The sequence below is a fragment of the Bacillus sp. JH7 genome (assembly GCF_001563515.1).
Classification (GTDB): domain Bacteria; phylum Bacillota; class Bacilli; order Bacillales; family Bacillaceae_G; genus Bacillus_A; species Bacillus_A cereus.
The window spans coordinates 115,343-173,013 of sequence record NZ_LPUS01000001.1 but is presented as its reverse complement, the minus strand read 5'-3'; the positions used below and the strand labels follow the sequence as shown (position 1 = coordinate 173,013).

Sequence of the window (57,671 nt, the reverse complement as noted above, 5' to 3'; positions counted from 1 at the left end):
CTATCATACTGAAAGTCCCATTCTGGGCGAGATAATTTCTTTATTAACTCATCTTTCATCTTTTTACTTGTCATCTTCATCTCTTTTTTCCTCCCTTCCAAAAAAATAACCTCCCCCGCGAAGGTAGAGGTTGTTTTACAATTCAATTGGCAAATTGCCTTATTTTAAACCTTCAATGAACTCTTCGATTTGTTCTTGTGTTTTACGATCTTTGTTTACATAGCGACCAGTTTCTTCACCTTTATTGTACGCTACAAAGCTCGGAATGCCAAATACGTCTAATTTTACACATAGATCAATAAACTCATCGCGATCTACATAGTAAAATGAGAAATCACTATATTTCTCTTCTACTTCTGGCATAAATGGATCTACAAAGCGGCAGTCTGGGCACCATTCTGCTGAGAACATAAAGACTACATTCTCTTCATTTTTTAACTGTTGGAATTGCTCCATGCTTTCTAATGACTTCATCTATATTTCCTCCTCTAACGAGTGCATTTTTCATGTTATAATCTTTCTTTTATACTACCATACATCGCGCATGGTGCAAGGTTTATGCTTGCTTTTTGTCATACTTATATTGCCCAACTAACAACTTAACAACGTGTACAAATAATTCCGTACGATCGACATAATCCTCTGTAAAAATACCGATCGCACCTTCGTGACTACGAATATCTTTTCGCTGCACAAACTCTTCCATCACTTCGCTTAATTCCTTACCATCTTCAAGAGGTGCTAAAAAATCGTCTGGTAATGTAATACGCGCTCCTCCGGCCACAAATACTTTCCCATCACTTGTTGCTAGCGCGCCCCAGTTACACATAAATAAACCGTGCTCCGTTTTCATTACGCCGCCTTCTAGCCCAATACCAATTGGAGCTTCTCCTTCCTCTAGCGCTCGCTTCGCTCTATTAATCGCTCCTTGCATCGTCTCTTCATCTGAGAAAGGCTGAGCTGATACTCCTGACGGAACAGAAAGAGATGTAATTTCAGCATCTTTCCAAACCTTCTCCACAGCGCCAACCTTCGTTTTATTCTTTGATCCAACTACTACTTTCATTTCGTTCACCTCTATAAAAATTCTTCATTCTATTCTAATATCCGCTTCGGCACGAATTAAGTACCAACCACTACCACACACCATCAGGGAATTCCTTCTCCCCATAAAAGAAGGTCGCTTTCTACAATATTACTGGTCCTAAACACAAAAACAGGCTTCTTCTTTCTTCCTACCCGCGGTCTTAATACATCATTCGAGCACCCATTAGGCACTAACCGCCACCACTCATCGCTGGGTCATCTATTCAACCTAAAAAAAGAAGGGTTTTTCGCCCTTCTTCTCTACGCGTTATTCTTAATTGTCTCTAACGTCGTTTTATCTGTTGTTCTTACAAGCTTCGTAATTAATTCTTTCGCCGCTGCATAATCATCAACATGTAAAATTGAAGCATGTGTATGAACGTAGCGTGCACAAACACCAATTACTGCTGATGGGATACCAGAGTTACTTGTATGTACACGGCCCGCATCTGTACCACCTTGTGAAATAAAGTATTGGTACGGAATGTTGTTTGTTTCTGCTGTATCTAAAATGAATTCGCGTATTCCTCTATGTGTTACCATCGTGCGATCGTAAATACGAAGAAGAGCACCTTTTCCTAATTGACCGAACTGTGTTTTGTCACCAGATGCATCGTTTGCTGGACTTGCATCAAGCGCATAGAAAATGTCTGGTTGAATCATATTTGCAGCTGTTTGCGCTCCGCGGAGGCCTACTTCTTCTTGTACAGTAGCACCAGAATATAATGTATTTGGTAATGTTTCATCTTTTAATTCTTTTAACAATTCGATTGCAAGACCACATCCGTAACGGTTGTCCCAAGCTTTCGCCATAATTTTCTTTTCGTTTGCCATCGGCGTGAATGGGCAAATCGGCACGATTTGTTGTCCTGGTTTTACACCAATTTCAATCGCATCTTCATAACTATCTGCACCTATATCAATTAACATATTTTTTATATCCATCGGTTTTGCACGTTGCGCGTCACTTAATAAATGAGGAGGAATAGAACCAACAACCCCAATAACAGGACCATTCTTCGTCATAACTTGTACACGCTGTGCTAATAAAACTTGACTCCACCATCCGCCTAACGTTTGAAAACGAAGCATTCCGTTTTTCGTAATTTGCGTAATCATGAAACCTACTTCATCCATATGACCTGCTACAAGAACACGCGGGCCAGTTTCGTCCCCTTTTTTCAGACCAAATACGCTCCCTAAACCGTCTTGTACAATTTCATCTGCATATTTGCTTAATTCTTGTTTCATAAAACGGCGTACATCATGTTCAAAACCTGATGCACCTTGTAATTCTGTTAACGTACGAAATAATTGTAATGTCTCTTTATTCACGAAGTCCCCTTCTTTCAAACCTTAGTAGAATACCCCTTTTATTGTAACGAAATTTTCGAAATGTTTCTAGTTTCTTCTTTTTTAGCTGTATTTGCTTTATAATTATTATCGGTACACTATTTTTATTTTATAGAATTGAGGTGAATATATGAGCTGGAAAGGTTTAGTAGCAGGTCTTGGCGTTGGGTTCGCAGCTGGTTATCTCGTTGCAAACAAAGTACAAGAACAATCCCATATTTCTTCAGAAAAAGCATTGAAAATGGTGAAACAAGCATTAAGTCATAAAGGTGAAATTACTGGCTCTTGGGTACATATGGTTCCAGAGACATTTGAAAAATATGATGTCGCATATGAAGTTTATCGCGGCGGTCTTACAACAATGTTAAATGATATACAAGAACGATTTGAATTTTTAGTTGATGCTAAAACAGGTACTGTTTTAGAGGTTATAGCAGCATAAAAAGGAGGGTTCCCATTAGGTGAACCTCTTATTTTTTTGAAATTGCGGGTATTGATTAAAATTATATCAGCGATTTTCCGAATATATCGGCGCAACTCAATTTATATCAGCGATTTCCCAATTATATCGGCGCAACTCAATTTATATCAGCGATTTCCCAATTATATCGGCGCAACTCAATTTATATCAGCGTTTGTTTAAATATATCGACTTACCGACAAAACCCGACAATAAAAAAGAGGCTGCTCCAATAAATATGATGGAGCAACCTCCTATTTTTATGCTTCTATACTCGTTTTCAGCTCTATTTTTTCTACGATATGCCCTTCTTCATTCCACTTTACTGCACGGTAATATGCGTCATGATAAAAAGTAAACCATGCTCCTTTTTCAGCGCCGTACTCCATCCACTTTTGCTTATTTTCAATCGATGTCATCGGATAATCATCGTATGCCATTACCCATAATACATTTTGATGCGCGTGCGTCGGCAAGAGATCTGCTAAATGTAGCATCGTTTCCCCTTGACTCTCCAAAATGATGACTGCATGTCCATCACTATGCCCACCCGTATGTGCCATCTTGATTTCATCTGTAATTTCTATTTCTTGCTGAAACGTAACAACTTGATCTACAATCGGTTCCCAATTTTCCTTCCAATATGTATTACGGGATCTAATATTTGGGTTCCTCATTTCATTCCACTCTGTTTCACTTACGTAAACTTTCGCATTTGGAAACGCTGGTACAAGGTGATCCCCATCCCATTTTGTTAGGCCAGATGCATGATCAAAATGAAGGTGTGTCATTAAAACATATTGAATATCTTCAGGCTTTAATCCCTGTTTTTCTAACGATTCATAAACCGATGATTCTTCTGTTACACCTTGATTTCGTTTCATCTTCTCATCCAACTTACCGTTTCCTATTCCTGAATCAATGAGCATATTTCCATCTTTCGTTTGTAAAAGTAACGGATCTGTTCGTAAGTAAATATGATTTGTGTCATTATGTTTATATTTACGTGACCAAAGTACTTTCGGCACAACACCAAACATTGCCCCTCCATCTAAATGTGTATTTCCGCCTTTTAACCACGTTACTTTTATATCTCCAATTTGTAACTGTTCCATTACACATCCCCCTTTCAATTAATCTTAACATAAAATTCTGATTATTTTAGATATAAAAAACCTATGCATTACTGCATAGGCTCTGTACGATATTTTGCTTCAACTCGGTAAATACGATGACCTTTACTAGAGAATTTCTCTTCGTATTCAGTCATGATGTTACCTTCAAAGTCGCTGTTATGAAGATCTAAGCTTAAGTAAGTTAGTAACATACCATACTCAGCCATACTCATAAGAGAATATTCAAATAGACCTTGGTTATCTGTTTTGAAATGAATTTCTCCGCCTTCTACTAACACTTCTTCGTAATTACGTAAAAATGTTTTATACGTTAAACGACGCTTCGTATGACGTTTCTTTGGCCATGGATCTGAGAAGTTTAAATAAACGCGATCAATTTCACCTTTCGCAAAGAAAACTGTTAAATCTTCAGCATCTTTATTAATTAACTTTAAGTTTGGTAATTCTTCTTCAATTAATTTATCAAGTGCATCTACAACAACACTTGTGAATTTTTCAATTCCAATATAATTAATATGTGGATTCGCTTTTGCCATATCATACATGAAGCGGCCACGACCTGTACCTACTTCAATATGAATTGGTTGTTCGTTTCCAAATACTTCTTTCCAGCTACCAGCGCGCTCCTCTGGGTTTCCGATTACGATATGTGAATATTCATTAATTCGATCCATTGCATACGGTTTATGTCTTAAACGCATAGATGTTTCCCTCTCTTTACATAGCTATTTTAAAGGAATAATTCCTTCTTTCTTTTTTAATCAATCTACCAAACAAAAAACCAAGTACGTACGAGCACTCGGTCCGTTTCTTTCAAGTATAAGATGTACCATTTTGATAAAAACTACATACAGCATTAAACATTCCATGACGAAACAGCTTTTTCTCTTACATTCGAAGAGAAAAACAATCGAAAGGATGATCCGTTCATGCCAATTAATCAACAACATCAATTAGAAGTGCTGAAAGATATTTTAGTCAACCACCAAAGTGATTGCTGCGGGACAGTTTCAGAATGCGAGCAATTAGAGCGCCTCATTCAATCGTTACTCGCAAACGATAATATAAGTAGTGACGCTAAAACAATGCTAAACGATGTATATTCTTATAGTCAATCGGGTAAATCTTCCTCTAATTTGGACAACCATATTTCCAATAATCAAGAACAACTTACTCAGTGGATTGCTGGAATGGACAATTTTTCTTAAGTATTATTCTGAAGCAAGTAGTTGCTGTAAATATTGATGCCAATATTCAGCTTCTGCTTGCTGTTTTTTTGTTGTATGCCATTGAATAGACAAAATCGTTTGTGCTATCACATACCATCTCATACGCCTAAGCAGCGATTCATCCATTTCAATATCATAATAACCGAGCCACTCACTCCACTCCTGGCGCGGAATGTACCAATATAATAACATACCGAGGTCTAGAGCTGGGTCAGCAATTACAGCTCCATCCCAATCAATTAAAAACAATTCATCTTCATCCGACAATAGCCAGTTGTTATGGTTTACATCACAATGGCATACAACGAATTCATTGTATTCAATAGCTTTTAATGAATCCATTAAATATTGAAGGCCTTGCTGAATTGTTTCATCATCCCTTATATCTCCTCTTAAAACGAGTTGCAGTTGTTGTAATAACTCTTGTGCGTGAAGCGGCTGCTTCCCAAGTCTTTGAATCATCTGTACAAGCGCTTTAGAGGAGTGTATTTTCTTCAAAAGTTTCGCAACACGTTCTAGTTTCATATCCTCTGGCTCTAGCTTCTGTCCCGGAAGCCATTTTTGAGCAGAAATTACATCACCATTCGTTACCCTTCTTGTCCAAAGTAATTTTGGAACAATTCCTTCTGCTGACAATACCGCTAAAAAGGGCGATGTATTCCGCTTTAAAAATAACTTCTGTTGTCCGTTTTGCGCAATATATGCATCGCCCGTTACTCCACCAGCCGGTACAAGACTCCACTCTTTTCCTAATAATTGTTCCAACCATTCCATATTCATTACCCGTTAACAAATCCTTATCTTTTATAGTTATGAAAAGAAAAACCGCAACATTTCTACACATGTTGTGGATTCATATATTTTACTGTAAATGAAAAGAAAAATTAGCCTAAGCCAAAAATCCTCTATTTTATTTTACAAAACCTGTCATAGAATGACAACTTATCAAAATCGTCACCTTTGTCAATTCTACATTTATTACATTCTCATCGTCAAGTAGCGATTTGTCACATTATCGTCAATATATACGTGCTAATTGGAGCGAGCCTAAGTTCCTTTCCTCTAAATGAAGAAATTGGCTCTATTTTCGCTTCGTTTTCGTTTACTAACACATGCCACGTTGCTTCTTTCGGAAGTTGCACAGTTTTAGCTTCTAAACCGCTATTAAATAAGACGATAATCTCTTTCCACGGCCCAAACGATTCTGCATGCTCTAGGTGATATGCAAGTACTTCTGTAGATGTTTGTAAAAAAGTCATATGTTTTTTTATAAGGTCTGCATTTTGTAATCGGAACGCCCCATGCTCTTTACGAATCGCAATTAAACCTTTTATATAGTTAACGGTTTCTATCTCTTTCTCTTTTTGATCCCAATCTAATTGATTGATCTCATCATTTGCATTATAACTATTTTCATTTCCTTTCTTCGTACGATAAAACTCTTGCCCTGCGTGTAAGAAAGGAATGCCTTGTGAAAGAATAACCATTGCGCTCGCTAATAGGTGACGTTTTTTCAAAATCGTTTCTGATTCTTCATTACTGCGCACTAGTTTATCCCACATCGTCATATTATCATGACATTCTACATAGTTAATGCTTTGCGCCGGCTCTAAAAACAGCCCTGTTTCTTTCATACTTAAAAGACTTCCTGCTGCAATATACTGCAAATGATTACAGTCTACATGCCCACCAAATGCAAAACCACGCTTATTTATATGAAATGTACTCCCTTTTATCCCATCACGAAATTGATCATTAAACTGCGCGATATGTGGCATTTTCTTCGCATTATTTAACGTTGCTTTTTCCTCAAGAGGAAGCGGTGTTTGTAAATCCCATCCTTCTCCTAATAACAAAGCATCTCGTTTTATGTTTCGCACTTCTTTCTCTATCATATTCATTGTATCAATATCTAAAATTCCCATTAAGTCGAATCGGAATCCATCGACATTGTATTCAGTAAGCCAATATAAAATAGACTCTACAATGAATTTCCTCATCATTTTCCGTTCAGACGCTATATCATTTCCGACTCCCGTCCCATTAGAAGGCATACCATCTTCACCATGACGAAAATAATATCCTGGAACAAGCTTTTCAAATGATGATAGCTCTCTTTCATAAACATGATTATATACAACATCTATAATCACCCTAATACCTTGTTCATGAAATGTTTCAATTAGTTGTTTGCACTCAACTATCCTGTTATACGGATCAGAGGGGTTTGTAGCATAATATGCTGTTGGTGCATTGTAATATAATGGATTGTACCCCCAATTATAGGCAGAAGAAGGATTCGCCTCATCCACACCACCGAAACAATATAAAGGCAATAATTCAACATGCGTAACGCCTAAATCTTTTATATGAGACAAACCTGTCAATGTCCCATTTCGTCCTGTTGTTCCTTCTTCCATTAGCCCTTTATACGTCCCTTTTTTACTCACTCCACTGTTCGGATGAATAGTAGCATCACGAATATGCAATTCATACAATATGGCATCTGTCATTGCTTGTAATGGTGGTAATTGCTCTCGTTTCGTTACAGTCGTCTTTTCTAAATCGATAACAATGCCATACTTTCCATTTACAGTCACTGACTTTGCGTAAGGATCCACCGCTTCGTTCCATATTAAATTAATACAAACAAGAAATGTATAGCGTGCTCCGTCTAAATCACCTTGTAATGTTTGAATCCAAACTCCGTTTTCTCCCCTGTACATTTCATGATCGGTATATTCTTTATCGCTCTTATAAATTCTTACTTTCGCAAGCCTTGCAGTTGGGGCCCATACTTTAAATGTCGTTTCTTGTTTTTGATACACAGCACCTAAATCTGTACCTTCGTAATAATACTTTTCATCGAAAATTTTTGTTCGAATAACAGCACCTATTTGTAAATCAGTTTCTTCATTCCGTTCATCTCGTACTGTATAATACTTCCCCACATCTAGCGGCTCTTCTATAAAGCACTCATACTTCGTTGCATCTGGAAGCGCAATAGTATGAGCAATCGGTAAATCTTTCACATTACTTCCTTCTTGCAAACGAAATGTCCGACTTGTTCCATACGCATGTGGGAGCAAAATTGTAATTTTATTCATTTCATCTAAATAGGCATCAAATGGACGTTTTACTTTCAACATAAAAAAATCACCATCATTCTCAAAGTTAAAATAAAGTGAAACTTTAATGAGCGAGAAAATTTTCCCATCCTCACTTATTATTAGCCTTCACCAATTAGGCGAGATAAAATGAGCTGCAAATGATAAGGCTTTTCTTATCAACAAGACTCTATACAGTAACTCCATTCTTCTCTATAGTATATTCACCTGCATAAAAAACGTTTTCAACATTCTATTTTTGTAATTTTATTTCAGCAATCGATTTATACTTCGGGGTTTCTTTCACGTGGGATTCGTATAAAGTAATTGTATCTGCTTGAAATGATATTTCAGGCACTTCTTTTATACTTTCTAAACGAAACTTTTCTTCTCCTATCCATTTACGAGCAACGGTAATATGCGGGTGATACGGGCGTATTTCTAGAGAAAATCCATTTTCTTCACAAATGGCATGTACTTGCTTTTGCAACTGAAACAAATCGTGATTCTCACTTACCTTCGCCCAAAAAATACGGGGCTGATCTTCCCTACCAAACGTTGAAAAACCTTGTAACGTGAACGATAGTTCTTTTGTTTCTGCAACTGTTTGTAATCCATTTTTTATTCCCTCTAATTGTTCCTCCGTTGCACTCCCTAAAAATGAAAGGGTAATATGATAGTCTTCTTTATGTACCCATGAACGAAATTGTAATTCCTCTTGCATGTCCTTTTTATAGTTATACAGCATTTCTTTTATATGATTCGGTAACGTAATTGCGACAAAATAATGCAGTTCCATGTACATCTTCTCCTTCTTTCTATTGTTGCTTTTCTTTCTTATCTCATTCAGGTAAAAAGAAGCCGCTCTCCAAAATAGAGAGCGGACATTATTTATATATCCATTACTTCGCTAATTCATGAATTGCTTGCGCGTAAATTGCTGTTGCTTTTAATAAGTCTTCAATTTCGATATACTCATCTTTTTGATGTGCAAGTTCTTCTTTTCCAGGGAATAGCGGGCCAAATGCCACACCAGCTTTTAATGAACGAGCATAAGTACCGCCGCCGATTGCTAATAGTTCTGCTTTTTCACCTGTTTGTTCTTCATACACACGTTGTAACGTACGGATTAATACGTGATCTTTATCGACGTGATGTGGGCGAGAATTAGAATAGTCAGCCACTTCAAAACCATGCGTACCAACATATTCTTTCAACTTCACAATTGTTTCTTCAAAGTTAGTTGTAACTGGGTAACGTACGTTTAGCCCTAAGTTACCACCGTTTTCTTTCGTATAAGAAATGCGACCGACATTCACTGTTAACGGACCGCTAATTTCATCTTTATAAGCAATAGTAGCTTTTTCACCAAAAATATCACCAGTAAATGTTTCTGTTGCAAATGTCGCAAATGCAGTTGCTTTTCCATCAAGTGAAACTGTAGTTAAGAAGTTTGCTAATAATAAACCTGCATTTTCTCCTTTTTCAGGAGTAGATCCGTGCGCTGAAATTCCTTCTATTTGCAACGTCACTGCATTTCCTTCTATAGTCGATTTCCCTATTTTTTTAGCAGTTTGTAAATACTCTTCATATGCTACTGTAAGTGCATTTACATCTTCTCCTGTAATAACCGCTTCTGCAAAATCAGGAACCATATTTAAACGGCGCCCTGAATCAAATGAAACAAGTTCATATGTACCTTTTTTCTCTTCACTACCATTTTGCACAACTTGTATATCAGAAATTCCTTTTTCTGCATTAATAATTGGAAAGTCTGCATCTGGTGCAAAACCGATTGTTGGCATTTCTTCATTTTTAAAGTAGTGATCTACACATTTCCAATTGCTTTCCTCATCTGTTCCTATAATCATACGAACACGTTTGGAAAGAGGTAAGCCTAATTCCTTCACAATTTTCATCGCATAATATGCTGCCATCGTTGGGCCTTTATCGTCAATTGCACCACGTGCAAAAATCTTTCCGTCGCGAATATCTGCACTATATGCAGGAGTCGTCCAGCCATCGCCTTCTGGTACAACGTCAACGTGACAAAGAATGCCTACTAACTCTTCTCCTTGCCCCATTTCAAGATGACCTGCATATCCTTCTAAATTTTTAGAAGTAAAACCTTCAGTTTCTCCTTTATGTAACATGAAAGATAAAGCTTTTTCTACACCTTCACCGAATGGTGCGCCCTCTTTCGCCGATTCTTCTTCCCATACACTTTTAATTTGTAAAAATTGTTGTGTATCACGAATTAAATCATCTTTTCGTTTCGCAACTTCTTCTGTCCAATTAATTGCTGACATCACGCATCCATCCTTCACTATATTGTTTCTTTCATCATAACAAACCGAAATCTCTTATGCCATACACGAAAACCAAATACCGAACAATTGTAATATTTCAGATATTTCTCATTAGTTTTTCTTTTATTTTTTCAAAAAAATTTGCAGGAATTTGGCGTTTTACGTAGAATTTTATGTGTTAGTTGACTGACCATATATACAATGTCAACTACCAATATTTTTCTATATGAATATTTGTTAAATTTCTGTAAAATTTAAGTAGATTAAAGCATGAATTTTATCATGTAGAGTACAATGGTAGTAACGACCTTCTTTCCTGAATGGGGTCAAAAAAACTAGTAGAGGAGTGGTTTTCTCTTGAAACCTACAACTACTCGTATGCTAACACGCATTAAATCAATTTATATGTACATCAATGAAAACGGAACGGTAACGACGAAAGACCTTGTAGATGAGTTCGGGATCACACCGCGAACGATACAACGTGATCTAAATGTGTTGCAGTTTAATGAACTCGTGTATAGCCCTTGCCGCGGTAAGTGGACAACAACAGGAAAGAAAGTGAGAATGACCTCATAATGAAAAATAATTGTATGTAAATAAATACATACCCCTTTCTAATAATTAGAAAGGGGTCTTTTCTGCGCCTATAAAGGTACTACTTTTCAGTATCTACTTGATATGTTTTTAACATTTCTACTTCTTCATCTGTTAGCTCTCGGTATTGTCCAAGTTCTAGTTCTTCATCTAATACTAACGGACCCATCTCTGTTCTCTTTAGGTAGACTACTTTTTTCCCTACCGCTTCAAACATACGCTTCACTTGATGGAATTTCCCTTCCGTAATCACAAGCTCAATTTCAGAAATATCATCGCTTTTCAATATTGTAAGTGCACCTGGCTTTGTTTCATAGCCATCATCTAAAATAACACCTTTAGCAAACTCTTTTACATCCTCTTCTGTTACTACTCCTGCAACGTGTGCATAATATTTTTTCGGCACATGCTTTTTCGGAGATAATAATTGATGTGATAACTTCCCATCATTTGTTATCAATAAGAAACCTTCCGTATCGATATCAAGTCGTCCAACTGGGAACGGATCAAAGATTGCATCTTCTAATTCTAATAAATCTATTACTGTTTCATGATTATCATCTTCCGTCGCTGAAATAACACCTTGTGGTTTATGCATCATTAAGTAAACAAATTCTTTGTATTCCACAACTTCACCGTGAATCATAACTTCTTGCTCTTCTACATTTACATGAACTTTCGCATCTTTTACTGGCGTTCCATCAATTTTCACAACGCCATCTTTCAATAATTTCTTTACTTCTTTTCTACTTCCATATCCCATATTTGCTAATAATTTATCTAATCTCACGTTTTTCACCTTCTTTATTTATCATAGAAAAGGGGACGTAATTACGCCCCTCTTGATTTCAACTTTATTTTAAATCTACTACCAAGTTTACGTTGAATTTTATCTAATGCTTCTCCACCAAATACTCTTTCAAGTACTCCTGTGCGAATTGCTAACAATCCGTAAACAAGACCGCCAATACCTGCACAAATTGCAACTGTTATAAGAGCACCAATACGGCCATCAGGCGAAATCATGAAGGATAGAAGCCATTGTGATAGTTTTACAGCAACGACCATTATAAGTGTTAGTACTGCAATTTGGAATGTTCTTTTATATACAACACCGAATGAATAGTGTGCGTATTTTTTAATTTGTTGATTTGTGTACCAAACAGAAGCTAAGAAACCAACTGCTGTTGCTAGAATTGCTCCTACTGTACCGAAATAACGAATAAAGATTACGTTACATACAAATTTCAAAATAACGCCCATTATAAGCGCAATAATCGCATGCTTCTGCTGGTTAATACCTTGCAGGATTGCCGCTGTTACTGTAAATAAAGCGAATAACAACGCAACTGGTGCATACCACATTAATACTTGTCCACCTAGTGGATCTGAATCGTAAAACGCAGTATAAATTGGATATGCCAGTGAAGAAATACCGACAACTGCTGGCAATGTTAAAAACATATTCGCCTGGAATGTTTGTGTAATTTGTAATTTCAAATAACGGTATTGTTTTTCAGTAAATGATTTTGTAATTGCTGGTACAAGCGTTAAACTAAACGCTGTTGCAAGTGATACAGGAATCATAATTAACTTATGCGTCCACATTGTGAAAATACCGAGAGCTCGCTCTGCGATATCCCCTTGACCAATCGCCTGCATAATTGAGTTAAATGTCAATGTATCAATTTGTTGATATAAAGGAATTGTTAACCCAATTACAACGTAAGGAATCGCATATGCAAATAACTCTTTAAACAATTGAACGGTGCTTACTGTTGATTCTGGTACAGTTTGTTCAATTAAATATTGATCCAAATATTTTTTACGTTTTAGCCAGTACCAAATTAACACACCGAGTGCTCCAACCGCTGAAACGAACGCAGCAAATGTCGCTACTCCAACTGCTGTTGCAACTGTACCGCCAAGTACTTTAATAACGATAAAACTACCCGCTAATAAAAAGACGATACGAATAATTTGTTCAATAATTTGTGAAACGGTAGTTGGTCCCATAGACTGGTGACCTTGGAAATAACCACGAATTAAACTCGCTGCTGGTACAACAATAAGTGCGAAACTTACAAGACGAATGATCGTCGTAACTTCTCCTACATTATTGTGTATACTTTGTTTACCAAGCATCGCTTCTGCAAACAATGGCGCCGTCATGTACAGTACTAGGAACGAAAGAACTCCTGTTACTATCATCATAACCATTCCCGAGCGGAACATTCTCCGGCTCGTTTTATAATCGCCAAGCGCATTATATTTGGAAACAAATTTTGAAACAGCAAGTGGCACACCTGCCGTTGCGATACTTAAAAAGATCGTATATGGAATGTATCCATATGTATAGAGCGTTCCGCCTTCTGTTCCTACTAATGCATGAAACGGAAAGACGTAAATCATGCCTAAGAACTTTACTAAAAATGTCCCTAGCGTAACAATAAGCGTTCCGCGCAGAAATTTCGAATCGGACATACAAAAATCCTCCTACATCTACATAAAGTGAAACTATAATTAGTTGGAGACTTCTCTCCTACTCCTTATTAGTTGAACCATTCGAGCATTTACAGGCTAACAGACTCCCTATTTACTTCTCCTAAATCTTGAGGTTTTAGTCTTATCGCCTACAAATGGCAGGATAGTGCTGAACTCTAACTTTTGTATTGTACCACAATTCTCTCATTAAGCAGTACTTCACTCTATTTTTCTTTTAAGGGAAAACATGCTATTCTTTTAGGCAGGAAATGTAGAAAATGAGGTCGATATATTATGCATTATGATGTTATTGTCATCGGCGGCGGTCCTTCTGGGCTAATGGCTGCAATTGGTGCTGCAGAAGAAGGCGCAAATGTCTTACTTCTTGATAAAGGAAATAAACTTGGGCGTAAACTTGCAATTTCTGGTGGCGGACGCTGTAACGTAACGAACCGTCTACCACTTGATGAAATTGTTAAACATATACCAGGAAACGGTCGCTTCTTATACAGCGCTTTTTCTATTTTTAATAATGAAGATATTATTACATTCTTCGAAAATCTTGGTGTTAAATTGAAAGAAGAAGACCATGGTCGCATGTTCCCTGTGTCAAACAAAGCACAATCTGTTGTAGACGCACTTTTAACACGATTAAAAGACTTAGGTGTAAAAATTCGTACAAATACGCCTGTTGAAACGATTGAATATGAAAATGGTCAAACGAAAGCAGTTATACTGCAAACAGGTGAAGTGTTAGAAACAAATCACGTCGTTATCGCTGTTGGCGGAAAATCAGTTCCTCAAACTGGATCTACTGGAGACGGATATGCTTGGGCTGAAAAAGCGGGTCATACAATCACAGAATTATTCCCAACAGAAGTACCTATCCTTTCAAACGAGCCGTTTATACGTGACCGCTCATTACAAGGTCTTGCTTTACGTGATATAAACTTAAGTGTATTAAACCCGAAAGGAAAAGCTATCATTTCTCACAAAATGGACATGCTCTTCACTCATTTTGGCCTATCTGGTCCTGCTGCTCTTCGCTGTAGTCAATTCGTCGTGAAAGCACTGAAAAAGTTTAAAACGAATACAATACAAATGAGTATTGATGCATTGCCAGAGGAAAATAGTGAGCAACTATTTCAGCGCATGCTGAAACAAATGAAAGAAGATCCGAAAAAAGGAATTAAAAACGTTTTAAAAGGTTATGTTCCTGAACGTTACTTCCTATTCTTATTAGAAAAAAATGAAATTGACGGCAGCGAACAAGCTGGACAAGTTTCTCACGAAAAGATTCGTGCACTTGTGAAAGACTTTAAAGAGTTTACTGTGAATGTAAATGGTACGCAGTCAATTGAAAAAGCATTCGTTACTGGCGGCGGTGTATCCGTGAAAGAAGTTAACCCGAAAGAAATGTCTTCTAAATTTACGAACGGCTTATATTTCTGCGGAGAAGTTCTTGATATTCATGGTTATACTGGTGGCTATAATATTACATCAGCCCTTGTTACTGGTAGAATTGCCGGAACGACAGCTGGAGAAAACGCGAAAATGCAGTATTAAAAAAAGAAACAGGGATTCCTGTTTCTTTTTTTATAGGTACATGAAATTATATGAGCGATTCCACAAATATATCAGCGATTCCGCAACTTATATCGGCGATTTTCCAAATTTATCAGCGATTCTGCAACTTATATCGGCGATTTCCCAAATTTATCGACTTACCGACAAGAAGCGACAAATATCTGCTCCATGTAACTTTCCATTGCTTTTTTGTTGCTTTATTTACCTTAGTACCTTTATATTTTATATTGTTGAATATTTAAAAAAGGGTAAGGGGAAAACAAATGAGAAAAAAAGTCATGATGTCTTTAATGTTAATGACGTTTCTTTCTGCGGTAGAAGGAACGATTGTTAGTACAGCAATCCCTCGTATAACGAGTGATTTGTCAGGCGTCGAACTTGTTAGTTGGGTATATGCAATTTATATGCTTGCAACAGCTGTTTCGACTCCAATATACGGAAAGCTCGCTGATTTATTTGGCCGTAAAAAAGTTTTACTAATCGGAGCTACAATCTTTTTAGTCGGTTCTGCACTTTGCGGAATCGTTACATCGATGGAACAATTAATCTTCTTCCGCGCGCTTCAAGGTATCGGTGCTGGTGCTGTTATGCCAATCACAATGACGATTATTGGAGACTTATATAGCGAAGCGAAAGACCGCGCGAAAGCACAAGGTTGGATGAGTGCCGTTTGGGGTGTATCCGGTGTTATCGGACCGTTAGTAGGTGGATTTTTAGTTGATTCCCTTTCTTGGCGCTATATTTTCTTCCTAAACGTTCCATTCGGAATTATCGCTTGCTTAATGATTGCAATTTACTACAAAGAATCTATTAAACCTGCTAAGCATCATATCGATTATCTTGGTGCAACAGTCTTCTCATTAAGTACAATCGCTCTACTATATGCATTATTAACAGGTAGCAGTAAGCAAAACTGGGGAGACATGACAATTATCGGCCTATTAATCTTTGCCGCTATTTCATTTATTATTTTCTTATTCATCGAGAAAAAATCTCCAGAACCATTAATTCCGCTAGCACTTTTCTCTAACCGTACATTATCTACGATAAATATATTAACTCTTATTGCTGGCGCAATGATTATTAGTATTACAATGTACCTTCCAATTTGGAGCCAAGGTGTATTAGGGAAAAATGCTACAGAAGCTGGACTTATTTTAATGCCAATCCCTGTTATGTGGACATTTGGCGCTATTTTCTCTGGTAACTTAGTAGGCAAATTAAAAACGAAACAAATCATTTTACTTGGAGCTAGCATTTTATCAGTCGCTACGTTCTTATTATTTACACTATCAACAAATTCACCATCGTTCCTTATTTATGTAGCAGTCGGATTATTCGGCTTAGGAATGGGGCTTGTGACACCGATTTACATGGTAACAATTCAAGCAGCCGTACCAGCTCATACACGCGGAACAGCCGTTGGTTTAAACACATTTATTAATACATTCAGTCAAACGTTAGGTGCTGCAATCTTTGGAACAATCTTTAATACGATGATTCATGCACGCGGCATTAAAAACCTTGATCTTGTATCTGGTGGACACGGCGGGACTACAGCAAGTGTAGCCACTGAATCACAATCCGCATTAGCTGCAAGTGTACACGTTATTTATATGAGCACTTTCGTATTAGCAGTATGTACATTAATTATCGGTTGGCTTTTATTAAAGCCAGCTACACAAACAAGTGAGCAACAATAAAAAGGATGACCATTTTGGTCATCCTTTTTTTATTCTTCATTCTCCACAATATGTTTCAGCATGGACAATTTATTATCCCAAAAACGTTCATAATACGAGAGCCACTGCTGTAATTCCTCTAATGGCTCTGGATGCAAGCGATATATCTTCTCTCTTCCGCTCTTTCTTCCACTTACTAAATTCGCTTCCGAAAGAATATGAAGGTGCTTTACAACCGCAGTACGACTCATCGGAAAATGATCCGTTATTTTGGAAATCGGTAACTCTTTGTCACTTAATAACCGTATTACTTCTCGGCGGGTTGGATCAGCAATTGCTTGAAATACATCATATTTCGCTGCTGACGAGGACACTTAGCCTTCGACAACCTTTTTCAGTTTTTCATTTACAATCGCTACCCAACCACCGCTCATTCTATCGCGAATAATAGAGCTCTTCGCATTTGCTTTCGGAAGAATTTCATCAGGATGTTTCCAGCCGCCGTGAATTAACGTAAATTCTGTTTTGTTATCTCCTAAGTCTTTCAAATTAAATGAAACAACCCAGCCATCTGTATCCCATGAGAAAGATAAATAGTTTGGCTCATCAATCTCTAACACTTTACATGGTGATGGCCCAAATGGTGATTGCACATGAAATTTATGTCCTACCTCTAATACAAAATCATTTGGCATAAACCATGACGCAATCCCTTCTGCAGTTGATACTACACTCCATACCTTTTGAATAGACGCGTTAAAAACGATTGTTTGTTTAATATCATTTAATGTATTTTGTTGTTCCATTTTCATTCTCCTTTACTCGGCGTTATAACATAACACCTTTTGGTTATACTTCGATAATATAACACCTTTTAGTTTCATGTCAACGCTAATTCTTTTACTGTTGAGAAATTCTCAACATTTTTTCAACAGGACAAACACCCTCTTAGCATTTCCTCATAATATACTCACAAAGGCAATACAAAATAAAAACTTCTCTCAACATGAAACTCCATCATTTATCTTGAGAGAAGCGCCTTACTTATATCATGCGTACTTCGTCTCTCCTCCTTCCCTCAAGGGACAATACGCGAGATATGACAAATCAGAAGGAATATGCCCACCATTTGAGTAGGTAGTTATTTCTCTTCTCCTCAACATTTCCTCAGGAGCGAAATGACTACCGACTCACTTTTTTCAAACAAAAATAAAAAGGGGATGAAAGCTATGTTCTATTGCATTAACTGCTCTGATATTCATCATGAAAAACATCCGAATGATAAAGTATTCAAAAACGGTTTTTATATTGATCCATTTTTAGGTGATCGTTATCACCTTGGTATGTGTAAAGATGCCCAAAATCATGAAACAGGGGAGCCTCTTTTAACGACAAAGAAATTAGGCACACCCCAATCTATTATGAACGTATTACCGACACATGTTGTCCCAACATAAAACATAAAAAAGAGCTGGGTGAGCCAGCTCTTTTTTATGTTTTATAAACGATCATTGCTGAAAAACAATAAATTTGGTTTTCATCGTCGTTAATGGAAACACCAACTTGATACTTAATATCTACAAAGTTGCTATCATCAATCTTTTTCAAAAACACATTCACAGCGTCTTCTAAGTCTTTTTCGTGACTTTCATCAAACACTTTCACACGAATCATGTTAACACCATCCTAGATCGCAGCCCTCCGCCGCTTGATTATTGCCACGGTGCGTATCTATGATGCGATAAAACTTTCCATTCTCATATATATATCCGTCTTCTAACACATATTTTTTATCTTCAGTATAGACATAAAACTTACCTATCATAAATTTACTCGTATATAATTCCAAATAATTTGGTCTAAATTTAGCTACAACTTTATTTGTAATATCAATTTTTATTGTGCGCCTCACCTTCTCTCCCTCCTTTGCAAAGAACGGATTTAGGTATATTGTATTAGCCCTTTTACATTTTATGCTTAAAAATAAGTGGATATGCCTTCTTTCTCACCTGTACTATTTTTCTAAAAAAATCACTATAAAGTGAAACTTTAATCAGCCTGCCCCCCACCTAACTTCTTTGCTTTTTCTAAATTTTGAGATGGGGGTCTTATCGCCCGTTAATGCGGGATAAATATGTTCAAAAAAACATAAAAAAACCACTCCATATTATTGACTCTAATATAAATGTTATGTTATTATATAAAATTTGACATTTTTACATGCGTATGCTATCATTAAAAGTGGTTACCACATATGGAGGTGGATGATTTGTTTCAAATTGGTGATAAAATCGTTTATCCAATGCACGGTGCAGGAATTATCGAAGCAATTGAAGAGAAAGAAATATTAGGTACTTCACGTCAATATTGTGTGATACGCATCATTAGTAAAGATATGCAAGTAATGCTTCCGATGGAACAATTAAAAAAATCAGGTATTCGTTATATCGTTGATCGAGGTACGTTAGATGATATACTTCTTGAATTTCAAAACGGGGAGTCAGACCCATCACTCTCATGGAAACAAAGATATACAATGAATATGGAAAAAATGAAAAATGGCAATTTACAAGATAGCGCAGAAGTGGTTCGGGATTTACTTCGCCGTAATAAAGAGAGAACATTAAATGCGAGCGAAAAACAAATGCTAGATAATGCACGAAAAATGATGATCAGCGAAGTCGCGCTCGTACAAAATGTTACTGAACATCAAGCAACAGAATTTCTTCAAGATACAATTAATCATTAATTTTAAAATAGCCGAACGCTATTTTTTTTGTAAAAAAGGACAAAGAGATAAAACTCTTTGTCCTTTTCATATTACCCACGCCCAGCTTGAAACGATGGATATAACGTCATTCCACCATCTGCAAATAGCGTAATTCCCGTTACGTAACTCGCCTCTGATGAAGCAAGCCAAGTTGCTACTGCTGCGATTTCTTCAGGTTTTCCAATATAGCCCATAGGTATCATACTTTCTACGTCAGCACGTTTTTTAGGATCAGCAAACTTTTCTGCATTGATTGGCGTATTAATTGCACCTGGTCCTATATTATTTACTCGAATACCTTTTGGCGCATATTCTAGCGCTAACGTTTCTGTCATCAGTTTAATGCCACCCTTACTTGCTGCATAGTGCACAAATAGTGGCCACGGAATTTTCTCATGAACACTAGACATATTAATGACAGACCCTTTAATATCATGTTCTACAAAATATTTAATCGCTTCACGACTTCCTAAAAAAGCACCTGTTAAATTTGTATTAATTACCCTATTCCAATCTTCAAGCGGCATTTCATGCGACGGTACCGCGTTTTCTATCCCTGCATTATTAATCATAACGTCAAGCGTACCAAACTCTTTCACAGCAGATTGAATGAGATTCACAACATCTGATTCGACGGTTACATCACCTTTTACAGCAATCGCTTCGCCGCCTACCTTTTTAATTTCTTCTAACACATCATTCGCTTCTGATTCTCGTGAGCGATAATTAATAACCACTTTCGCTTTTTCCTTAGCAAACCTTACTCCCATCGCTCTTCCGAGACCAGTTGCTGATCCTGTAATAACGACAACTTTCCCTGCTAAATCACTATACATTTCCATACCTCCTTTAACTTTTGGCTATACCTAACATAATTCCGGCTGCGATAATAAAAACGATACCGACAACGATACCCGTTAATTGACGTTTCGTTTTCTTTTCACCTAATATAAGGATCCCACCAAGCGTGGAAATAATAATTCCCATTTGCGATAGCGAGAAACTTGTTGCGACTCCAACACGCGGCTGTGAAATGAATAAAAACATATTTCCAGCTGCCCAAATTAATCCTGGAATAATATTGCGAATTGCATATTTATTAAATGGATGATGTTTAAAGGTAAGCAAAATCCCACCTAACACCATACCAACTGCTTGTGGCAACAAAGCCGACCAGCCATCTACGTTAAATAACCTAATTACTACTACGTAAACTAAATAACCGACTGTTGAAATTAATAAAATTACGATACCTCTTTTAAAGTTTGCTGCTTGCTCTGCATTCTTTTCTTCTTCACTTTGAAGCGATGTTAAAATAACACCGATAATAATACAAACGAGCGCTAAAATCCCAAGGACGACCGATATTGTCGTGGACCATTCATGAAATACGATAACGCCAAATAAAGTCGTCGCGACTAATTGAAGTCCTGTTGAAATTGGCATCGTCCTCGAAACACCCATTAAATCAATACTTTTCAATTGATTTGCCTGACCAAGCGCCCAAAATAAACCTGACACAACTCCAACTCCGATAACGGTAGGTGTTAATACTGGCTTCATAAAAATATAAACAACAATTGAGAAAATAAGTGCTCCAAACGTTGTTCCGAGCGTTTGACTATACGGGCCCCCGCCCAGTTTTACGTTAAATAGCACAATACTTCCCCAAAATATAGCTGGTAAAATCGCTAAAAATATATCCATCACTCATTACCTTTCTTTACTAAATGCCATAGATTATCACTCTAAGTCGTTAGAGTGAGCTTTTATTTTTTCTTTTTCCCGTTCACAAACTTTTTCTGCAATAACGTCAGAAACATTCTTTTCTCGCTCCACTTTCTTTATCTTTACGTGATCTAAATGATCTTCCAAAGTAAGCGTAACTTTATCGTTCGGCGGATTATGCGCTCCTTGAAATGTAAGAAATTGTAGCTTCACTTCGTATCTAGGAACAAATTCATCTTTCTTGCCGAGACGCTTTATATCTATAACTGAAGCACATTCATATTGATCTTCTGTCACTTGTCTAATAACTGAATAGTACCTATTTGATAATGCACTCTCTAAAAGCTGTTCTCTTGATTCTTTCGCGAAAGAATCGCTTGGAGAAGAGAAAAAGGCCACACATAGCATTGTGATAACTACACATATTTTTTTCATAGTTCCCTCCTTGTTCTATAGATTAGTGTTCTCAAAACTGCCATAAAAAAACGACTTTCCCTATGTAGGAAAGTCGTTTTAATGAATCCAATATTAACCACCGCTCACTGGTGGAATTAGTGCAACAACATCACCAGATTGGACCCTGTCATCTTCATTTGCGTATTCTTCATTAATCGCAACCATAATTGGCTCTGAAACTGGTACATTATATTCGTTCGCAACAACATCTTTTAACTGTGCAACCGTAATATTTTCTTTCTCTATTTGTAATTCACTTGTCCCTGCTTCTTCTTGCAAGTGCGCAAATAACAATACTCTAATCATACTTATAGCTCCTTCCCAGGCTCTCCCGCCGGATATGGTGTTTTTTCTAATTGATCACCAATCCATGAGTCACCATCTTCCCAAAACTCCTTTTTCCAAATCGGAACAATTTGTTTTATGCGTTCCATAATATATTCGTTCGCTTCATAAGCCGCTTTACGGTGTGGTGTTGAAACAGCAACAACAACCGCTATATCAGAAATTTGCAACGTACCGATGCGATGTGTAATCGCAACATATGTACCTGGCCATTTCTCTTTCACTTCCAAGCCAATTTTCTCTAGCATCTTTTCTGCCATCGTCTTATAAGCAACATACTCTAAGTATAATGTACGACGCCCTTTCGTAAACTCTCTAACCGTTCCAATAAATGTTGTAACAGCACCGCATTCACGTCGAATTACTTTCTTCGTTACTTCTTCAATTGAGATTTCTGTATCAATTACTTCATAATATGTATTTATCATTTCGCACTCCTAACCGTTTGTAAAAACCAGTCTATGTACAACTCTTCTTCTGTTATATGAAATACTTTATATTCTTCTCTTATATTTGCCGGAACATCATACCACGTAATAACCGCCACTATATTTTCTACTTTATGTAAAAGCTCAATGTCTTCCGCAGAACGAAGTAACACTACTTTCGAGTAATTCTCTTTTTTATAGCCTTCTATTAAAATTGTATCCACTTCAAAAAACTCATATAAGCGAATAATTTCTTGCAAGGACCATTTCTTTCTTAGTGAAGAAAGTGAAAGCAATCCAGCGCCTTCTACACTACTTACGACAGCACCAGCTTTACGGTGTCTTTCGCTATCTTTTTGCGCTACTTCTGGAAAGCCTCCGTGCCCGTGATGTTTAATTGTAGCAACTTTCATTTTTCGTTCAGCTAATGCATGCACCACTTTCTCAACAAGTGTTGTTTTCCCGCTATTTTGATATCCTACTATTTGTAAGATTGAAGGGGCTTTGCCCATGGCCAATCACATCCCTCAGAGTGCTCTAACAATAATACGGATACTTTCATTCCGGTCTCAAATCCTCTCGTTCCTCCAGGTAACACGATAAAAGCATTCGCATCTGCAAGTGAAGATACCGCACTCGATTTATCTAAACCAACTGGCATCGCTTGTAACGCCCCGTCCACAATTGTTACGTTCGCTCTTACGAAACGAGTAAATGGATTTGGCTTTGGAAAATCTTTTTGTAAAATAGCATCCGCTCTATATACGTGAGGTTCCTTCGCATACAAATACGTTTTTATAATTGGATGCACAAATAATTCAAAGCCTACATAACAAGCAGACGGATTTCCTGATAAACCAAAGAGTAACTTTCCATCAACTTCAGCTACTGTCGTTACACTTCCGGGCCTCATGGCTATCTTATTAAAGAGTACATTTGCCTGTAACCTTTCATAAATAGCTGGTAAGTAGTCATAATCTCCTACTGATACACCGCCTGTTGTAATTAAAATGTCGACCTCATCCACCGCTGATTGAACAGCTGTAAAACATGCATCTAACTCATCCGCGAGTTGACCATAATAACGAACTTTCCCGCCAGCTTTCATAATTTGAGCTGCGATCATATAGGAGTTACTATTTCTAATTTTCCCCGGTTCTAATGGCTCATGTACTTCTAATAATTCACTTCCTGTCGTTACAATACCGACAACAGGCTGTTTTACAACTTTCACAGTGCTATATCCAAACGTTGCTAATAAGGCGGCAACACCTGGATTAATTGCAACGCCTTTCTGAACGAGAACTTGATTTTGTTTTATATCTTCTCCTTTAAACGACACATTGTCACCGTTATTAAAAGGGCGTTTTAACTTCATATATGTTTTCCCGTTCTTCTCAAACCCTTCTGTCAGCTCTAGCATTACGACTGCATTGCAATCTTGTGGAATAGCTGCTCCTGTCATAATACGAACCACCTGAAAAGATCCTACTTCTTCTGTAAAAACAGAACCTGCCCCGATTTCTCCTATTACTTCAAATTCAACTGGATTCTCTTGAGTTGCTTCTTTCGTATCTTCTGCTCGAATGGCGAAACCATCGTAAGGGGAACGATCAAAATGAGGAACGTCATGATCTGAGACAACATCTTCCCCGAGAATTCTCCCGTAACTTTCCGTAATAGAAATTTCTTCTACTTCACCATGCTTTGCATATTTCATTACCCGTTCTACTGCCTCAGCAACTTGAATTGGAATTCGTTTTTCTACCATCGTTTCTCACCTCATATTTGCAATTTTTTTTATCTCGATTAAACTTTATATATTCAATAGAAATTACTTCAAGGAGGAATTCCATGTCTTCATTTACACACTTTAATGACCAAGGACGCGCGAAGATGGTTGATATAAGTGACAAAAAAGCAACCGTTCGAACAGCAATTGCGTGCTCTAGCATTGTCGTTACGAAAGAAATTTACGATAAAATCTCTCACAATGAAATTGGGAAAGGTGACGTATTAGCAGTTGCGCAAATCGCAGGCATTATGGCTGCGAAACGAACTTCTGATATTATCCCAATGTGCCATCCTTTACTATTAAAAGGTGTTGACGTTTCTTTCGATTGGAAACAATCAGAAGAACAATATCGTTTACTCATTGAAGTAAAAGTTAAAACAGAAGGTAGCACCGGTGTTGAAATGGAAGCTTTAACAGCTGCTTCGGCTACCGCTCTTACTGTGTATGATATGTGTAAAGCTGTCGATAAAGGTATGATTATCGGCGAAACGTACTTACTTGAAAAAACAGGCGGAAAAAGTGGAGATTATACGAGAAATTCATAATCCTTTCTCCGTTGAACCTAAAGGATTCCCTTTAGGTTCAACCTATATATCTTGCATATAAACTTTTCGCTACATTTATATCATTCGTCCCATGAATGAAAGCTCTGCCATCTGTAAATAAAACAAAACGATATTCTTCTACCGGAAACGACAATAAATAAGGTGTCGCCTTTATCTCTACACTTCTTTGTAAGCGCTTTTTAATTTCTTCCAAATTAAAATTCTTCCGCACACCTGGACGAATTTGCACTGTATTTCGCCCACATAACACTTCTGTTTTCGTTTGTGCTTCAAACGTTAAACTCGGATATGTACGTAACCTTCCGCAAGATAAACAAGTATCTTTTTTCTGCCTATTCACTTTAAATGCCATCTGTTGATTATTCCAAAGATCAAATGATAACATCGTTTCACGAAGCGCTCCGTAGTCTTCTACTAATATTTTCAGCGCTTCCGTAGTTTGATGCGCAACTACTAATTGTACTGCCGGTTGTATAATACCAGCTGTGTCACATGTTGCTCCGCTCGCCGGATGCTCCATTAAACAGCGAAAACACGGTGTTTTCCCTGGTAAAATTGTATACGTTACTCCGTAGCTTCCAACGCACCCACCATATATCCACGGAATATTATACTTTTGTGAAATATCATTAATGAGAAGACGCGTTTCAAAATTATCTGTCGCATCTAATATTAAATCTACACCATTCACTGATTCTTCCATTTCTTGCACCGTTACATCTGTCACAACCGGAGTTATTTCCACCTCAGAATTAATCGCTCTTAAATGCTCTGCTGCCGCTACCGCCTTCGGTTTATACTGCTTTGCATCTTCTTCTGTATATAGTTGTTGTCTTTGTAAATTACTCCATTCTACATAATCACGATCAGCAATCGTTACTTTTCCAACACCCGCTCTAACAATCGCTTCTGCATTTGCCGCACCGAGAGCACCAGCACCAATAATAAGCACATGCTTCTCTCTTATTTTTCTCTGCCCTTCTTCTCCAACACCAGAAAATAATATTTGTCTTGAATATCGCTCCTGCATGCGATAGCCCCCTTTCTTATCCTCCTATATAAGACATTTCGATTTTCGGACGATTTTTTGCACTTTCTTCTGTTCGTTCATCCGAATACCTATCTTTTCTATTCATCCATACATCTTGTATAACACTTAATAACTCCTCATCCGAAAGATTTCCTCTAAGAAGTTCTCTTACATCCAAACCCTCTGTCGCAAATAAGCACGTATAAAACTTTCCATCTGCCGAAATTCTCGCCCTCGTACAAGAGACACAAAATGACTCAGAAACAGATGTAATAAAACCAACTTCAACATTTGTTCCAACGTACCGATATCGCTTCGCAACTTCACCAAAGTAATGCGCTTCAGCTGGCTCAAGCGGATACACCTTATGAATCATCTCAATCAATTCTCGTTTTGTAACGACTTGATCAAAATTCCACCCATTTGTACTACCAACATCCATAAACTCAATAAACCGAAGCGTGATTCCTTGCTCTTTAAAATACGCAGCCATCGGTAGTACTTGATGATCGTTCATCCCTTTTTTCACAACCATATTTACCTTTACTTCCAAGCCCGCCTCTTTAGCTGCTATAATTCCCTTAATTACCGGTTTCGTATTAATATTTCGACCATTAATATTCTTAAATATGTCATCATCTATCGCATCTAAACTAACATTCACTCTATGTAATCCAGCTTCTTTTAATGCCTTCGCTTGTTTCGTTAAATGAATAGCATTTGTCGTTAACCCTATATCTATTAGCCCATCAATTTTCACAAGACGTGCAATAAGTTTTGTTAAATCTTTACGAAGCAGTGGCTCACCGCCAGTAAGTCTAATTTTCCGTACACCGATGCTAACAAATAATTTTGCCAAACGCTCAATTTCATCAAAAGTTAGTAAAAACTCGTCTTTCAAAAAAGCATATTCTGGCCCAAATATTTCCGCTGGCATACAATATGTACATCTAAAATTGCAACGATCAATGACAGATATACGTAAATCTTGAAGTGGGCGTCCAAAAAAATCTTTAACCATCTCCTGCATCGCCACCCTCCCTTTCTGCCAAATTTCTTTCTTTTCATTCTATTATAATATATTTTCGAACTGCGATGTTTTTGCTCAAGTGAATAAAGTGAAACTTTAAATAATTAGAGGGGATTCACTCCCCCTGGTTAACGAGGTTTACTTACAAATACAAAGATAAAAAAACCTTGAAACATAAAAGCTTCAAGGTTCTCTGCTCATTAACTTAATCTAATAATAGTCAGGGTAGCCCCTGGCGTTGCTGTAGATAATGTAGCTATTGCAACTACTCCAAATAACTGTAAGCTAACAGTAGCTCCAGCAGGCAAGTTAGCAATTATTGTTGCACTAAATGAACCAGTAGCCACTGTCGGAGCGTTTATCGTTCCCGCAAGCGGACTGCCATTTACAGTTATACGAGAACTTACAAGTAATCCTGCCGTTAAATTAATTGTATAAGCTATATAATAATTTCCTGCATTCGCAACTGTAAATACAGTATTTCCACCACTAACGGTTATTCCTGGACCAATATTTTGATTGTTCGGTAATGGTACATTCGTACCACCTAATAAAACGGAAATAGCGGTTCCTGATGTATTATTCGCAAATGCATACGTTGCAGTTGTACTAACTCCAGTCGCCCCGGTCGCTCCAGTGGCTCCAGCTCCGGTTGGACCTGTATCTCCAGTTGGACCTTGTGAACCGGTTGCTCCTGTAGCCCCCGTTGGACCTTGGATTCCTTGCGGGCCTTGAATTCCTTGTGGCCCTGTCGCTCCGGTTGCTCCTGTAGCTCCCGTTGGACCTTGAATTCCTTGTGGGCCTTGGATTCCTTGTGGACCTTGAATTCCTTGTGGCCCTGTCGCTCCGGTTGCTCCTGTAGCTCCCGTTGGACCTTGAATTCCTTGCGGGCCTTGGATTCCTTGTGGACCTTGAATTCCTTGTGGACCTGTCGCTCCGGTTGCTCCTGTAGCTCCCGTTGGGCCTTGAATTCCTTGCGGGCCTTGAATTCCTTGGGGGCCTTGGGGGCCGGTCGGTCCTATATCACCTTGCGGACCTTGGATTCCTTGTGGGCCTTGTGCCCCGGTTGCCCCTGTCGCTCCTTGGATTCCTTGAGGACCTTGTGGACCTTGAATTCCTTGGGGGCCGGTTGGACCTATGTCGCCTTGTGGGCCTTGAATTCCTTGGGGACCTTGTGCTCCGGTTGCCCCCGTTACTCCTTGGATTCCTTGTGGACCTTGAATACCCTGTGGACCGGTTGGACCTATCTCTCCTTGAACACCTTGGATTCCTTGCGGGCCCTGTAAACCCGTCACTCCGGTTGCTCCCGTTGCTCCTGTCGCTCCTGTCACTCCAGTTGAGCCTGTCGCCCCGGTATCTCCTGTTACTCCTGTCGCACCTGTTGCTCCTGTCGGGCCAGGTGGTCCACCTGATGGACCTGTCACTCCTGCCGGACCTGATGGCCCCGTTGGGCCGGTCGGTCCTGCTGGTCCTCCTGACGGGCCAGTCACCCCTGTTGGACCGGTTACTCCTGTTGGACCGGTAGTTCCTTCTCCCGTCGCTCCGGTTGCCCCCGTATCTCCTGTTGCTCCCGTCGGACCTTGTATCCCTTGAATCCCTTGTGGGCCTTGCACTCCTTGTGCACCAGTTGCTCCTTGAATCCCTTGTATTCCTTGCACTCCTTGTGCGCCCATCGGACCGGTTGGACCAATCGCCCCTTGTATACCTTGCACTCCTTGGGGGCCCTCTGGACCCGTTGCTCCTATTTCCCCTTGTATCCCTTGAATTCCAGTTGCTCCTTGTGCTCCAGTTGCTCCCGTTATCCCTTGCACACCTTGTATTCCCTGTATTCCTTGTGGACCTTGTGGGCCTGTTGCTCCTACCGGTCCTTGAATGCCTTGTATCCCCTGAGGACCCTCTGGACCCGTTGCTCCAACTGGCCCTTGAACACCTTGTATTCCTTGCGGGCCCAGAAGTCCCTCTGGGCCTTCTGGACCGGTTGGACCTATCTCTCCTTGTATCCCTTGAATTCCAGTTGGACCTTGTGGCCCAGTCGGACCTATGTCACCTTGCGGACCTTGGATTCCCTGTGGACCTTGTGCTCCTGTTCCCCCTGTCGCTCCTTGGATTCCTTGAGAACCTTGTGGGCCTTGAATTCCTTGTGGGCCGGTTGGACCTATGTCGCCTTGTGGGCCTTGAATCCCTTGCGGACCTTGATCTCCAGTGGCCCCCGTTACTCCTTGAATTCCTTGGGGACCTTGAACACCTTGGGGACCCGTCGGACCTATCTCTCCCTGCACACCTTGGATTCCTTGCGGACCTTGCAAACCCGTCACTCCGGTTGCTCCCGTTTCTCCTGTCGCTCCTGTCACTCCAGTTGAGCCTGTCGCCCCAGTATCTCCTGTTACTCCTGTCGCCCCGGTTGCTCCTGTCGGGCCAGGTGGTCCACCAGATGGACCTGTTACTCCCGCCGGACCTGATGGCCCCGTTGGGCCGGTCGGTCCTGCTGGTCCTCCAGATGGGCCTGTTACCCCTGTTGGACCGGTTACTCCTGTTGGACCTGTAGTGCCTTCCCCTGTCGCCCCAGTTGCTCCCGTATCTCCTGTTGCCCCCGTCGGACCTTGGATTCCTTGAATTCCCTGTGGACCTTGCACTCCTTGTGCGCCCGTCGCTCCTTGAATTCCTTGTACTCCTTGCACACCTTGGGGACCCATCGGACCTGTTGGACCAATCTCCCCTTGAGCACCTTGCACTCCTTGGGGACCCTCTGGACCCGTTGCTCCTATTTCCCCTTGTATCCCTTGAATTCCAGTTGCTCCTTGTACTCCAGTTGCTCCCGTTATCCCTTGCACACCTTGTATTCCCTGTATTCCTTGTGGACCTTGTGGACCTGTTGCTCCTACCGGTCCTTGAATACCTTGTATCCCCTGAGGACCCTCTGGACCCGTCGCTCCAACTGGACCTGGCACACCTTGAATTCCTTGCGGCCCCTGAAGTCCCTCTGGGCCTTCTGGACCTGTTGGTCCTATATCACCCATCGGACCTTGTATCCCTTGAACTCCCTGTGGCCCTGTTGCTCCTGATGGCCCTGGTACTCCTTGTATTCCTTGTGGACCTTGATCTCCTGTTGCCCCTGTTGCCCCTTGAGGCCCTATAGCCCCCTGTATACCTTGTGGACCTTGATCTCCTGTTGCTCCCGTTGCCCCTTGAATACCTTGAACTCCTTGTATTCCTTGTTCACCAGTTACTCCCGTCGGACCAGGAATACCTTGAATACCCTGCGGACCTTCTGGACCTGTTGGCCCAATTGGCCCTTGAATCCCTTGGATTCCTTGCAAGCCCTGTGCTCCCGTGCTTCCAGTCGGACCTGTACTTCCCGTTGCTCCTGTTACCCCTGTACTTCCTGTAGCTCCAGTATTCCCAGTTGCTCCAGTCGCACCTGTACTTCCACTCGGTCCACCGCCCGGACCTGTCGCACCAGTCGGCCCCGTCGGACCAGGAGGTCCTCCAGATGGTCCAGTTATCCCAGTTGGACCTGTTATTCCAGTCGGGCCTGTTATCCCCTGACCAGTTGCTCCGGTTGCACCTGTATTTCCACTCGGTCCTTGTGTTCCTTGTATCCCTTGTGCTCCTTGTATTCCTTGTGGACCAGTTACACCCGGTAACCCTTGGACGCCTTGTATTCCTTGAGGTCCCTCAGGTCCCGTCGCTCCAATTGGCCCCTGTAATCCCTGTATCCCTTGTATACCTTGTGCCCCAGTCGCTCCCGTTGGACCAATCGGACCTTGTAACCCTTGCACCCCTTGAGGTCCTGTCGCTCCAGTTTCTCCTTGTGGTCCTCTCAATCCTTGTGGGCCCTGCTGTCCTTCTGGTCCAGTTGCACCTATTGGCCCAACTGATCCTTGTATCCCTTGCACACCTTGAGGTCCTGTCGGGCCCATCTCCCCCATCGGACCTTGTAATCCTCTTGGTCCTTGAGGTCCTGTTGGGCCTTGTGGACCGGTTGGACCAGTAATCCCTATACCTGTAAACCCAGTTGGAACAGGGGGGAAAGTAGGCCCAATAAGTTCGGGTGGAATTCTAAAATTAGAGCTTAACGAATTTTGCTTCCGATTATTATCACGATTCTTCACACTTTCACCACCTACAAACCATCTTTTTCATAATAAATAAGCCTCTTCTTAATCTATTTACAAAAATAATTTCCAAGACTATTTTTATTTTAAATAATAAAAACTCCCTTAATTTCTTAAGGGAGTCCTGCAATTGAATCCATATTATCTGTATTAGGGACAGCTTGCGCTATACTCGATGTATTTACATTTTGCCCCATATTTGCTCCTGTTACAGTACCAGCAGGAGTGCCCCTTGTATACGTCGTCGTCACCGAATCTCCCGGCTGTAAACAAAGCTTCGTCTCCGTCCCTATTACTGTAACAACATCAATCCAAGTACACCCCATTGAACCACTATATGATTTCGAAGCAGTAAATGAAGTGTCACTCAAATTATCACCGGTAAATATATTTCCAGTGTTATTCACAATAACAAACTCTTTTATATGAGCAGGCATAATTACACTCTACCTTTCCTCTATGAACCTAACGTACGTGTACTCGTTGCCAAAGGCGGAAGAAATACTGATGTTCTAATGACCGCTTCTGGCTGCCTTTTTCCATTTAAAAAAATAGCCGCACTTGATCCTCCAGCACCTGCATATACTTTTGCTACAGCTAAAGGTGAGAGATCATAACAGTCACCGACATTAACAGCTCCTGTATTATTAATAATTTTTACTTTACGCAAATTAATCCCCATTTACCCCTCCTCCTTTTTTATACTGTATGCAAAAGAAAAAAACTTGAAACAGACTCGTTTCAAGTTTTTTTCAATTAACTATTTCGTTTCACCTTCATATTGAAGCATACCGCCAACCATGTTCACTGTTTTAAACCCTTGTTCATTTAAATAATGACATACATTTTCACTGCGCATTCCTGAACGACAAATAAAGATATATTCATTCTCTTTATTAAAGAAATCTACTTTATGTGGGATATCGCCCATTTTAATATGTACAGCTTCTGGAATCTTTCCTGCCGCTACTTCTTCATCTTCTCTTACATCCACTAAAAATAACGTTTCTCCATTTTCTAAACGCTCTTGCACCTCTTCTGTAGTAATTGTTTTAACTTCTGTCATATGTAGTTCCTCCTTATATACAATAAAACCTTTAGTTTCTTTTTCACAAACATTCTCTACCAATTTTAGCATGCAAAAGAAAGAACGCAAAGAATCGAAAAGCTATTTCTCAATTTTCTCGTAAAACTTATTCTTTACAAACATAACTAGCACATTGTATCCTCAATATACTTGTTTTATGAAAGGAGTCGATTAAAATGACGCTTTTTCTTTTCATTATAGGCATTGTGTTCTTACTCGCTGCAATTATTGTACTTAGTATGAAAAATAATAAAAAGATAAAATCGCCACAAGAAATGTCATTCTTATTTCTATTGCTTAGCATAGCGTTTTTCGGTATAGCAATTGCTACATATATTTTCCGTCTACAAATCATGTGAAAAAAGGTGCCTACTTCAAACACTGCACCTTTTCCCCATCATTTTCCTTCTACACAAAACTAGATACTTTCCGATTCAAAAATTCATAAACTTTCTTTTCGAATAAATGAATATCCAATACTCCTGCCATATGCCCATTTATACTTTCTATCTCATATACTTCCGCATACTTCCCTTGTTTTTGCAAAATATCTACCATTTTATAATTATAACGAGACGGCTGAAGCAAATCTTGTTTACACGGAATCATAAGTACATTCGCTTCTATGTTAGAAAGAGATTCTTCTAGTGAAGAAAACCCATGTGTAATATCATGCAATAAAACTGCCTTCGCAGTATACATCCATGAATTTGCATCTACTAGCTCTATACTTCTATATGTCGCTTTATTTATCTCTTTTTCAAATGATGTTAGTGTAGAAAACTTTTCATAAGGTTCTACCTCTATACTATTACGAGAAAATGTTCTTTCATAAAAATACTCATCAAAAGCGTTCATAAACATCATTCTATTTGCTAAATGAAGCCCTTTTATCGGCTGCTCTTCTCCATATTTTCCATCTTTCCAATTTGGATCGAGTTGAATTGCCTCAATCGCATTTTGCGCTACGTTTACTGACGTAATAATTGGGTTTTGTGGGTTCGTAATAACGCCAATCATCCGCTCTACCATATGTGGATAGTGAACCGCCCATTGTTGTGCAATCATCCCCCCCGCCGACGGTCCGATTACAGCGTGTAACCTTGAAATTCCCATACCTTTTATTAACTCATATTGTACACGAGCTACATCAAGAAATGTAAAAATCGGAAAATCCATAGCATATTCTTCTCCAGTTTCTGGATTAATTGATTTCGGTCCTGTTGTAATTACATATGGATTCCTCACCTGCACATTACAAAGATTATCCGTACATATAACAAAATACTTATTTGTATCAATTGCTTTTCCAGGTCCAATTAGCCCATCCCACCAACCAGACTCCTCATCATGAACTGTATATTTTCCTGCCGCATGACTTGTTGCACTAAAATAATGACAAACCAAAATCACATTTGACCTTTCTCTATTTAAAGTGCCATATGTCTCGTATCCCATTTGAACAGGAATTTCTCTGCCATTTTCAAACGTAAACCCTTTTAAAACAAACTTCTCCTTTTTTACAATTTGCACAGACTCTCCCTCTCCCCGTTATAGTATGAACTGCTTACTAAAGTTTTTTTTCTATGCAAACTAATCTCCTTCTTCTTTTCATAAATAAATGAATAATATACAAAATTAGCCACAAAATAGCACTATATTACAAGATTAAAGAGGGCGTACATATGATTTGGAATTGGTTACGTAAGAAAAAAAAATCAAATAAACCAGAAGCAAACGAAACAGATAATCAGGAGCAGCATTCTAACAATCAAGAGGATGATAACAAAGAACAGACTAGAAGTATGAAACATAATAAAGGTAAAAATAACGAGCAAAAAGATTCGTCTCAGGATAAGCAACAGAGCGCTAAACAAGAGGATTCCTCTCAGGATAAGCAACAAAGTTCTAAACAAGGTGATTCTTCTCAGGATAAGCAACAAAACGCTAAACAAGGTGATTCTTCTCAGGATAAGCAACAAAACGCTAAACAGGATGATTCCTCTCAAGATAGGCAACAAAGTGCTAAACAAGGTGATTCGTTTCAGGATAAGCAACAAAGCGCTAAACAGGATGATTCCTCTCAAGATAGGCAACAAAGTGCTAAACAAGATGGTTCGTCTCAAGATAAGCAACAAAGCGCTAAACAGGATGATTTCTCTCAAGATAGGCAACAAAGTGCTAAACAAGATGATTCGTCTCAAGATAAACAACAAAACGCTAAACAAGGTAATTCGTTTCAAGATAAACAGCAAAACGCTAAGCAAGATGAACCTTCTCAAAGTAAGCAACAAAGCTCTGGAGGTAATAGTATTTATGACTTTACAAAACCAGAAAAAGATCGTATTCATTCTTTACAAAATTTAATAGAGAAGCTGAAAAAGTCTAGTGATTTTGTAAATTATCATACATCCGACGATGAAACGATGCCTTATTGGATTTCTTACTATCGCCCTTCACTTGATGGAGAAAAATTACAAAAGTATTTAATGCCCACTCTTTTAGAACGACCTAACGCATCACTAGAAGAGCTGAAGGAACATATCCCGATGAGCGGCATTACAATTACGAACGACTTACAAAAAATTGAGGATATGGTTTTAAAGGGGCATGCGATTATTCAATTGAATCAGCAAGATCAAAAATGTATGCTTGCAAACATTGCAATTGATAATTATCGTGCACCAACCCCTCCTTTAAACGAATCAACTGTTATTGGTCCGCAAGAAGGTTTCGTAGAGGATATTGATACAAACATTAATTTAGTTCGAAAACGTCTTCCTGTTTTAGATTTACAAACAAAAGAAATGATTATCGGCGAGTTTTCCAAAACAAAAGTTGTCATGATGTATTTAGACAACCTTGCTGAAAAAGATAATGTAGATTTTCTAGAAGAGTCATTACGCGCTCTTGAATATGATCAAATTAATGATAGTGCTTATTTACAAGAATTAATGGGTGAAAAATCGATTTTCCCTCTCTATATCAATACAGAACGTACTGATAGAGTTACAAAAGCACTAATTGATGGAAAAATCGCTATTTTTGTTGATGGTTCTCCAAGTGTTTTACTAACACCCGTATCCTATTTTGATTTTTTCATTTCACCAGAAGACTATAACGTCTCCTGGATGTACGCTACATTTTCAAGGATTTTAAGATTAATTGCCGTTCTATTTTCAATTTGCGCTACACCGTTATACGTTGCAGTTTTAAATTATCATTATGAACTTATTCCAAGTGATTTACTTGAAACCTTAATTTTATCAAGAGCACAAGTACCATTCCCACCTTTAATTGAAGCACTCTTTTTAGAACTTGCGATCGACTTACTGAGAGAAGCTGGCGCGAGGTTACCGATGAAAGTTGGTCAAACGCTCGGTATCGTAGGGGGTATCGTAATCGGACAAGCATCTGTACAAGCAGGTTTAACGAGTAACATTTTATTAATTATCGTTGCACTATCAGCACTCGCTTCTTTTATTACACCTATTTATAAAATGGGTAATGCTGTTCGATTACTACGTTTCCCGTTTCTAGCATTCGCGGAAATAGGGGGGCTTTTCGGTATCTCTCTTGGGTTTATCTTTTTATTTACCCATCTATTTAGACTTACTTCCTTACGTAAACCATACGCTTTGTTTTATCCGACAAGACAACAATCTGTTAAAGACTCTTGGATTCGTTTCCCGTTAACAATGATCGATACAAGAGATGTACAAGCAAGACCACAACATGTAAAAAAAGCTGCTAAAGGAATTTCAACAAAACATAGATCAGACTTTGATGATTAAGAGATGAGGTGCATTGATGAGTAAAGTTCAAGAAAAATATCAAATATCTCCTATCTTTGTTTTCTTCTTAATTCACGGTGCACAGTTTGGAGCTGGCGTTCTCGGATTTGCTCGAATCACCGCAAAGGCCGCTGGATACGACGGCTGGATCGGCGTTCTAATCACAGGACTCTGTATCCATCTCCTTATATGGATGATGTATTTTTTATTAAAAGAAACAAATGGAAATTTAATTGATTTACAACGACAAACGTTTGGAAAGTGGATAGGGAATATCTTTAATATCATCTTTGCAGCTTATTTTTTAATCGTCAGTATTTCGGTCATTCGAACGTATGTTGAAATTATTCAAGTATGGATGTTCCCAACTGCTTCCACGTGGATGTTAACACTCTTTTTATGCTTAGTTAGCTATTACATTGTCTCTTCTGGATTTCGTGTCATTACCGGTATTTGCGTCATCTCTGTTGGTGGTACATTGGGATATTTATTTTTAAGCTTATTCGTTTTGAAATATTCACATTGGGAGAATTTACTGCCTATATTCACACATTCTTTTTCAGACATTTTAAAATCCGCTCAAGTGTCAATCTACAGTATGACTGGTTTTGAGATTTACCTCATGGTGTATCCATTTGTGAAAAAGCCTATGCAATCTCATAAATACGCTCAGCTTGGAGCACTATTTTCAAATCTTCTATATTTATTTAGCACTCTTTTAGCCTTTTCGTTTTTTAGTGAAAAACAATTGCTAAAAACGATATGGGCCCAACTTTCTATGACCCAAGTTGTTCAATTACCATTCATAGAAAGGCTAGAATATATCGCAATTTCAGCTTATGCCCTCGTTATCATTACAAGTTTTATTCTACCTTTGTGGGCGGCAACGAGAGCAACGCACGAAATATTCCGTGTAAAACAAAGAGGTGTTTTAATCGCTTTTATGTTTATCACCCTCATTGTTTCACAACTTCTAACAAACAGACACGATATTAATAATTTTATTAGTAATGCATCAAAAGGAAGCTTTTGGCTCATTTATGTATACATCCCAATTCTATTTATTATTGTGTGGGTGAAAAGAAAATGGAAAAAATCAAAAGAAAATTAATACTTATCTCTTGTATAGCACTCTTTAGTCTAACTGGATGTTTACAAAAAAATATTATCGATGACGTACACCTTATCCAAGGAACTGTCTTCGATGTAGCAAAAGATAATAAAATAAAGGTAACATTTGTTTGTCCTATTCAGCAAAAAGGAAACAAAGTTCAAGTTTTTGAAGGAACAGCAAATGCGGTAAAACAAGTAAAAGCTGACACATCTTTAGAGTCTTCTCAACCATTTGCTAGCGGGCAAATGCGGGTTGCTCTATTTACCACCCGAATTGCTAAGAAAGGAATGGTTGCTTCCTTCGATACATTAATTCGTGATGTAAACATCGGGAATGCCTTATATGTTGCTTTACTTGAAGGTAATGGTACTGAACTTTTAAAAGGAAAGTACACGACTTCATCCAACGTTGCAATTTATATAAAAAAAATGCTAGAACATAATATGGAGACCGGTCCTTTACCAACAGATAATCTGCATATAGGAGCATTCCGTTATTATCAAGAAGGGCAAGACTACTATATTCCAATTTTAAAGAAACATGGTGATAAAATAAAAATAACGGGAATTGGTCTTTTTAAAAAGGATAAATATGTTGGTAAAATTGCAGAAAAAGATATGTTTATATTCAAAGGACTTTTAGAAAAGCATAAGTTAGATTCACATGAATTTAAAGCAGATCCTGGGTACGTAATGATTAATAATATTCGTTCTATTCCAACATACGATATAAAAATAAAAAATGGTAAGCCTTCCTTTTCCATTCATGTTAAACTTGAGGCTCGTATTCAAGAAGTATCGAAACAGATTAACTTAGAGAATGCTAAGAATACAAAAAAGATTGAGAAGGTCGTTCAAAAACAATTGGAGACACAAGGTAAGAAATTAATTAAGCATTTTAAATCTCTAGATGTCGACCCTCTTGGGCTAGGAGCTAAATATAAGCAACATTATCGCCCATTCAAATTAGAAGAGTGGAAACAAATGTACAAAGATGTTCCCGTTACTATAAAATATACCGTAGACATTACAAATTCTGGTGTAATTGAATGAGAAATGATTGAACTCCTCTCTCCAGCATGATACAACGGAGAGAGGAGTTTTTTATTATCAAATAGAGAGAAGATATTTATGGGGGAGCTTATGTCTAAAAAATTAGTAAAGCCTATTTTAAATGGTATTTTATTTCTCGCCGTCTTTTTATTTGCTCATACATACTTAAAAAATGTTTCCTTCACACGTTATTTACTTGTCGTTATACCAATGTTACTCGTTGGTATATTCGGTATTGATCTTATTTTATCTATTTTAATTAAGAAAGAAGAATAACGAGCGAACATCTTATTTCGATAAGATGTTCTTTTCATTTCATAATCACCTTATGTTACAATAAACTTCGGCATAACGTAAGAAAGGATGAAACAACATGACAAACGAAAAAGGTTTAGATAAAGGATATGAACTTGTTGCGAAAATGCATGAAGTATTCGGACATCCTGTGACAAATACTCCAACAAAATTAACAGAAGAGCGTGCAAAAATCCGTGCAAGTTTTATGCAGGAAGAACTAGAAGAATTTCTAGAGGCAACGACTGTTGAAGATCAATACGATGCACTGATTGACCTTATTTACTTTGCATTCGGAACGTTTGCAGAAATGGGCGTACGTCCAGATAAAGGATTCGAAATTGTAAACAACGCCAACATGGCAAAACTATTCCCTGATGGGAAGCCTCGATTCCGTGAAGGCGACGGTAAGATTCTAAAGCCAGAAGGCTGGCAAGCACCGGAACCACAACTTCGTGCTGAAATTGAACGTCAGCGTCAAGAAGCTGAAAAAAACTGCTAGGATTTCCTAGCAGTTTTTTATTATGGCTTTTTTTCTGCCAATCATTAATGACCCACGTGCCCTGCGTGTCCTGCTGCTCCACTAATACTAGCTGCTCCTGCTGCTGCCCCTGCTCCTCCTGCTCCAATTCCACCTGTCCAAGGAGAAGATTGTTGTTGTTGTTGATATTGCTGATATTGTTGGTGCTGTTGATATTGCTGATATTGTTGGTGCTGTTGGTGCTGTTGGTGCTGTTGACCTTGGTGTCCATGATGTTGGCCTTGGTGCCCATGATGACCGTGTTGGCCTTGATGACCTTGGTGATGGTGGTGACCTTGGTGTCCATGATGTTGGCCTTGGTGGTGATGTCCATGGTGACCATGTTGGCCTTGGTGAGTTTGATAAAGAACAGCTTGCGGATGAATGTGGTGGTGACCGTGGTGATGTACTTGTTGCCCCTGATGACCATGTTGACCTTGATGATGGTGATGACCATGATGGCCGTGTTGACCTTGATGGTGGTGATGACCATGATGGCCGTGTTGACCTTGATGGTGGTGATGTCCATGATGGCCGTGTTGACCTTGATGGTGGTGATGTCCATGATGGCCATGTTGACCTTGATGGTGGTGATGATGACCATGGTAGCCGTGAACTACTTGCGGATATCCACCTACTCCTCCTGCTACAACACCTACTCCCGGTACAGGAAATCCTGTCTGTACTCCTCCAACGAAAGATGGAAATGCAGTTGGTACGCCTACTGGTACTCCTCCCGCTGCTCCGCCAACAAATGTTGGGATTCCAGTTTGCACTCCGGCTACCGATGATGGAAATCCTCCTGTTAATGTTGGAATTCCAGTTTGTACACCCGCTACTGATGTAGAAAACCCTCCAGGTGTTCCGCCCATCCAGCTCGGAATTCCACCGTATCCTTGTTGTCCTCCTCCCATTAACATCATTTGTTCATAACTATCCGATCCACTCCCGAAGAAACCATGTGGTGCATTATTGTCCATCCCTTTCATTCCTTTCACCTCTTCTACTCAATTTAGCCTACCTTTTTTATCATATTTCCTATAGAAGAATAGGTGTTTGTCTGCACTAGAATTCCGCTTCTTTTTCTTCATTCATGATAAAATTAATTAACTGAATATTTTTTCTAGGAGGTATTTATATTGAAGAATGTAACAAAGGCTTCTATCAATGATTTAGATTCAATCGTCCATATAGATATTGACGTAATTGGAAACGATAGTAGACGAAATTATATTAAGCACACTATCCGTGAAGGCAGATGCATCATTGTAACAGAAGAAAATTCTATCTCTGGCTTTCTAACATACGATACAAATTTCTTTGGTTGTACTTTCCTCTCATTAATCATTGTTTCACCAACTAAAAGAAGGCAAGGCTATGCAAGCTCGTTAATCTCATATATGTTAAGTCATTCTCCTACTCAAAAAATATTTTCTTCAACGAACGAATCGAATGAAAGTATGCAGAAAGTATTTAACTCGAATGGTTTTATACGTAGCGGAATAGTTGAAAACTTAGATGAAGGTGACCCTGAGATTATTTTCTATACAAAAAAGCTCAGAACATAAACGCTCTGAGCTTTTTCAAATGATTTAGTTTGCAACAACGTTAACAAGTTTTCCAGGAACAACAATTACTTTACGAACTGTTTTCCCTTCAATTTGGTCTTGAATTGCTTCAAGTGCAAGTTGTTCCATTTCTTCTTTTGATGCGTCTTTACTCATTGTTAGTTTTGCGCGAACTTTACCCATAACTTGAACAACGATTTCAACTTCATCTTCTACAAGTTTAGACTCATCAAATGTTGGCCAGCTTGCATATGTGATTGTTTCATTGTATCCAAGTTTGCTCCATAGCTCTTCCCCGATATGAGGTGCAACTGGTGCAATCATTTTTACGAAACCTTCTACATATTCTCTTGGAAGTGTTTCAGCTTTGTATGCATCGTTGATGAATACCATCATTTGAGAAATCGCTGTGTTGAAGCGAAGCTCTGCATAGTCTTCTGTTACTTTCTTCACTGTTTGATGGTAAGCTTTTTCAAGCTCTTTATTTGGTGCGTCAGTAATTTTCTCACTTAATTCACCGTTATCTTGAACGAATAGACGCCATACGCGGTCTAGGAAACGACGAGCTCCGTCAAGACCATTTTCAGACCAAGCGATTGAAGCATCTAATGGTCCCATGAACATTTCGTATAGACGAAGTGTATCTGCACCGTGGCTTGCTACGATATCATCAGGGTTTACAACGTTACCTTTTGATTTACTCATTTTCTCGTTGTTTTCACCTAGAATCATACCTTGGTTGAATAATTGTTGGAACGGTTCTTTCGTTGGAACTACACCGATATCGTATAATACTTTATGCCAGAAACGAGCATATAGTAAGTGAAGTACAGCGTGCTCTGCACCACCGATATAAATATCAACTGGAAGCCATTGTTTTACTTTTTCAGGATCTACAAGTGCTTCGCTATTGTTTGGATCGATGTAACGTAGGTAATACCAACAGCTACCAGCCCATTGCGGCATTGTATTTGTTTCACGACGACCTTTTTTACCAGTCTCAGGATCAACAACATTTACCCACTCGTCAATGTTAGCAAGTGGTGATTCACCTGTACCTGAAGGACGGATGTTTTCTGTTTTCGGAAGAACTAATGGTAATTCCTCTTCTTTCACAGCTGTCATTGTACCATCTTCCCAGTGAATTACTGGAATTGGCTCACCCCAGTAACGTTGACGGCTGAATAACCAGTCACGTAGACGGTACGTTACTTTTTGATTTCCTGCGCTCGTTACTTCAAGCCATTCAATCATTTTTGCGATTGCTTCTTCTTTATTTAAACCATCAAGGAATGCTGAGTTTACGTGTGCACCATCACCTGTGTACACTTCTTTCGTAATATCTCCGCCTTTTACAACTTCCTTCATTGGAAGATTAAATACTGATGCGAATTCATAGTCACGCTCATCGTGAGCTGGAACTGCCATTACAGCACCTGTTCCGTAAGTTGCAAGAACATAGTCAGCAATCCAGATTGGTAATTTCTCACCGTTTACTGGGTTAACTGCGTAAGCACCAGTGAATACACCAGTTTTTTCTTTCGCAAGTTCTGTACGCTCTAGATCACTCTTCATTTTTACAGCGTTAATGTAAGCTTCTACCGCTTCTTTTTGTTCTGCTGTTGTAATTTCTGCAACAAGTGCATGTTCTGGAGCTAGTACACAGTATGTTGCACCAAATAATGTATCAGGGCGCGTTGTGAAAACTGTGAATTTCTCGTCTGTACCATCGATGTTGAAGTGTACTTCTGCACCTTCAGAACGACCGATCCAGTTACGTTGCATATCTTTTAAGCTTTCAGGCCAATCAAGCTCATCTAGATCTTCTAATAGACGATCTCCGTAAGCTGTAATTTTTAACATCCACTGTCTCATCGGACGACGCTCAACTGGATGTCCACCACGCTCACTCTTACCGTCAATGATTTCTTCGTTTGCAAGTACTGTACCAAGTGCTGGGCACCAGTTTACAGGTACTTCATCAACGTAAGCTAAGCCTTTTTCAAATAGTTTTAGGAAGATCCATTGCGTCCACTTATAGTAGTTTGGATCTGTTGTATTTACTTCACGGTCCCAATCGTAAGAGAAACCTAATGATTTAATTTGGTTACGGAACGTATTAATATTATGCTCTGTAAATTCAGCTGGGCTGTTTCCAGTATCAAGTGCATATTGCTCTGCTGGAAGACCAAATGCATCCCATCCCATTGGATGAAGAACGTTATATCCTTGCATACGCTTCATACGAGATAAAATATCTGTCGCTGTATAACCTTCTGGATGTCCTACGTGTAAGCCTGCACCTGATGGATATGGGAACATATCTAGTGCATAAAATTTTGGTTTTTCTGTCTCATCTGGCGTACGGAATGTTTTATTCTCTTCCCAGTACCCTTGCCACTTCTTCTCAATTTCTTGATGATTAAAGCTCATGAGATACCCTCCTTGAAATTCTATTTATTTTCACCGCCCAAAATACAAAAAACCTCTCATCCCTAAAAAGGGACGAGAGGTTATAGATTCCCGCGGTACCACCCTAAATTAATGTACAAATATACATTCGCTTAGATCCGTAACGTGGATTAACGGCAATTGCTACTATTAGTTTCACAACTGCAACTCAAAGGCGAGTTCATAACGAAACGTGGATTGACTTGCACCGACCGTCAACTCTCTAAACCAGCTTCTATTACTACTACTCCTTCTCACTGTTATTACACATATAAGTTACGTGAACTATCCTTCACCTAGTATCTCTTAAGAGCTTACTTAAAGCGAGGACTTCTCGGTTAATCGTTACTCTTAATAACTAACGAATTCATCTTAAGACAGCCGAGCTATCTCCCTTGTTCTAAAGGTTGTTTTATTTAAATATATTCTAAAACATGTTACATGTTCCGTCAAACTAAACTGCAATTTTTTCTTCAACTGTTTCTTCTACTTTTACTCGTTTATCATAAATGCTCGTTGCTATAAGCGCTACTACAAGCATTACCATGATTGCTATAAACAATACTTCCATATTGTATAAATCCACAATTGCTCCGCCAACGACCGGCCCGAACATTTTCCCTACAGTCGCCGCACTATTTACAACCCCTTGATAAAACCCTAATTTATCTTTTGGTGCAAGTATATTTGCAATCGTTGGAACCGCAGGCCATACAAATAACTCACCTATTGTTAATGTTACCATCGCAACGAGGAACATCGTAAATTGTTGCGCTTGACTTAACACAATGAATGAAGCTGCAAAAATGAAGATTCCAATCATAATTTGCTGTTTTAAAGAACGCTTCATCCAGCGAATTAGCATACTAACAAGTGGCTGTGCACAAACAATCATTGCTCCGTTTATCGTCCATAATAAACTATAGTGACGAAGGCTAATATTCAATTCTTGCATATGTGTTGCAATCGCTCCTTGCCACTGTACGTATGTAACCCAGCATAAAGCATATGCTACACACACGATAAGAAGTGCTTTAAATCCAGGTGTAAGTGACCACCCTTTTTTCATTTCCACTTCTTTTTGTACTCCTGGCTCCTTCTTGTCTTCCATACCACGGAATCCAATAAAAGCAATTAAGAAGAAAACAAAGTATAAAATAAAGTTCGCTAAGAAAATATAATCAAAACGATACGATGCAACTAATCCACCACATGCTGTTCCGATCGCAATACCAACATTTTGTCCAACGTACATCGCATTAAATGCCCGTCTCCCGCCTTCTGGCCAAACCGTACCAACCATCGCATACATCGATGGGAAGACCATTCCAGAACCGAAGCCGATTAACGCTAGCCATACAACATATAACGGCCAACCGTGGAAGAACACAAGACCTAAAATTGATACAAGTGTAATCACTATCCCTACTAAAGTTGATTTATAACCGCCCCATTTATCAAATAAAACACCGCCGAGCAAGTTTCCGATTACACCAGTAAGCGAGTTGATCATTAATACCATTCCGGCCACAGATAAAGATTTTCCCAAGTGATCATGTAAATAAATTGTATTAAAAGGCCATAAAAAAGAAGCACCCGTGACATTAATAATCATCCCAGCTACTAATAGCCATACTTTCCTTGGCATAGCTTCCCCTCCTATTCTATTTTTTTCGTTCATATATATAACAGTAAAATTGTAGTCGTTTTTAAATAGGAAGGCAACTGATTAATAGTTGATGAAATTCAGATAATAGTTCGTCGGTAAATGAATTTATATTGGTTGCTTCTTAGATTATATCAGCGATTATCAGAATATATCGGCGCAACTACAAATATATCAGCGATTATTAAAATATATCGACTTACCGACAAAAAACGACAACAGTAACAATATATAAAAGGGTAGATTGCATGAAATTTTCATGCAATCTACCCTTATTTGTACTATCCAACTTCCTTTTCTCGCTTCACACGTTCTTTAGCACTCCATTTAAACACCTTATCTAGTAGCGAGTATATTCTCCCAGATTCTTTCGTTAACAAAGGTCCTAACGATGCTAATATTAAAACATACAAAGCTGAGAACGGTTTAATCGCTGCCATTAAGCCACCCGCAATTCCAATATTCGCGACGATAATAGAAAATTCTCCGCGTGATACAAGTGTTAAACCGATATTCGTAGAAGCCTTATGCGATAACCCAGCTTTACGCCCCGCAACCATTCCAGCAGTAAAATTACCGATAAGAGTAATGAAAACTGCTCCTAATGCCAACCACACTGCTCCGCCAAGTGAAAATGGGTCTATACTTAAACCGAAGCTGAAAAAGAATATAGCTCCAAAGAAATCACGAAACGGAACGACAAGCTGTTCAATTCGATCACTATGCTCTGTTTCAGAAAAAACGAGTCCTAGTAATAATGCTCCAATTGCCTCTGCAACATGAATCGTTTCTGAAAATCCTGCTACAAAGAACAAAATAGCGAATATTACAATAATAAAAATTTCATTGGACGAAATATCTAACATTTTATTTAAAAACCGTGTAGCTTTTCTAGCAACTACAAAGAATAGTAGCATATAACCTACTGCGATTAAAATAGATGTAAGAGCACCTACAAATGATGTTGCCCCTCCAAGTACTAATCCTGAAACGACTGATAAATATACCGCTAAAAAGATATCATCAAACATAATGATTCCTAAAATTAGCTCCGTCTCTTTATTACCAGATCTTCTTAAATCAACAATTACTTTCGCAACAATTGCACTCGATGAAATTGTTATGATCCCAGCAATAATTAATGTTTCTAATAAGGGGAAACCCATTATATATCCGTAAAGTAAACCTAATATAAAATTAAGCGATATATGAACAGTTCCCCCAAAAGCAATTGATTTTCCTGATTTAATTAATTTTTTAATTGAGAATTCTAAACCTAAGTAAAATAGGAGGAATATGACGCCAACACGGCCGAGGAAGGAAATAACTTCTCCACTTTCAATAAATCTTAAATCGATAAGCCCTAAATCTGGGGCATGAGGCCCCACTAGCATACCGAGTATAATAAGAAACGGAATAATCGAGAACTTTAACTTTGCAGCGAGAATAGCTGCAAAAGCGACTAATACTAACGCAGTTCCAACTTCAAAGATTAAAGTATCCATCGATTATGAATCCCCTCCTACTGAAAGCAACTCATTAATAATTCTTTTCACTTCATGTCTTTCACCTGATAATACGAGCATATCGCCAGCTTCAATGATAGAATCTGGGCCTGGATTAAAGAACTTCTTCATATTCTTTTTCAAAATGGCAATAATCGTTACGTTATATGTGTTTCGAACATGTAAACTACCAATTGTTTTTTGTACAACTGGTGCATTATTTTCCACCTTAAACCACTCAATTGATAATCCCTCAAAAGCCATTTCAATCGTATCTAAAGCTTGTGGCCTATATACCATTCCGCCCAATATAGCTGCAATTTGTCTCGCTTCAGAATCACGAAGAGAGACGCTTGAAATACTCTCTTCATGATCAGCATCAAAATGGTACATTTCTCTTCGGCCATCATCATGAATAACGATAACCATCTTTTCATTACCTTTTGTAATCACTTCAAACTTACATCCAATACCCGGCAGTTCACTCTCTCTAATATTCATATTTTCCGCCTCCTAATTTTTTAGTTACGGCTTTTATAAATCGACATCAATCTCCGTTTTAAAGCTCTCATCCTTTGAGATACCTAAATACTTTAGTGTCTCTGATGGAGTCGCGTGATGAAAATGTTTTTGCAATAGTGCAATCGCTATCCCTCTTTTGTACGCATGAAATCCGAACGTTTTTCGCATTGAATTCGTTCCGATTTTACCAACAACTCCAACTGCTTCTGCAGCATTATGAATTACACGATACGCTTGTTGGCGCGTAATTGAATTTGGCGTTTTATTAGATTGGAATACGTAATTTTCTCTTTTAACGCCAATAGATTGTACGTAATCTAAAAGCGCTTCTTTTACTTTTGTATTTAAATAAATATCTTGTTTAAATTTTTCATCTTTCACAGGAAGAGCATAAAACTCTTTAACAGTCCCGTCTTCATTTAATACATCTTCAAATTTCATGCTAAGTAGTTCTGTAATTTTTAATCCTGTGTTAATTCCAATAACAAATAAAAGATAATCTCGCTGGGAGTGCTCTTTTAAATATTTTTTCATAGCCTCAATTTGGCTTATATCTTTTAATGCCTCTACAACTTCCATACATGTATTCTCCTCATCTTATGAACGGTAATTTTCTCATTATGTTGTCCATTTTACCTTATCATGCTATGAGATTTCCATGTGTTATCCATTATTTTCACAATATACTCAGGTGGTTCTGAAAACTTTCAATGTGGAAACTTACGATTGTATAAATACGTTGCGGTAAAAAAATGTGGGGATAAAAGTTCAGCTTCTTTCTACAGATTGGATTCCTCCTTTCCTTATACAGCTACTTCTACTTTTATATTACGTTACTTACTTACATTATATTATACATTTCAGTAACATTAAAGTATTTTTTCTGAAAATAATAAAAACCGAGCGTTTTTGCTCGGTTTTTATTATTAATCTTCTTTCGGAAGAACAATTCCTTTATACAATTGAACTGTAATGAAGTAATAAATCGCATAAATAACTACGAAAATTACAATTGGTACCCAAATACGGAAGTACGGATCGATTAAAATAAATCCGAAAATATTCATACCAACTAATACGTGAGCGATACCCACAATTGCTGGGAATAAGAATACTAAGAATAGCTCTTTATAAATCGATTTCGTTAGTAACTCACGGCGCACACCGATTTTACGAAGCATTTGATAACGCGTAATATCTTTTGATGCACCAGAAAGAATTTTAAACATAAGGCAGCTTGCCATCATTGCTAAGAACGCAATTCCAAGGAAGAATCCCATAAATACTGTTCCACTCGCAATGCCATAGAACCCACTATAAGCTTGATATTTACTATCCATTTGTTCAACTTTTACATTTTTATATTTATCTAGCTGCAACTCGTCAAGTTTTTTCCATTCTTTTTTATATGTTAAAAAATCATCTGTTTTTCCGATAAATGCTATACCTTCTTTACCATTTATCCCATCGTACATTTTTTGATCTATAATTTTAATTGCATGATCATTGTATAAATAATATGGATGGATTGTACTAAAAGCATCTGTCCATTCCGCTGAAAGTTCTTTAGTGTTCGCATCTTTTTGATTCATCTCTCTAGAAACTGCACCTACCAGTAGTTCCTCTGAAACTTTTTTCGTATTTACTAAATCCTTCATAGACTTCATCTTTGCCATATCTTTTACGAAAGGACGATTTTTCTCTAAATCTTCTTTTACATAGTAAACGTATTTATCATCAACTTTATAACGATATTCGCTTTTCTCTTTAAATGTAATACCATCTAAAATTTTCTTTTCTTCAGCTGTTGGATTATGAACTACTGAATCATATATTACTAAACCATCTACCATTTTTATAACGTTATTTTTGAACGCCATACCGCCCGAAATTGCACCAGCTCCAAGCGCAACTAACATTGCCACTGTTGCAAGTACTTTCGTTAAACTATTAATTCGGAAGTTTAATTGTGCAAATGTAAAAGCATTAAGTCCTTTTTCACTACGCTTTTTATTACTTTTTAACTTTTTAATAATGACTGGAAGAAGTGAGCCAAATAGCATGTAAGTACCAGCTGTCGTTGTAATTAATGCAATAAGGATTCCCATCTCTTTTAGTTTTTCCATATAGATCATAGATGCATAACCTATACCTAATAAAATAACAGCAAGGAATGCCACTACAACTGTCTTTTTACCTTTTACTGCAACACGCTCTGTTTGTGCATCTGCATGTACTAGTTGCAATACAGAAATACGTGACAATTTAATACTGTTCATAATTGCTGATAATACAAATAGTGCAAAGAAGAAGATGCAAGTAACAGTCATAGATGGTAGATAAAATGCTTTATACCCTTCACCAGCAAATTCAAGCTGTTTCATTAATAACTGTCCAATACCTTCTGCAAGTCCTACTCCAACTGCAATCCCGATTGCAAGAGACGCAGCACCTAATACGATTGTTTCAATAAACATAAGTAATGTAACTTTATGTTTTTTCGCACCTAACATCATATACATACCGAACTCTTTTTGACGAAGAGATAATAAGAAAGAGTTTGCATATAAAATGTAGAAGAACGTTATAATTGCTAATAAAAATGATCCTGCTTGGAATACGAATCCAATAGATTTAATCACTGAATTAGATTCTAAAAATGCTTTATTCAGTGCTAACGTTTGGAACATGTAAAAAATTGAAATCGACATGACAAGACCGACAAGTAAGACGATATAATCTTTCAGCTTACTTTTCAGCCCCGACATGGAAAGTTTAAATAACATACTGGAACCTCCTTTCTTACGCCTTTTGTGTACCTAAATCTGCAAGTACATCTAAAATTTCTTTGTAGAACTCTTCACGCGTACCACCGCGATGAATTTCTTTATATAGCTCACCATCTTGAATGAATAAAATACGCTGACAGTAACTTGCACTATATGGATCATGCGTAACCATCATAATCGATACGCCTTGATCTTTATTTAAGTTTGTCATCGCATCAAGTAAACTCGTTGCATTTTTAGAATCAAGCGCTCCTGTTGGCTCATCCCCTAAAATAATTGCCGGCTCATGCACTAAAGCACGCGCTGCTGCTGAACGTTGTTTCTGTCCACCAGATACTTCAGATGGATACTTTTGAAGTATTTCTGTAATCCCTAACATATCCGCTACTTTTTCTACTTTCGGTCCAATATTACGTGATGCGACACCTTGAAGAGAAAGTGGAAGTGCAATGTTTTCATAAATAGATAAGTTCTCTAATAAGTTAAAATCTTGGAAGATGAATCCTAACTTTTGTGAACGGAAATCAGAAAGCTCACCTTGTTTCATTTTTGTAATATCCGTTCCCGCAATTTCAACAACGCCGCCCGTTGCTTTATCAAGCGTTGAAATTACATTTAATAATGTCGTTTTACCAGAACCAGATGGTCCCATAATCCCAACAAACTCACCCTCTTGAATTGAGAATGAAACACCTTTTAACGCGTGTGATTGGTTCTCACCTTTTTTACCGTACACTTTTTGAACGTTTTTCACGTCTACAACTGGTTTCGTCATATATATCCTCCTACGCTTGTTTTTCCATTACCTATTTTGCGCTTTTTAGAAGTGAACTGCTATTTGTTAACATTACAATTACCTTACACTTTTGTAATATAAAGAAGGTGGGCGTGTAAGTTTGGCTTTTCATACTAGTTCGCATTTCGACATAGTAAATCGGTAAATGAAATTATATCGGCGATTGTTAAAATATATCAGCGGTTCTTACACTTTTATCAGCGATTTTTCAAATATATCGGCGATTCTTACACTTTTATCAGCGATTACCAAAATATATCGACTTATCGACAAAAGATGACAATAAAAATAGGCTGTTCCGCGAAAGGAACAGCCCACTGATTAAAGTTTCACTTTATTTCTTTAAAGGTGTTACCGTCCAGTACGTAATAACACGCCAAATCCATTCTAATGGACCCATTTTAAAGATTTTCATCCAAATTACACTAAACACAATTTGAATTGCATAAATTGCGATACATACATATAACGTCTGCATGTATGTTAAATTTCCTGCAAAGTTAAATACACTACCAGCAATTAAAATCATTGCCGTTTGTCCGATATAATTTGTTAAAGCCATACGACCGTAGTATTTCAATGGTGCTAATAATGTTTGAACTGGTTTTAACTGAAGTAATAAAATTAATGCTCCTACATAGAAAGCTGAAATAATTGGTCCAACAGTAATACCAATTTTTAGAAACTGGCTTACAACATCCATTGTTCCCTCTTCAGTTTCCATTATCCCATTTATAAATGGTTCAGCAGGAGCGTGCCCATATTGATACCATACTGCTATGACACTTAAAACAAACATAATACCTGTAAAAATAGCGACTTTCTTTATATTTTGCGTGAGATTTTCAAATACACGATATTGTCCTGCAGCAAGTCCTAATAAAATTAAGCCAAGTGGTAATAGTTCTTTAACTCCCATTACACTGAAGGCAATTGTCAAAATAAGTCCTAGTGCTAGGTTCACTTCTTTTTTCGCTTTATAAAACGGCAAAACGATTAACCCACAAATTGCGTATAACGCTAGTGCTTCTCCAGGCTGAAACATTTGATGAATTAAACCAAAAATAAATAATGCTACTAAGCGACGTAAAAATAAAACATAGCCATTCTTCCCTTTCGCAATCGCTCTTGAAATAAAGATATAGAATCCCACTCCAAATAAGAATGAGAAGATTGAGAAGAAACGACCTTCTACAAATAAGTATAAAAACCTTTGATAGCTAGCATCTACTGTATTAGGATATGGAGTTTTAATATTAAGTAGCGCTAGAATATTTACTAAAATAATCCCCAGTAATGCGAAGCCACGAATGTAATCTAACTCATCAATTCGCTTGTTTGTAATATTGTTCCCCATAAAGCAACTCCTTGTCCAAAATTTAATCCTCCCTTACTCTACTGGAAAAGGACAATTACAACTATCGGCAAACCTTACAGAAATCTTACACTATTGTCATATAGCAAAATAAAACCAGGTCATATTTCGACCTGGTTTACTCTGATTGTTTTGATTTTTGAGGTTGTCCTTTTTTACTATTACGCTGTTTTACTTGAACAATGGGATCAAGTTCATTCGAAAACTCAGCGTTATGTCCATTTTGTGTTTTTTGCTCTGGGTTATTTTGATCTGAACGTTTCGCCATTACATTCACTCCTTCTTAGTGCGGTGTAATAATCATTTGATGTTGCAGTTGGCGAATTGCCATGCGTGCTCTATTTAATTGCTCACGTTGCTCATCATTCGCATGTTGTTGCATCGTTTGTAAATCGTTATACGCTTGTTCTAATTGTAACTGCGCATCTGAATACTCCATCGTATTGTAATGCTCTTGTCTCATGCCTTGGTCTAATTGTTCTTTCGCATATTCCACAGCTTGTTCCGCTTGTGTAATATACGATTCAAGTGATTGACGCTCTGCCATAATTGTCCCTCCTTGCTTCAATTCTCCTTTAGTGTGTCCCTTCCATCTCTACCTTATGAGTATGTTATAATGGATTTTGTTTCATTTTGACTCGGCTTAGGAGGGAAAGTAATGAAGGTTCAAAACCCTTTTCCATATACAAACGACAATAAACGTTATCATACATGGAATTACCATTTACGAAATGAATTTGGTGAAAAAATCTTTAAAGTTTCATTAGATGCTGGCTTCGATTGTCCAAACCGTGACGGTACAGTTGCTTACGGTGGCTGTACATTTTGTAGCGCTGCCGGATCTGGCGACTTCGCTGGTGATCGCCGCGATGATGTTATAACACAATATCATGAAATGAAAGAAAAAATGCGTTCAAAGTGGAAAGATGGCAAATGTATCGCTTATTTCCAAGCGTACACAAATACACATGCACCACTTGAAGTGTTAAAAGAAAAATTCGAACCGCTTCTAGCAGAAAAAGACGTTGTCGGTCTTTCTATCGCAACTCGTCCAGATTGTTTACCAGATGATGTTGTTGAATATTTAGCGGACTTAAATAAACGCACATACCTTTGGGTTGAACTCGGTTTACAAACTGTTCACGAACGAACTGCAAACCTTATTAATCGCGCTCACGATTATCCGTCTTACGTGGAAGGCGTAAATAAATTACGTAAGCACGGCATTAAAGTTTGCTCTCATATTATTAACGGTCTTCCACTTGAAGATTACGACATGATGATGGAAACAGCTCGTGAAGTAGCGAAACTTGACGTACAAGGAATTAAAATCCACTTACTTCACTTATTAAAAGGAACGCCAATGGTGAAGCAATATGAAAAAGGACAACTCGAATTCCTTTCTCTTGAGGATTACGTAAGTCTTGTTGTTGACCAACTTGAAATTATTCCAGAAGACGTAATTGTGCACCGTATCACAGGTGACGGCCCACCTGATTTAATGATTGGTCCAATGTGGAGCTTAAATAAATGGGAAGTATTAAATTCCATCGATGCAGAATTTGTACGCCGCGGAAGCTGGCAAGGAAAATATGCAAATGAGGAGAAACAACAATGAAATTAGAACGTGTATTACCGTTTGCTCGCACACTGCTGCAAACGGCTGTTAAAGAAGGCGACTACGCTGTAGATGCAACACTTGGAAATGGTCATGACACTTGCTTCCTAGCTGAAATTGTTGGGGATAGCGGAAAAGTATTTGGATTTGATATTCAAAAAGAAGCGATTGAAAGCTCAACAACTCGTCTAAAAGAAAAAGAACTTTTTGAACGTACTGTTTTAGTTCACGATAGTCACGATACACTTCTATCCGTACTACCAGAAGACGCAAAAGGAAAAGTAACAGGCGCTATCTTCAACTTAGGTTACCTTCCTGGCGGTGACAAGCATATCGTTACAAAACCAAACTCAACAATTTCGGCAATTGAACAATTACTAGAAGTAATGGCACCTGAAGGTATCATCGTCCTCGTCATTTACCACGGACACCCAGAAGGACAAGTAGAACGCGACGCTGTTCTCAAATTTGCAGAAGAACTAGACCAAAAACAAGCTCACGTACTGCGATATGGCTTCATTAACCAGCAAAATAATCCGCCATTTATTGTGGCGATTGAGAAACGATAAAGTGAAACTTTAATCAGTGGGGGAATCTCCACTGATTATTAGTTGAACCGATCGGGCATTTATGGGCAGTTTATCTCCCACCTAACATCTTTGCTCCAGGCGAATTTTAAGGTGGGAGTTTTACTGCCCGTTAATGCGGGGTAATATATCAACGATTTTTCAATTATATCTATCGTAACTCGGGATATATAAACGATTTTTTCGATATATCTATCATAACTTACAATATATCAACGATTTCTCGGATATATCGACGATTCGACAAAACATAACAAAAAAAGACGTGCACTCATTGCACGTCTTTTTGTTATTCTCCTATATAATGGATATATACACTATTTAAAGAAAGAAGGATAGAACTTTGCTAGTAGAACTAAGGGGAATTCAAAAGAAGTATAGCAAATCACTTATACTAGACAACATTGATTTATCCATTCCAGAAGGAGAAGCGCTCGCTATTATCGGCGGGAACGGGACTGGAAAAAGTACTCTGCTCAAAATAATTGCAGGATTTATTTCACCTACGGCAGGGACACTCAAAAGAAAAGAACATATACAAATTGGTTATGTACCTGAACATTTTCCTGAAGGAATTCGTTTTACATTAGCGGATTATTTATTTCATCTCGGCTGCATTCACGGCTTATCAACAACATATTTAAGAAATAAAATTCCGATGCTCCTTGAGACTTTTCACTTACATCATGCAAGACATTCCGTTGTACGAAACTTTTCAAAAGGTATGAAACAAAAAACAGGTATTATGCAAGCATTACTTACGGACGTCCATTTATTAATTTTAGATGAACCGCTTTCTGGGCTCGATCCTAACTCTCAGCAAGAATTAGAACATATTTTACTCTCATTAAAACAACAAGGTATATCTATACTCTTCACATGTCACGAAAAACAACTATTAGAAAACTTCGCCGATAGAATTGTGACGTTAGCAAATCATACAATTGCAGAAAATACCTCTGCACAAAAAGCAGCGGAACAGGTCTATATTGAGGCAATCGTTCACGACACATTTTCAGCAATAGAACTACAAAAGCAATCCGGTTTTATACACGTTGCACACAATGCAAATCAAAATCTTATTCAATTACAAATCGAAAAAGAATATACAAACGAAATACTTCAGTTTTTATTACATAAAAAAGCATCTATCACACTGCTACAACCTAACTTTTAAATCGAAAGAAGGTTTATTATGTTTGCGCTTATTCGTTACCATTTTCTCGACTATACAAAATCGTATAAGTATGTCCCTCCTATTGCGATGTACTTTGTGAGCTTACTTTTTGTATATACATATAAACCGACTCCTATTGTACCGACATATTTAGAAACAGCTCTCGCGCTTTATTTATTATCTGCCTGGATTACGGTCACAATTTTTCATACTGAAGACCCTGTACAAGAACAAATTACTATTTCTCACACAAATAATATTTCCGCATTATATGTTGGTAAATATATTACAGCTCTTCTCATTTGTACTGTATTATCTTTTATATCCGTAATCTATCCAATTATTTTGCAAATGTTTAATGAAAAAATGACAGTTTCTTTATTTCTAGTCGGATTTCTCTCTCATATGTCTTTCTCTATACTAGGAATTTCAATCGCAACATTATTTACTAGAAATATGATTCAAAAAACAGGCACTGCTTGGCTTAGCCTTACCTTTATATTGCTTATAACGATCGCATCTATCCGGTTTAAAAAAGAGTTATTATGGTTTTTACCACCTGTCGAAAGCTTTCTAATGCTTGGCCAATACAAATATAATATACTGACTCACACACTATGGCTCACAGCTTGGGCTATCGTATATTCATTTTTATTATTTACCTTATTTCTTTTTATCGTTCGCAAAAAACGTTTTTAATTACATATTAAAGGAGACGACACAATGATCGGAATACTAGCAGGAATGGGGCCAAAATCAACTGGACCATTCGTCGATACAGTTGTAGCAGGGTGTCAAACAATATACGGAGCAAAGCATGATATGGACTTTCCTCATATGATGATTTATTCATGCCCAACACCGTTTTACATGGATCGCCCTATTGATCACGAAGCGATGAAAAAAGCGATTATTGAAGGAGCACAAAAACTTGAAAGTACTGGCGCAAGCTTTATCGCTATGCCGTGCAATACGGCGCATCTTTATTTTGAAGAATTACAGCGTTCTCTTTCTATCCCGATTTTAAATATAGTCGATGAAACGTTACAAGCAATTCCTGAAAATATAAAAAGAGTCGCTCTTCTCGCAACAGAAGCAACTGTTCAATCTAGGATTTACCAAGATGGGATTACAAAGCGTAATATAGAATACATTCATCATGAAAAATGGCAGGAAAGCATTAATCAAATTATTACTTGCATTAAATCTGGAGAGATTGAAGAAGCTCGCGAATTGTGGAATGCGCTCGTTTTACAATTGAGAGAGGAAGTTGATACGGTAATTATCGCATGTACTGATTTGAATGTTGTGGCTAGTGAGGATTTTGTTGCTTCTTCTCAATGTCTTGCGAAAGCGGTTGTTAGGATGTATGTAGAAAATATAAGGGGGTCCAAATGAATATATCTTGCTGGCTATTGTTTTCAGAAAGATTATGTTGCTGCAGTAAGTTCATTAATTCACCTTTAGTTGTAAATCTCTCTTTATAACATCCTTTGTATACACCGTTTTCAAAAGTAAATTGCGCTTCCAATTCAAAGAAAGGCGTTGGTTTAAAGTTTTTAATTTCCTGCTGTCGCTTGTTTATCAAACATAACGCAGGTGTTTATACTCGTATAAACACCTTGAATGCCTTTCTTACGTCAGTGTATATAACTTACTAACATTCATTCCAATAATCCAATCGCTAATTTGATGTACTTGCACTTCAGCGAACATGCGCTCATAATCTGAACCAGGCTTTAAATTCTGAAAACCTTTTTTAATATCCTCTACTTCTAAACTATTGATCCACAAGCGGTTCTGTTTTTATTTGTACATCCTGCTTGTTGAATGAGTAACCTCGCAATTGCTTCACCCTCTCAAATTTAGTAAACTCCAACATAGCACCATGTTGGAGTTTTACTGCTACCTATTCATGGAACGCAACTTCCTAAGAACAACATACTATAGCATCATCAAATGCATCTTCTGGAACATACACCTTATTGCCCTCTACTTTATATGGAATATTGTTTCTTTCAAATCTTTCTGTGTCAACAGTTTCTACAGTGTCGCCCCATTTCACATATTTTCCTTTGTATTCTTTTTGACAAGCAGACAATATGAATAAAATAGCTAGACAAAAAATCAGTATTAAATTCTTTTTCAAAATCTTTGTCTCCTTTTTTATGCAAATATGTATTTTCAAGGTGTTAATTTAAAGAATATCACTAAGTAAAATATAAAGACAATACTATAGGATACTTACTTCTTCTCACATTCATTCTGTGCATTACTTACCAGTAACACCATTTGTCGCCACTAATTGATTATTAACTATTCGTGCTAAAGAACCTTTACTCACTCTTTCTCTCATGTAACTGCTATATTTTGACGTAGTCCAATAATAATTATTCATTGCTACAGATCTTCCAAACCAATTGTTATGAAGATCCATTTCTTTATCAATACCAACAGAATATT

General features: G+C 38.0%; 63 protein-coding genes, 1 pseudogene and 1 other annotated feature (2 of these 65 running past the window's edge). Of the genes and pseudogenes, 20 read left to right on the top strand and 44 right to left on the bottom strand.

Annotated elements, in window-relative coordinates; all coding sequences use genetic code 11:
* The 4 genes from AU379_RS01020 to AU379_RS01005 form a co-directional block, all read right to left on the bottom strand.
* Positions 1–80 carry the 5' portion of a DUF1444 domain-containing protein gene (locus tag AU379_RS01020; protein WP_000784588.1) on the bottom strand. The gene continues 733 nt to the left of window position 1, outside the view, so 80 of the gene's 813 nt are visible here — the first part of the coding sequence; its start codon is at positions 78–80; its stop codon lies beyond the left edge, outside the window.
* 79 nt (positions 81–159) lie between these two features.
* Positions 160–474 (bottom strand): thioredoxin family protein, encoded by a 315-nt coding sequence (locus AU379_RS01015; RefSeq protein ID WP_000838193.1) that lies wholly within the window; start codon positions 472–474, stop codon positions 160–162.
* 82 nt (positions 475–556) lie between these two features.
* Positions 557–1,066, bottom strand: a complete 510-nt coding sequence (locus tag AU379_RS01010; protein WP_047386993.1) for a DUF84 family protein — start codon at positions 1,064–1,066, stop codon at positions 557–559.
* A 281-nt stretch (positions 1,067–1,347) separates the two neighbouring features.
* Positions 1,348–2,421 (bottom strand): M42 family metallopeptidase, encoded by a 1,074-nt coding sequence (locus tag AU379_RS01005; RefSeq protein WP_001031507.1) that lies wholly within the window; start codon positions 2,419–2,421, stop codon positions 1,348–1,350.
* A gap of 148 nt (positions 2,422–2,569) precedes the next feature.
* Here AU379_RS01005 and AU379_RS01000 point away from each other — a divergent pair, with 148 nt between their 5' ends.
* On the top strand, positions 2,570–2,881 hold the full coding sequence (locus AU379_RS01000) for a PepSY domain-containing protein (protein ID WP_000118543.1): 312 nt from the start codon (positions 2,570–2,572) through the stop codon (positions 2,879–2,881).
* A gap of 278 nt (positions 2,882–3,159) precedes the next feature.
* Here AU379_RS01000 and AU379_RS00995 read toward each other — a convergent pair whose 3' ends face one another.
* Positions 3,160–4,014 carry an MBL fold metallo-hydrolase gene (locus AU379_RS00995; protein ID WP_000436838.1) on the bottom strand — a complete coding sequence of 285 codons (855 nt, stop codon included), beginning with the start codon at positions 4,012–4,014 and terminating at the stop codon, positions 3,160–3,162.
* Positions 4,015–4,082: 68 nt separating this feature from the next.
* A complete protein-coding gene (trmB, locus tag AU379_RS00990) occupies positions 4,083–4,736 on the bottom strand; it encodes a tRNA (guanosine(46)-N7)-methyltransferase TrmB (RefSeq protein ID WP_001239385.1) in 654 nt (217 codons plus the stop codon).
* Positions 4,737–4,964: 228 nt separating this feature from the next.
* Between trmB and AU379_RS00985 the strand changes: the two genes are divergently transcribed.
* A complete protein-coding gene (locus tag AU379_RS00985; RefSeq protein WP_001122235.1) occupies positions 4,965–5,243 on the top strand; it encodes a YtzH-like family protein in 279 nt (92 codons plus the stop codon).
* A gap of 3 nt (positions 5,244–5,246) precedes the next feature.
* Here AU379_RS00985 and AU379_RS00980 read toward each other — a convergent pair whose 3' ends face one another.
* From AU379_RS00980 to pepV, 4 genes are all read right to left on the bottom strand, one after another.
* Positions 5,247–6,044 (bottom strand): phosphotransferase family protein, encoded by a 798-nt coding sequence (locus tag AU379_RS00980; RefSeq protein WP_001986674.1) that lies wholly within the window; start codon positions 6,042–6,044, stop codon positions 5,247–5,249.
* Positions 6,045–6,271: 227 nt separating this feature from the next.
* Positions 6,272–8,413 carry a type I pullulanase gene (gene pulA / locus AU379_RS00975; RefSeq protein WP_000921744.1) on the bottom strand — a complete coding sequence of 714 codons (2,142 nt, stop codon included), beginning with the start codon at positions 8,411–8,413 and terminating at the stop codon, positions 6,272–6,274.
* 211 nt (positions 8,414–8,624) lie between these two features.
* Positions 8,625–9,170: an RNA 2',3'-cyclic phosphodiesterase gene (thpR, locus tag AU379_RS00970; protein ID WP_000418996.1), complete on the bottom strand. Its 546-nt coding sequence runs from the start codon at positions 9,168–9,170 to the stop codon at positions 8,625–8,627.
* A gap of 103 nt (positions 9,171–9,273) precedes the next feature.
* Positions 9,274–10,680, bottom strand: a complete 1,407-nt coding sequence (pepV, locus tag AU379_RS00965; protein ID WP_001274258.1) for a dipeptidase PepV — start codon at positions 10,678–10,680, stop codon at positions 9,274–9,276.
* A gap of 357 nt (positions 10,681–11,037) precedes the next feature.
* Here pepV and AU379_RS00960 point away from each other — a divergent pair, with 357 nt between their 5' ends.
* Positions 11,038–11,259 (top strand): DeoR family transcriptional regulator, encoded by a 222-nt coding sequence (locus tag AU379_RS00960; protein WP_000805512.1) that lies wholly within the window; start codon positions 11,038–11,040, stop codon positions 11,257–11,259.
* A gap of 79 nt (positions 11,260–11,338) precedes the next feature.
* Here AU379_RS00960 and AU379_RS00955 read toward each other — a convergent pair whose 3' ends face one another.
* Positions 11,339–12,067, bottom strand: coding sequence for a pseudouridine synthase (locus AU379_RS00955; protein ID WP_001234947.1), 729 nt, complete (start codon positions 12,065–12,067; stop codon positions 11,339–11,341).
* A 41-nt stretch (positions 12,068–12,108) separates the two neighbouring features.
* Positions 12,109–13,761: a polysaccharide biosynthesis protein gene (locus tag AU379_RS00950; RefSeq protein ID WP_001284029.1), complete on the bottom strand. Its 1,653-nt coding sequence runs from the start codon at positions 13,759–13,761 to the stop codon at positions 12,109–12,111.
* A 294-nt stretch (positions 13,762–14,055) separates the two neighbouring features.
* Between AU379_RS00950 and AU379_RS00945 the strand changes: the two genes are divergently transcribed.
* Entirely contained in the window at positions 14,056–15,327 is a 1,272-nt protein-coding gene (locus tag AU379_RS00945; RefSeq protein WP_000558861.1) for an NAD(P)/FAD-dependent oxidoreductase, read from the top strand.
* Between the two features lie 284 nt (positions 15,328–15,611).
* Positions 15,612–17,051: an MDR family MFS transporter gene (locus AU379_RS00940; protein ID WP_001228005.1), complete on the top strand. Its 1,440-nt coding sequence runs from the start codon at positions 15,612–15,614 to the stop codon at positions 17,049–17,051.
* Positions 17,052–17,080: 29 nt separating this feature from the next.
* Here the strand turns inward: AU379_RS00940 and AU379_RS00935 are convergent, their stop codons facing one another.
* The gene (locus AU379_RS00935; protein ID WP_000098837.1) at positions 17,081–17,404 is read right to left on the bottom strand and encodes a metalloregulator ArsR/SmtB family transcription factor; all 324 of its coding nucleotides are present in this window, start codon (positions 17,402–17,404) and stop codon (positions 17,081–17,083) included.
* Complete coding sequence (locus tag AU379_RS00930; protein WP_061138911.1) at positions 17,405–17,836, bottom strand: SRPBCC domain-containing protein; 432 nt, start codon at positions 17,834–17,836, stop codon at positions 17,405–17,407. It abuts the gene before it with no gap.
* 423 nt (positions 17,837–18,259) lie between these two features.
* Between AU379_RS00930 and AU379_RS00925 the strand changes: the two genes are divergently transcribed.
* Positions 18,260–18,487 carry a DUF3973 domain-containing protein gene (locus tag AU379_RS00925; RefSeq protein ID WP_000498988.1) on the top strand — a complete coding sequence of 76 codons (228 nt, stop codon included), beginning with the start codon at positions 18,260–18,262 and terminating at the stop codon, positions 18,485–18,487.
* Between the two features lie 34 nt (positions 18,488–18,521).
* On the opposite strand, the gene AU379_RS00920 is transcribed toward AU379_RS00925, so the two are convergent.
* Both AU379_RS00920 and AU379_RS00915 read right to left on the bottom strand, forming a co-directional pair.
* Positions 18,522–18,704: a sporulation protein Cse60 gene (locus AU379_RS00920; protein WP_000621752.1), complete on the bottom strand. Its 183-nt coding sequence runs from the start codon at positions 18,702–18,704 to the stop codon at positions 18,522–18,524.
* Between the two features lies 1 nt (position 18,705).
* Complete coding sequence (locus AU379_RS00915) at positions 18,706–18,942, bottom strand: DUF2553 family protein (protein ID WP_061138910.1); 237 nt, start codon at positions 18,940–18,942, stop codon at positions 18,706–18,708.
* 342 nt (positions 18,943–19,284) lie between these two features.
* Between AU379_RS00915 and AU379_RS00910 the strand changes: the two genes are divergently transcribed.
* Positions 19,285–19,779: a CarD family transcriptional regulator gene (locus tag AU379_RS00910; RefSeq protein ID WP_000451446.1), complete on the top strand. Its 495-nt coding sequence runs from the start codon at positions 19,285–19,287 to the stop codon at positions 19,777–19,779.
* Between the two features lie 71 nt (positions 19,780–19,850).
* Here AU379_RS00910 and AU379_RS00905 read toward each other — a convergent pair whose 3' ends face one another.
* From AU379_RS00905 to moeA, 7 genes are all read right to left on the bottom strand, one after another.
* Positions 19,851–20,636 (bottom strand): glucose 1-dehydrogenase, encoded by a 786-nt coding sequence (locus AU379_RS00905; protein ID WP_000286673.1) that lies wholly within the window; start codon positions 20,634–20,636, stop codon positions 19,851–19,853.
* 13 nt (positions 20,637–20,649) lie between these two features.
* Complete coding sequence (gene glcU, locus AU379_RS00900) at positions 20,650–21,507, bottom strand: glucose uptake protein GlcU (protein WP_000350861.1); 858 nt, start codon at positions 21,505–21,507, stop codon at positions 20,650–20,652.
* Between the two features lie 36 nt (positions 21,508–21,543).
* A complete protein-coding gene (locus AU379_RS00895) occupies positions 21,544–21,963 on the bottom strand; it encodes a DUF3888 domain-containing protein (RefSeq protein WP_000717679.1) in 420 nt (139 codons plus the stop codon).
* A 93-nt stretch (positions 21,964–22,056) separates the two neighbouring features.
* The gene (gene moaD / locus AU379_RS00890; protein ID WP_000621778.1) at positions 22,057–22,290 is read right to left on the bottom strand and encodes a molybdopterin converting factor subunit 1; all 234 of its coding nucleotides are present in this window, start codon (positions 22,288–22,290) and stop codon (positions 22,057–22,059) included.
* A 2-nt stretch (positions 22,291–22,292) separates the two neighbouring features.
* A complete protein-coding gene (gene moaE / locus AU379_RS00885) occupies positions 22,293–22,757 on the bottom strand; it encodes a molybdopterin synthase catalytic subunit MoaE (protein WP_000611226.1) in 465 nt (154 codons plus the stop codon).
* A complete protein-coding gene (mobB, locus tag AU379_RS00880; protein WP_000513645.1) occupies positions 22,754–23,269 on the bottom strand; it encodes a molybdopterin-guanine dinucleotide biosynthesis protein B in 516 nt (171 codons plus the stop codon). Before mobB ends, moaE begins: the two co-directional genes overlap by 4 nt.
* Entirely contained in the window at positions 23,239–24,528 is a 1,290-nt protein-coding gene (moeA, locus tag AU379_RS00875) for a molybdopterin molybdotransferase MoeA (protein WP_000229698.1), read from the bottom strand. Before moeA ends, mobB begins: the two co-directional genes overlap by 31 nt.
* 83 nt (positions 24,529–24,611) lie before the next feature.
* On the opposite strand from moeA, the gene moaC reads away from it, so the two are divergent.
* Positions 24,612–25,097, top strand: coding sequence for a cyclic pyranopterin monophosphate synthase MoaC (gene moaC / locus AU379_RS00870; RefSeq protein ID WP_000094146.1), 486 nt, complete (start codon positions 24,612–24,614; stop codon positions 25,095–25,097).
* Between the two features lie 37 nt (positions 25,098–25,134).
* Here the strand turns inward: moaC and AU379_RS00865 are convergent, their stop codons facing one another.
* The 6 genes from AU379_RS00865 to AU379_RS00840 form a co-directional block, all read right to left on the bottom strand.
* A complete protein-coding gene (locus AU379_RS00865) occupies positions 25,135–26,148 on the bottom strand; it encodes a molybdopterin-synthase adenylyltransferase MoeB (RefSeq protein ID WP_061138909.1) in 1,014 nt (337 codons plus the stop codon).
* A gap of 16 nt (positions 26,149–26,164) precedes the next feature.
* Positions 26,165–27,178 carry a GTP 3',8-cyclase MoaA gene (gene moaA, locus AU379_RS00860; RefSeq protein WP_001157117.1) on the bottom strand — a complete coding sequence of 338 codons (1,014 nt, stop codon included), beginning with the start codon at positions 27,176–27,178 and terminating at the stop codon, positions 26,165–26,167.
* Between the two features lie 200 nt (positions 27,179–27,378).
* On the bottom strand, positions 27,379–31,290 hold the full coding sequence (locus tag AU379_RS00855) for a BclA-related collagen-like exosporium protein (RefSeq protein WP_061138908.1): 3,912 nt from the start codon (positions 31,288–31,290) through the stop codon (positions 27,379–27,381).
* Between the two features lie 116 nt (positions 31,291–31,406).
* On the bottom strand, positions 31,407–31,730 hold the full coding sequence (locus AU379_RS00850) for a hypothetical protein (RefSeq protein WP_001110848.1): 324 nt from the start codon (positions 31,728–31,730) through the stop codon (positions 31,407–31,409).
* Positions 31,731–31,750: 20 nt separating this feature from the next.
* Positions 31,751–31,975: a spore germination protein gene (locus AU379_RS00845; RefSeq protein ID WP_000512465.1), complete on the bottom strand. Its 225-nt coding sequence runs from the start codon at positions 31,973–31,975 to the stop codon at positions 31,751–31,753.
* 78 nt (positions 31,976–32,053) lie between these two features.
* Positions 32,054–32,359, bottom strand: coding sequence for a rhodanese-like domain-containing protein (locus AU379_RS00840; RefSeq protein ID WP_000141207.1), 306 nt, complete (start codon positions 32,357–32,359; stop codon positions 32,054–32,056).
* A 197-nt stretch (positions 32,360–32,556) separates the two neighbouring features.
* On the opposite strand from AU379_RS00840, the gene AU379_RS00835 reads away from it, so the two are divergent.
* Complete coding sequence (locus tag AU379_RS00835; protein ID WP_000171881.1) at positions 32,557–32,739, top strand: hypothetical protein; 183 nt, start codon at positions 32,557–32,559, stop codon at positions 32,737–32,739.
* Between the two features lie 49 nt (positions 32,740–32,788).
* Here the strand turns inward: AU379_RS00835 and AU379_RS00830 are convergent, their stop codons facing one another.
* Positions 32,789–33,913, bottom strand: coding sequence for a homoserine O-acetyltransferase (locus tag AU379_RS00830; protein WP_001167637.1), 1,125 nt, complete (start codon positions 33,911–33,913; stop codon positions 32,789–32,791).
* A gap of 152 nt (positions 33,914–34,065) precedes the next feature.
* On the opposite strand from AU379_RS00830, the gene AU379_RS28185 reads away from it, so the two are divergent.
* The 5 genes from AU379_RS28185 (at position 34,066) to AU379_RS00805 (ending at position 39,136) form a co-directional block, all read left to right on the top strand.
* A complete protein-coding gene (locus AU379_RS28185) occupies positions 34,066–36,174 on the top strand; it encodes a spore germination protein (RefSeq protein WP_082769899.1) in 2,109 nt (702 codons plus the stop codon).
* A 16-nt stretch (positions 36,175–36,190) separates the two neighbouring features.
* Positions 36,191–37,285, top strand: coding sequence for a spore germination protein (locus AU379_RS00820; protein ID WP_025710018.1), 1,095 nt, complete (start codon positions 36,191–36,193; stop codon positions 37,283–37,285).
* Positions 37,261–38,340 carry a Ger(x)C family spore germination protein gene (locus AU379_RS00815; RefSeq protein WP_000411371.1) on the top strand — a complete coding sequence of 360 codons (1,080 nt, stop codon included), beginning with the start codon at positions 37,261–37,263 and terminating at the stop codon, positions 38,338–38,340. The genes AU379_RS00820 and AU379_RS00815 overlap by 25 nt, the downstream gene beginning before the upstream one ends.
* Positions 38,341–38,430: 90 nt before the next feature.
* Positions 38,431–38,616, top strand: a complete 186-nt coding sequence (locus AU379_RS00810; RefSeq protein ID WP_000038775.1) for a hypothetical protein — start codon at positions 38,431–38,433, stop codon at positions 38,614–38,616.
* Positions 38,617–38,713: 97 nt separating this feature from the next.
* Entirely contained in the window at positions 38,714–39,136 is a 423-nt protein-coding gene (locus AU379_RS00805) for a hypothetical protein (RefSeq protein ID WP_000180554.1), read from the top strand.
* 44 nt (positions 39,137–39,180) lie between these two features.
* On the opposite strand, the gene AU379_RS00800 is transcribed toward AU379_RS00805, so the two are convergent.
* Complete coding sequence (locus AU379_RS00800; protein ID WP_061138907.1) at positions 39,181–40,143, bottom strand: hypothetical protein; 963 nt, start codon at positions 40,141–40,143, stop codon at positions 39,181–39,183.
* 150 nt (positions 40,144–40,293) lie between these two features.
* Between AU379_RS00800 and AU379_RS00795 the strand changes: the two genes are divergently transcribed.
* Positions 40,294–40,722: a GNAT family N-acetyltransferase gene (locus tag AU379_RS00795; RefSeq protein WP_000800325.1), complete on the top strand. Its 429-nt coding sequence runs from the start codon at positions 40,294–40,296 to the stop codon at positions 40,720–40,722.
* Positions 40,723–40,746: 24 nt separating this feature from the next.
* Here the strand turns inward: AU379_RS00795 and leuS are convergent, their stop codons facing one another.
* From leuS to AU379_RS00745, 10 genes are all read right to left on the bottom strand, one after another.
* On the bottom strand, positions 40,747–43,155 hold the full coding sequence (gene leuS, locus AU379_RS00790) for a leucine--tRNA ligase (protein ID WP_000009466.1): 2,409 nt from the start codon (positions 43,153–43,155) through the stop codon (positions 40,747–40,749).
* Between the two features lie 65 nt (positions 43,156–43,220).
* Positions 43,221–43,440: a binding site (T-box leader), on the bottom strand.
* Between the two features lie 187 nt (positions 43,441–43,627).
* Positions 43,628–44,821, bottom strand: a complete 1,194-nt coding sequence (locus tag AU379_RS00785) for an MFS transporter (RefSeq protein ID WP_001137554.1) — start codon at positions 44,819–44,821, stop codon at positions 43,628–43,630.
* Between the two features lie 299 nt (positions 44,822–45,120).
* Positions 45,121–46,344 carry a cation:proton antiporter gene (locus AU379_RS00780; protein ID WP_000380174.1) on the bottom strand — a complete coding sequence of 408 codons (1,224 nt, stop codon included), beginning with the start codon at positions 46,342–46,344 and terminating at the stop codon, positions 45,121–45,123.
* A gap of 3 nt (positions 46,345–46,347) precedes the next feature.
* Positions 46,348–46,845, bottom strand: coding sequence for a cation:proton antiporter regulatory subunit (locus tag AU379_RS00775; RefSeq protein ID WP_001026053.1), 498 nt, complete (start codon positions 46,843–46,845; stop codon positions 46,348–46,350).
* Positions 46,846–46,878: 33 nt separating this feature from the next.
* Positions 46,879–47,445: a tyrosine-type recombinase/integrase gene (locus tag AU379_RS00770; RefSeq protein WP_000454205.1), complete on the bottom strand. Its 567-nt coding sequence runs from the start codon at positions 47,443–47,445 to the stop codon at positions 46,879–46,881.
* A 347-nt stretch (positions 47,446–47,792) separates the two neighbouring features.
* The gene (locus AU379_RS00765; RefSeq protein ID WP_061138906.1) at positions 47,793–49,652 is read right to left on the bottom strand and encodes an ABC transporter permease; all 1,860 of its coding nucleotides are present in this window, start codon (positions 49,650–49,652) and stop codon (positions 47,793–47,795) included.
* Between the two features lie 16 nt (positions 49,653–49,668).
* A complete protein-coding gene (locus AU379_RS00760) occupies positions 49,669–50,430 on the bottom strand; it encodes an ABC transporter ATP-binding protein (protein WP_000165837.1) in 762 nt (253 codons plus the stop codon).
* Between the two features lie 355 nt (positions 50,431–50,785).
* The gene (locus AU379_RS00755) at positions 50,786–51,808 is read right to left on the bottom strand and encodes a DUF418 domain-containing protein (RefSeq protein ID WP_044584922.1); all 1,023 of its coding nucleotides are present in this window, start codon (positions 51,806–51,808) and stop codon (positions 50,786–50,788) included.
* Positions 51,809–51,944: 136 nt separating this feature from the next.
* Positions 51,945–52,094, bottom strand: coding sequence for a hypothetical protein (locus AU379_RS00750; RefSeq protein WP_001129340.1), 150 nt, complete (start codon positions 52,092–52,094; stop codon positions 51,945–51,947).
* 15 nt (positions 52,095–52,109) lie between these two features.
* Positions 52,110–52,373 carry a YtzC family protein gene (locus AU379_RS00745; protein ID WP_000840869.1) on the bottom strand — a complete coding sequence of 88 codons (264 nt, stop codon included), beginning with the start codon at positions 52,371–52,373 and terminating at the stop codon, positions 52,110–52,112.
* A gap of 111 nt (positions 52,374–52,484) precedes the next feature.
* On the opposite strand from AU379_RS00745, the gene AU379_RS00740 reads away from it, so the two are divergent.
* The 5 genes from AU379_RS00740 (at position 52,485) to AU379_RS00720 (ending at position 56,606) form a co-directional block, all read left to right on the top strand.
* Positions 52,485–53,444, top strand: a complete 960-nt coding sequence (locus tag AU379_RS00740; RefSeq protein ID WP_000868030.1) for a TIGR01212 family radical SAM protein — start codon at positions 52,485–52,487, stop codon at positions 53,442–53,444.
* Positions 53,441–54,013, top strand: a complete 573-nt coding sequence (locus AU379_RS00735; protein WP_000764497.1) for a class I SAM-dependent methyltransferase — start codon at positions 53,441–53,443, stop codon at positions 54,011–54,013. The genes AU379_RS00740 and AU379_RS00735 overlap by 4 nt, the downstream gene beginning before the upstream one ends.
* A 361-nt stretch (positions 54,014–54,374) precedes the next feature.
* Positions 54,375–55,208: an ABC transporter ATP-binding protein gene (locus tag AU379_RS00730; protein ID WP_061138905.1), complete on the top strand. Its 834-nt coding sequence runs from the start codon at positions 54,375–54,377 to the stop codon at positions 55,206–55,208.
* Positions 55,209–55,226: 18 nt separating this feature from the next.
* Positions 55,227–55,907, top strand: a complete 681-nt coding sequence (locus AU379_RS00725) for a hypothetical protein (RefSeq protein ID WP_000457775.1) — start codon at positions 55,227–55,229, stop codon at positions 55,905–55,907.
* 24 nt (positions 55,908–55,931) lie between these two features.
* Positions 55,932–56,606, top strand: a complete 675-nt coding sequence (locus tag AU379_RS00720; protein WP_000579323.1) for an amino acid racemase — start codon at positions 55,932–55,934, stop codon at positions 56,604–56,606.
* 1 nt (position 56,607) lies between these two features.
* Here AU379_RS00720 and AU379_RS28175 read toward each other — a convergent pair.
* The 3 genes and pseudogenes from AU379_RS28175 to AU379_RS30820 form a co-directional block, all read right to left on the bottom strand.
* Positions 56,608–57,055: pseudogene (locus tag AU379_RS28175) on the bottom strand (DNA topoisomerase); the annotation flags it as partial.
* Between the two features lie 83 nt (positions 57,056–57,138).
* Entirely contained in the window at positions 57,139–57,357 is a 219-nt protein-coding gene (locus tag AU379_RS00710; protein WP_000739867.1) for a hypothetical protein, read from the bottom strand.
* Between the two features lie 123 nt (positions 57,358–57,480).
* Positions 57,481–57,671, bottom strand: partial view of a hypothetical protein gene (locus tag AU379_RS30820; RefSeq protein WP_227596004.1) — the 3' portion only. 619 nt of this gene lie beyond the right edge of the window; 191 of the gene's 810 nt are visible here — the last part of the coding sequence; the start codon falls outside the window, past its right edge; it ends in the stop codon at positions 57,481–57,483.

Coding starts and splice junctions, on each gene's coding strand:
- leuS (WP_000009466.1), bottom strand. CDS start 43,155: ATGAGCTTTAATCATCAAGAAATTGAGAAGAAGTGGCAAGGGTACTGG.
- AU379_RS00905 (WP_000286673.1), bottom strand. CDS start 20,636: ATGTATAGTGATTTAGCAGGGAAAGTTGTCGTTATTACAGGATCAGCA.
- moaE (WP_000611226.1), bottom strand. CDS start 22,757: ATGATAAATACATATTATGAAGTAATTGATACAGAAATCTCAATTGAA.
- AU379_RS00845 (WP_000512465.1), bottom strand. CDS start 31,975: ATGGGGATTAATTTGCGTAAAGTAAAAATTATTAATAATACAGGAGCT.
- AU379_RS00940 (WP_001228005.1), top strand. CDS start 15,612: ATGAGAAAAAAAGTCATGATGTCTTTAATGTTAATGACGTTTCTTTCT.
- moaA (WP_001157117.1), bottom strand. CDS start 27,178: ATGCAGGAGATGGTTAAAGATTTTTTTGGACGCCCACTTCAAGATTTA.
- AU379_RS00745 (WP_000840869.1), bottom strand. CDS start 52,373: ATGGCAGAGCGTCAATCACTTGAATCGTATATTACACAAGCGGAACAA.
- thpR (WP_000418996.1), bottom strand. CDS start 9,170: ATGGAACTGCATTATTTTGTCGCAATTACGTTACCGAATCATATAAAA.
- AU379_RS00760 (WP_000165837.1), bottom strand. CDS start 50,430: ATGACGAAACCAGTTGTAGACGTGAAAAACGTTCAAAAAGTGTACGGT.
- AU379_RS00920 (WP_000621752.1), bottom strand. CDS start 18,704: ATGATTCGTGTGAAAGTGTTTGATGAAAGTCACGAAAAAGACTTAGAA.
- AU379_RS01010 (WP_047386993.1), bottom strand. CDS start 1,066: ATGAAAGTAGTAGTTGGATCAAAGAATAAAACGAAGGTTGGCGCTGTG.
- AU379_RS00720 (WP_000579323.1), top strand. CDS start 55,932: ATGATCGGAATACTAGCAGGAATGGGGCCAAAATCAACTGGACCATTC.
- AU379_RS00865 (WP_061138909.1), bottom strand. CDS start 26,148: ATGCAGGAGCGATATTCAAGACAAATATTATTTTCTGGTGTTGGAGAA.
- AU379_RS00950 (WP_001284029.1), bottom strand. CDS start 13,761: ATGTCCGATTCGAAATTTCTGCGCGGAACGCTTATTGTTACGCTAGGG.
- AU379_RS00765 (WP_061138906.1), bottom strand. CDS start 49,652: ATGTTATTTAAACTTTCCATGTCGGGGCTGAAAAGTAAGCTGAAAGAT.
- AU379_RS00750 (WP_001129340.1), bottom strand. CDS start 52,094: ATGGCGAAACGTTCAGATCAAAATAACCCAGAGCAAAAAACACAAAAT.
- AU379_RS00835 (WP_000171881.1), top strand. CDS start 32,557: ATGACGCTTTTTCTTTTCATTATAGGCATTGTGTTCTTACTCGCTGCA.
- AU379_RS00800 (WP_061138907.1), bottom strand. CDS start 40,143: ATGAAAGGGATGGACAATAATGCACCACATGGTTTCTTCGGGAGTGGA.
- AU379_RS00895 (WP_000717679.1), bottom strand. CDS start 21,963: ATGAAAAAAATATGTGTAGTTATCACAATGCTATGTGTGGCCTTTTTC.
- AU379_RS00815 (WP_000411371.1), top strand. CDS start 37,261: ATGGAAAAAATCAAAAGAAAATTAATACTTATCTCTTGTATAGCACTC.
- AU379_RS00985 (WP_001122235.1), top strand. CDS start 4,965: ATGCCAATTAATCAACAACATCAATTAGAAGTGCTGAAAGATATTTTA.
- AU379_RS00780 (WP_000380174.1), bottom strand. CDS start 46,344: ATGGATACTTTAATCTTTGAAGTTGGAACTGCGTTAGTATTAGTCGCT.
- AU379_RS00980 (WP_001986674.1), bottom strand. CDS start 6,044: ATGAATATGGAATGGTTGGAACAATTATTAGGAAAAGAGTGGAGTCTT.
- trmB (WP_001239385.1), bottom strand. CDS start 4,736: ATGCGTTTAAGACATAAACCGTATGCAATGGATCGAATTAATGAATAT.
- moaC (WP_000094146.1), top strand. CDS start 24,612: ATGTCTTCATTTACACACTTTAATGACCAAGGACGCGCGAAGATGGTT.
- AU379_RS00725 (WP_000457775.1), top strand. CDS start 55,227: ATGTTTGCGCTTATTCGTTACCATTTTCTCGACTATACAAAATCGTAT.
- AU379_RS00740 (WP_000868030.1), top strand. CDS start 52,485: ATGAAGGTTCAAAACCCTTTTCCATATACAAACGACAATAAACGTTAT.
- AU379_RS00930 (WP_061138911.1), bottom strand. CDS start 17,836: ATGGAACAACAAAATACATTAAATGATATTAAACAAACAATCGTTTTT.
- AU379_RS00785 (WP_001137554.1), bottom strand. CDS start 44,821: ATGCCAAGGAAAGTATGGCTATTAGTAGCTGGGATGATTATTAATGTC.
- glcU (WP_000350861.1), bottom strand. CDS start 21,507: ATGGATATATTTTTAGCGATTTTACCAGCTATATTTTGGGGAAGTATT.
- AU379_RS00995 (WP_000436838.1), bottom strand. CDS start 4,014: ATGGAACAGTTACAAATTGGAGATATAAAAGTAACGTGGTTAAAAGGC.
- pulA (WP_000921744.1), bottom strand. CDS start 8,413: ATGTTGAAAGTAAAACGTCCATTTGATGCCTATTTAGATGAAATGAAT.
- AU379_RS00945 (WP_000558861.1), top strand. CDS start 14,056: ATGCATTATGATGTTATTGTCATCGGCGGCGGTCCTTCTGGGCTAATG.
- AU379_RS00735 (WP_000764497.1), top strand. CDS start 53,441: ATGAAATTAGAACGTGTATTACCGTTTGCTCGCACACTGCTGCAAACG.
- AU379_RS28185 (WP_082769899.1), top strand. CDS start 34,066: ATGATTTGGAATTGGTTACGTAAGAAAAAAAAATCAAATAAACCAGAA.
- AU379_RS00910 (WP_000451446.1), top strand. CDS start 19,285: ATGGAGGTGGATGATTTGTTTCAAATTGGTGATAAAATCGTTTATCCA.
- AU379_RS00755 (WP_044584922.1), bottom strand. CDS start 51,808: ATGGGGAACAATATTACAAACAAGCGAATTGATGAGTTAGATTACATT.
- AU379_RS00840 (WP_000141207.1), bottom strand. CDS start 32,359: ATGACAGAAGTTAAAACAATTACTACAGAAGAGGTGCAAGAGCGTTTA.
- mobB (WP_000513645.1), bottom strand. CDS start 23,269: ATGGGCAAAGCCCCTTCAATCTTACAAATAGTAGGATATCAAAATAGC.
- moeA (WP_000229698.1), bottom strand. CDS start 24,528: ATGGTAGAAAAACGAATTCCAATTCAAGTTGCTGAGGCAGTAGAACGG.
- AU379_RS00850 (WP_001110848.1), bottom strand. CDS start 31,730: ATGCCTGCTCATATAAAAGAGTTTGTTATTGTGAATAACACTGGAAAT.
- AU379_RS00810 (WP_000038775.1), top strand. CDS start 38,431: ATGTCTAAAAAATTAGTAAAGCCTATTTTAAATGGTATTTTATTTCTC.
- AU379_RS00770 (WP_000454205.1), bottom strand. CDS start 47,445: ATGGAAGTTGTAGAGGCATTAAAAGATATAAGCCAAATTGAGGCTATG.
- AU379_RS00805 (WP_000180554.1), top strand. CDS start 38,714: ATGACAAACGAAAAAGGTTTAGATAAAGGATATGAACTTGTTGCGAAA.
- AU379_RS01015 (WP_000838193.1), bottom strand. CDS start 474: ATGAAGTCATTAGAAAGCATGGAGCAATTCCAACAGTTAAAAAATGAA.
- pepV (WP_001274258.1), bottom strand. CDS start 10,680: ATGTCAGCAATTAATTGGACAGAAGAAGTTGCGAAACGAAAAGATGAT.
- AU379_RS00775 (WP_001026053.1), bottom strand. CDS start 46,845: ATGAATATTAGAGAGAGTGAACTGCCGGGTATTGGATGTAAGTTTGAA.
- AU379_RS00820 (WP_025710018.1), top strand. CDS start 36,191: ATGAGTAAAGTTCAAGAAAAATATCAAATATCTCCTATCTTTGTTTTC.
- moaD (WP_000621778.1), bottom strand. CDS start 22,290: ATGATTAGAGTATTGTTATTTGCGCACTTGCAAGAAGAAGCAGGGACA.
- AU379_RS01000 (WP_000118543.1), top strand. CDS start 2,570: ATGAGCTGGAAAGGTTTAGTAGCAGGTCTTGGCGTTGGGTTCGCAGCT.
- AU379_RS00925 (WP_000498988.1), top strand. CDS start 18,260: ATGTTCTATTGCATTAACTGCTCTGATATTCATCATGAAAAACATCCG.